The organism is Nocardia thraciensis (genome assembly GCF_054782435.1).
The window spans coordinates 1-57154 of record NZ_BAAGSM010000019.1 but is presented as its reverse complement, the minus strand read 5'-3'; the positions used below and the strand labels follow the sequence as shown (position 1 = coordinate 57154).

At 68.8% G+C, this 57154-nt stretch carries 54 protein-coding genes, 1 tRNA gene and 1 riboswitch (1 of these 56 cut by a window edge); of the genes, 30 read left to right on the top strand and 25 right to left on the bottom strand.

Going from position 1 to position 57154, the window contains the following annotated elements:
* From ACYVLQ_RS12065 to ACYVLQ_RS12025, 9 genes are all read left to right on the top strand, one after another.
* Positions 1–1068, top strand: partial view of an acyclic terpene utilization AtuA family protein gene (locus ACYVLQ_RS12065; protein WP_460697513.1) — the 3' portion only. 648 nt of this gene lie to the left of the window's left edge; only the last 1068 of its 1716 coding nucleotides appear in the window; its start codon lies off the left edge, out of view; its stop codon occupies positions 1066–1068.
* Entirely contained in the window at positions 1065–2213 is a 1149-nt protein-coding gene (locus tag ACYVLQ_RS12060; RefSeq protein ID WP_460697512.1) for an acyl-CoA dehydrogenase family protein, read from the top strand. The genes ACYVLQ_RS12065 and ACYVLQ_RS12060 overlap by 4 nt, the downstream gene beginning before the upstream one ends.
* Positions 2210–3808 (top strand): acyl-CoA carboxylase subunit beta, encoded by a 1599-nt coding sequence (locus ACYVLQ_RS12055; protein WP_460697511.1) that lies wholly within the window; start codon positions 2210–2212, stop codon positions 3806–3808. The genes ACYVLQ_RS12060 and ACYVLQ_RS12055 overlap by 4 nt, the downstream gene beginning before the upstream one ends.
* A gap of 8 nt (positions 3809–3816) precedes the next feature.
* Complete coding sequence (locus ACYVLQ_RS12050; RefSeq protein WP_460697510.1) at positions 3817–6063, top strand: acetyl/propionyl/methylcrotonyl-CoA carboxylase subunit alpha; 2247 nt, start codon at positions 3817–3819, stop codon at positions 6061–6063.
* 3 nt (positions 6064–6066) lie between these two features.
* Positions 6067–7227 (top strand): acyl-CoA dehydrogenase family protein, encoded by a 1161-nt coding sequence (locus ACYVLQ_RS12045; RefSeq protein ID WP_460697509.1) that lies wholly within the window; start codon positions 6067–6069, stop codon positions 7225–7227.
* Positions 7228–7295: 68 nt separating this feature from the next.
* Positions 7296–8084 (top strand): enoyl-CoA hydratase family protein, encoded by a 789-nt coding sequence (locus tag ACYVLQ_RS12040; RefSeq protein WP_460697508.1) that lies wholly within the window; start codon positions 7296–7298, stop codon positions 8082–8084.
* 6 nt (positions 8085–8090) lie between these two features.
* Positions 8091–8711 (top strand): TetR/AcrR family transcriptional regulator, encoded by a 621-nt coding sequence (locus tag ACYVLQ_RS12035; protein WP_460697507.1) that lies wholly within the window; start codon positions 8091–8093, stop codon positions 8709–8711.
* Between the two features lie 85 nt (positions 8712–8796).
* Positions 8797–8869: transfer RNA gene (locus ACYVLQ_RS12030), tRNA-Glu, on the top strand.
* Between the two features lie 118 nt (positions 8870–8987).
* On the top strand, positions 8988–9131 hold the full coding sequence (locus ACYVLQ_RS12025) for a hypothetical protein (protein WP_169814373.1): 144 nt from the start codon (positions 8988–8990) through the stop codon (positions 9129–9131).
* A gap of 99 nt (positions 9132–9230) precedes the next feature.
* On the opposite strand, the gene ACYVLQ_RS12020 is transcribed toward ACYVLQ_RS12025, so the two are convergent.
* The 4 genes from ACYVLQ_RS12020 to thiD all read right to left on the bottom strand — a co-directional run bounded on the left by ACYVLQ_RS12020 (position 9231) and on the right by thiD (position 14087).
* Positions 9231–11321, bottom strand: coding sequence for a glycosyltransferase family 39 protein (locus ACYVLQ_RS12020; protein WP_460697506.1), 2091 nt, complete (start codon positions 11319–11321; stop codon positions 9231–9233).
* Positions 11318–12574: a bifunctional glycosyltransferase family 2/GtrA family protein gene (locus ACYVLQ_RS12015; RefSeq protein WP_460697505.1), complete on the bottom strand. Its 1257-nt coding sequence runs from the start codon at positions 12572–12574 to the stop codon at positions 11318–11320. The genes ACYVLQ_RS12020 and ACYVLQ_RS12015 overlap by 4 nt, the downstream gene beginning before the upstream one ends.
* A 113-nt stretch (positions 12575–12687) precedes the next feature.
* Complete coding sequence (locus tag ACYVLQ_RS12010) at positions 12688–13173, bottom strand: nitroreductase/quinone reductase family protein (RefSeq protein ID WP_460697504.1); 486 nt, start codon at positions 13171–13173, stop codon at positions 12688–12690.
* Between the two features lie 68 nt (positions 13174–13241).
* Entirely contained in the window at positions 13242–14087 is an 846-nt protein-coding gene (gene thiD, locus ACYVLQ_RS12005; RefSeq protein ID WP_460697503.1) for a bifunctional hydroxymethylpyrimidine kinase/phosphomethylpyrimidine kinase, read from the bottom strand.
* Positions 14088–14180: 93 nt separating this feature from the next.
* Here thiD and ACYVLQ_RS12000 point away from each other — a divergent pair, with 93 nt between their 5' ends.
* Complete coding sequence (locus tag ACYVLQ_RS12000; protein ID WP_460697502.1) at positions 14181–14828, top strand: TetR/AcrR family transcriptional regulator; 648 nt, start codon at positions 14181–14183, stop codon at positions 14826–14828.
* A 159-nt stretch (positions 14829–14987) separates the two neighbouring features.
* On the opposite strand, the gene thiC is transcribed toward ACYVLQ_RS12000, so the two are convergent.
* Positions 14988–16640 (bottom strand): phosphomethylpyrimidine synthase ThiC, encoded by a 1653-nt coding sequence (gene thiC, locus ACYVLQ_RS11995; RefSeq protein WP_460697501.1) that lies wholly within the window; start codon positions 16638–16640, stop codon positions 14988–14990.
* A riboswitch (TPP riboswitch) is annotated at positions 16634–16760 on the bottom strand. It overlaps the preceding gene by 7 nt.
* Before the next feature lie 355 nt (positions 16761–17115).
* On the opposite strand from thiC, the gene ACYVLQ_RS11990 reads away from it, so the two are divergent.
* Positions 17116–17514: a hypothetical protein gene (locus ACYVLQ_RS11990; protein ID WP_460697500.1), complete on the top strand. Its 399-nt coding sequence runs from the start codon at positions 17116–17118 to the stop codon at positions 17512–17514.
* Positions 17515–17638: 124 nt separating this feature from the next.
* On the opposite strand, the gene fahA is transcribed toward ACYVLQ_RS11990, so the two are convergent.
* The 3 genes from fahA to ACYVLQ_RS11975 form a co-directional block, all read right to left on the bottom strand.
* Positions 17639–18817 carry a fumarylacetoacetase gene (gene fahA / locus ACYVLQ_RS11985; protein WP_460697499.1) on the bottom strand — a complete coding sequence of 393 codons (1179 nt, stop codon included), beginning with the start codon at positions 18815–18817 and terminating at the stop codon, positions 17639–17641.
* On the bottom strand, positions 18814–20022 hold the full coding sequence (locus ACYVLQ_RS11980; protein ID WP_460697498.1) for a homogentisate 1,2-dioxygenase: 1209 nt from the start codon (positions 20020–20022) through the stop codon (positions 18814–18816). The genes fahA and ACYVLQ_RS11980 overlap by 4 nt, the downstream gene beginning before the upstream one ends.
* A gap of 247 nt (positions 20023–20269) precedes the next feature.
* A complete protein-coding gene (locus tag ACYVLQ_RS11975) occupies positions 20270–20896 on the bottom strand; it encodes a TetR/AcrR family transcriptional regulator (RefSeq protein WP_460697497.1) in 627 nt (208 codons plus the stop codon).
* Positions 20897–21185: 289 nt separating this feature from the next.
* Here ACYVLQ_RS11975 and ACYVLQ_RS11970 point away from each other — a divergent pair, with 289 nt between their 5' ends.
* Together ACYVLQ_RS11970 and ACYVLQ_RS11965 are read left to right on the top strand one after the other, a co-directional pair.
* Complete coding sequence (locus ACYVLQ_RS11970; protein ID WP_460697496.1) at positions 21186–23012, top strand: acyl-CoA dehydrogenase; 1827 nt, start codon at positions 21186–21188, stop codon at positions 23010–23012.
* 194 nt (positions 23013–23206) lie between these two features.
* Positions 23207–23845, top strand: a complete 639-nt coding sequence (locus tag ACYVLQ_RS11965; protein WP_460697495.1) for a hypothetical protein — start codon at positions 23207–23209, stop codon at positions 23843–23845.
* 48 nt (positions 23846–23893) lie between these two features.
* Here the strand turns inward: ACYVLQ_RS11965 and ACYVLQ_RS11960 are convergent, their stop codons facing one another.
* From ACYVLQ_RS11960 to ACYVLQ_RS11950, 3 genes are all read right to left on the bottom strand, one after another.
* Entirely contained in the window at positions 23894–24715 is an 822-nt protein-coding gene (locus tag ACYVLQ_RS11960; RefSeq protein ID WP_460697494.1) for an exodeoxyribonuclease III, read from the bottom strand.
* A 146-nt stretch (positions 24716–24861) separates the two neighbouring features.
* Positions 24862–25824 carry an N-acetylglutamate synthase, CG3035 family gene (locus tag ACYVLQ_RS11955; RefSeq protein ID WP_460697493.1) on the bottom strand — a complete coding sequence of 321 codons (963 nt, stop codon included), beginning with the start codon at positions 25822–25824 and terminating at the stop codon, positions 24862–24864.
* Positions 25814–26404: a peptide deformylase gene (locus ACYVLQ_RS11950; protein WP_460697492.1), complete on the bottom strand. Its 591-nt coding sequence runs from the start codon at positions 26402–26404 to the stop codon at positions 25814–25816. Before ACYVLQ_RS11950 ends, ACYVLQ_RS11955 begins: the two co-directional genes overlap by 11 nt.
* A gap of 169 nt (positions 26405–26573) precedes the next feature.
* On the opposite strand from ACYVLQ_RS11950, the gene ACYVLQ_RS11945 reads away from it, so the two are divergent.
* From ACYVLQ_RS11945 to ACYVLQ_RS11925, 5 genes are all read left to right on the top strand, one after another.
* Entirely contained in the window at positions 26574–26924 is a 351-nt protein-coding gene (locus ACYVLQ_RS11945; RefSeq protein WP_460697491.1) for a DUF3263 domain-containing protein, read from the top strand.
* Positions 26925–26963: 39 nt separating this feature from the next.
* Positions 26964–27530 (top strand): LytR C-terminal domain-containing protein, encoded by a 567-nt coding sequence (locus ACYVLQ_RS11940; RefSeq protein ID WP_460697490.1) that lies wholly within the window; start codon positions 26964–26966, stop codon positions 27528–27530.
* 126 nt (positions 27531–27656) lie between these two features.
* Positions 27657–28361 (top strand): superoxide dismutase[Cu-Zn], encoded by a 705-nt coding sequence (gene sodC, locus ACYVLQ_RS11935; protein WP_460697489.1) that lies wholly within the window; start codon positions 27657–27659, stop codon positions 28359–28361.
* Between the two features lie 14 nt (positions 28362–28375).
* Positions 28376–29515 carry a glutamate--cysteine ligase gene (locus tag ACYVLQ_RS11930; protein WP_460697488.1) on the top strand — a complete coding sequence of 380 codons (1140 nt, stop codon included), beginning with the start codon at positions 28376–28378 and terminating at the stop codon, positions 29513–29515.
* A gap of 126 nt (positions 29516–29641) precedes the next feature.
* Positions 29642–30943, top strand: coding sequence for a DUF5933 domain-containing protein (locus ACYVLQ_RS11925; protein ID WP_460697570.1), 1302 nt, complete (start codon positions 29642–29644; stop codon positions 30941–30943).
* A 10-nt stretch (positions 30944–30953) separates the two neighbouring features.
* On the opposite strand, the gene mnhG is transcribed toward ACYVLQ_RS11925, so the two are convergent.
* From mnhG to ACYVLQ_RS11870, 11 genes are all read right to left on the bottom strand, one after another.
* Complete coding sequence (gene mnhG, locus ACYVLQ_RS11920; RefSeq protein ID WP_460697487.1) at positions 30954–31301, bottom strand: monovalent cation/H(+) antiporter subunit G; 348 nt, start codon at positions 31299–31301, stop codon at positions 30954–30956.
* Positions 31298–31558: a monovalent cation/H+ antiporter complex subunit F gene (locus tag ACYVLQ_RS11915; protein ID WP_460697486.1), complete on the bottom strand. Its 261-nt coding sequence runs from the start codon at positions 31556–31558 to the stop codon at positions 31298–31300. The genes mnhG and ACYVLQ_RS11915 overlap by 4 nt, the downstream gene beginning before the upstream one ends.
* Complete coding sequence (locus ACYVLQ_RS11910) at positions 31555–32106, bottom strand: Na+/H+ antiporter subunit E (RefSeq protein WP_460697485.1); 552 nt, start codon at positions 32104–32106, stop codon at positions 31555–31557. The genes ACYVLQ_RS11915 and ACYVLQ_RS11910 overlap by 4 nt, the downstream gene beginning before the upstream one ends.
* Before the next feature lie 2 nt (positions 32107–32108).
* Complete coding sequence (locus ACYVLQ_RS11905) at positions 32109–33725, bottom strand: Na+/H+ antiporter subunit D (RefSeq protein WP_460697484.1); 1617 nt, start codon at positions 33723–33725, stop codon at positions 32109–32111.
* Positions 33722–34105, bottom strand: coding sequence for a Na(+)/H(+) antiporter subunit C (locus tag ACYVLQ_RS11900; RefSeq protein WP_460697483.1), 384 nt, complete (start codon positions 34103–34105; stop codon positions 33722–33724). Before ACYVLQ_RS11900 ends, ACYVLQ_RS11905 begins: the two co-directional genes overlap by 4 nt.
* Positions 34102–36960, bottom strand: a complete 2859-nt coding sequence (locus ACYVLQ_RS11895) for a Na+/H+ antiporter subunit A (protein ID WP_460697482.1) — start codon at positions 36958–36960, stop codon at positions 34102–34104. Before ACYVLQ_RS11895 ends, ACYVLQ_RS11900 begins: the two co-directional genes overlap by 4 nt.
* Before the next feature lie 136 nt (positions 36961–37096).
* Positions 37097–38422 (bottom strand): hypothetical protein, encoded by a 1326-nt coding sequence (locus tag ACYVLQ_RS11890; RefSeq protein WP_460697481.1) that lies wholly within the window; start codon positions 38420–38422, stop codon positions 37097–37099.
* A gap of 73 nt (positions 38423–38495) precedes the next feature.
* The gene (locus tag ACYVLQ_RS11885; RefSeq protein WP_460697480.1) at positions 38496–40712 is read right to left on the bottom strand and encodes an AAA family ATPase; all 2217 of its coding nucleotides are present in this window, start codon (positions 40710–40712) and stop codon (positions 38496–38498) included.
* 32 nt (positions 40713–40744) lie between these two features.
* A complete protein-coding gene (locus ACYVLQ_RS11880; protein WP_460697479.1) occupies positions 40745–41623 on the bottom strand; it encodes a CDP-alcohol phosphatidyltransferase family protein in 879 nt (292 codons plus the stop codon).
* A complete protein-coding gene (locus ACYVLQ_RS11875; RefSeq protein WP_460697478.1) occupies positions 41620–42336 on the bottom strand; it encodes a phosphatidylserine decarboxylase in 717 nt (238 codons plus the stop codon). Before ACYVLQ_RS11875 ends, ACYVLQ_RS11880 begins: the two co-directional genes overlap by 4 nt.
* Before the next feature lie 139 nt (positions 42337–42475).
* Positions 42476–42748: a GlsB/YeaQ/YmgE family stress response membrane protein gene (locus ACYVLQ_RS11870; RefSeq protein WP_460697477.1), complete on the bottom strand. Its 273-nt coding sequence runs from the start codon at positions 42746–42748 to the stop codon at positions 42476–42478.
* Between the two features lie 258 nt (positions 42749–43006).
* On the opposite strand from ACYVLQ_RS11870, the gene ACYVLQ_RS11865 reads away from it, so the two are divergent.
* A complete protein-coding gene (locus ACYVLQ_RS11865) occupies positions 43007–44035 on the top strand; it encodes a beta-ketoacyl-ACP synthase III (RefSeq protein ID WP_460697476.1) in 1029 nt (342 codons plus the stop codon).
* Positions 44036–44038: 3 nt separating this feature from the next.
* Here ACYVLQ_RS11865 and ACYVLQ_RS11860 read toward each other — a convergent pair whose 3' ends face one another.
* A complete protein-coding gene (locus ACYVLQ_RS11860; protein ID WP_460697475.1) occupies positions 44039–44725 on the bottom strand; it encodes an SIMPL domain-containing protein in 687 nt (228 codons plus the stop codon).
* 17 nt (positions 44726–44742) lie between these two features.
* Entirely contained in the window at positions 44743–45192 is a 450-nt protein-coding gene (locus ACYVLQ_RS11855) for an SRPBCC family protein (protein ID WP_460697474.1), read from the bottom strand.
* 233 nt (positions 45193–45425) lie between these two features.
* On the opposite strand from ACYVLQ_RS11855, the gene ACYVLQ_RS11850 reads away from it, so the two are divergent.
* The 9 genes from ACYVLQ_RS11850 to ACYVLQ_RS11810 all read left to right on the top strand — a co-directional run bounded on the left by ACYVLQ_RS11850 (position 45426) and on the right by ACYVLQ_RS11810 (position 53393).
* Positions 45426–45623 (top strand): hypothetical protein, encoded by a 198-nt coding sequence (locus tag ACYVLQ_RS11850; RefSeq protein WP_460697473.1) that lies wholly within the window; start codon positions 45426–45428, stop codon positions 45621–45623.
* Between the two features lie 58 nt (positions 45624–45681).
* Positions 45682–47355 carry an NAD(P)/FAD-dependent oxidoreductase gene (locus tag ACYVLQ_RS11845; protein ID WP_460697472.1) on the top strand — a complete coding sequence of 558 codons (1674 nt, stop codon included), beginning with the start codon at positions 45682–45684 and terminating at the stop codon, positions 47353–47355.
* Between the two features lie 11 nt (positions 47356–47366).
* Complete coding sequence (locus tag ACYVLQ_RS11840; RefSeq protein WP_460697471.1) at positions 47367–48881, top strand: ATP-binding protein; 1515 nt, start codon at positions 47367–47369, stop codon at positions 48879–48881.
* Complete coding sequence (locus ACYVLQ_RS11835) at positions 48881–49234, top strand: UBP-type zinc finger domain-containing protein (RefSeq protein WP_460697470.1); 354 nt, start codon at positions 48881–48883, stop codon at positions 49232–49234. The genes ACYVLQ_RS11840 and ACYVLQ_RS11835 overlap by 1 nt, the downstream gene beginning before the upstream one ends.
* 116 nt (positions 49235–49350) lie before the next feature.
* Positions 49351–49782: a hypothetical protein gene (locus ACYVLQ_RS11830; RefSeq protein WP_460697469.1), complete on the top strand. Its 432-nt coding sequence runs from the start codon at positions 49351–49353 to the stop codon at positions 49780–49782.
* Between the two features lie 105 nt (positions 49783–49887).
* Entirely contained in the window at positions 49888–50103 is a 216-nt protein-coding gene (locus ACYVLQ_RS11825) for a hypothetical protein (protein WP_460697468.1), read from the top strand.
* Positions 50104–50215: 112 nt separating this feature from the next.
* Positions 50216–51085, top strand: coding sequence for an RNA polymerase sigma-70 factor (locus tag ACYVLQ_RS11820; protein ID WP_460697569.1), 870 nt, complete (start codon positions 50216–50218; stop codon positions 51083–51085).
* 369 nt (positions 51086–51454) lie between these two features.
* Positions 51455–52540, top strand: coding sequence for an NAD(P)/FAD-dependent oxidoreductase (locus ACYVLQ_RS11815; protein WP_460697467.1), 1086 nt, complete (start codon positions 51455–51457; stop codon positions 52538–52540).
* A gap of 67 nt (positions 52541–52607) precedes the next feature.
* Positions 52608–53393 carry a Clp protease N-terminal domain-containing protein gene (locus ACYVLQ_RS11810; protein WP_460697466.1) on the top strand — a complete coding sequence of 262 codons (786 nt, stop codon included), beginning with the start codon at positions 52608–52610 and terminating at the stop codon, positions 53391–53393.
* 159 nt (positions 53394–53552) lie between these two features.
* Here ACYVLQ_RS11810 and ACYVLQ_RS11805 read toward each other — a convergent pair whose 3' ends face one another.
* Entirely contained in the window at positions 53553–54317 is a 765-nt protein-coding gene (locus tag ACYVLQ_RS11805) for a trans-aconitate 2-methyltransferase (protein ID WP_460697568.1), read from the bottom strand.
* A 95-nt stretch (positions 54318–54412) separates the two neighbouring features.
* Here ACYVLQ_RS11805 and ACYVLQ_RS11800 point away from each other — a divergent pair, with 95 nt between their 5' ends.
* Both ACYVLQ_RS11800 and groL read left to right on the top strand, forming a co-directional pair.
* The gene (locus tag ACYVLQ_RS11800) at positions 54413–54706 is read left to right on the top strand and encodes a DUF222 domain-containing protein (RefSeq protein ID WP_068030273.1); all 294 of its coding nucleotides are present in this window, start codon (positions 54413–54415) and stop codon (positions 54704–54706) included.
* A gap of 181 nt (positions 54707–54887) precedes the next feature.
* Positions 54888–56513, top strand: a complete 1626-nt coding sequence (gene groL, locus ACYVLQ_RS11795) for a chaperonin GroEL (RefSeq protein ID WP_460697465.1) — start codon at positions 54888–54890, stop codon at positions 56511–56513.
* Positions 56514–57154: the final 641 nt, after the last annotated feature.

The window sequence follows — 57154 nt, the reverse complement described above, 5'->3', positions numbered from 1 at the left end:
CTGGATCGCCCTGGCTTCCCGATCGCGGAGGTGCGCCGGGACGGCAGCAGCGTCATCACCAAGCACGAGAACACCGGCGGCGCGGTCACTGTCGACACGGTCGAGGCGCAGTTGATGTACGAGATCCAGGGCGCGCGGTACGCGGGCCCGGACGTGACGACCCGACTGGACAGCATCCGGCTCACCGAGGACGGCCCGGACCGCGTGCTCATAACGGGTGCCACCGGGGAGGCGCCGCCCCCGCGGCTGAAGGTGTCGCTGAACACGCTGGGCGGCTTTCGCAACGAGATGAACTTCGTGCTCACCGGTCTCGATATCGAAGCCAAAGCCCAACTGGTGCAACGACAACTGGAGAGGTGGCTGCCGGTCCGCCCGGCCGAGCTGGAATGGACGCTGACCCGCACCGACCGGCCCGACGCCGAATCCGAGGAGCAGGCCAGCGCCTTGCTGCGGTGCGTGGTCCGCGATCCGGATCCGAACAAGGTCGGGCGCGGATTCTCCAGTGTCGCCGTGGAACTCGCGCTAGCGAGCTATCCGGGCTTCACGCTGACCTCGCCGCCCGGAAACGGTTCCCCCTACGGGGTTTTCACGGCGGGTTACGTCGATGCCGCGAAGGTGCCGCACACGGCCGTGCGGCCGGACGGCCGGAGAGTCGAGATCGCCCCGGCCGCAACGACACTCGAGCTCGCCGAGGTGGTAGCGCAGTCGCTGCCGGACCCGTTGCCGCGCGGCGAGACCCGGCGGGTTCCGCTCGGCACCCTCGCGCTCGCCCGCAGCGGAGACAAGGGCGGCAACGCCAATATCGGAGTGTGGGTGCGCACCGACGAGCAGTGGCGCTGGCTGGTGCACGCGCTCACCGCGGACGAACTGCGCGTGCTGCTGCCCGAGACCGCGAAACTGCCGGTCACCCGGCACGTGCTGCCCAATCTGCGGGCGGTCAATTTCATCGTCGAGGGCATCCTCGGCCAGGGCGTGGCCTATCAGGCGCGCTTCGATCCGCAAGCCAAGGGACTCGGTGAATGGCTGCGCTCCCGGCACGTCGACATACCGGTGGAGCTGCTGTCATGAATGTGTGGGAAACGCCCGAACGCCGCGAATTGCGTGCGACCGTCAGGGGATTCGTCGAACGCGAGATCCTGCCCTCACTGGATGACTGGGAGCGGGCGGGGGAGATCCCGCGCGAACTGCACAAGAAGGCGGGCGCCCTGGGCCTGCTGGGGATCCAGTTCCCGGAATCGGGCGGCGGCGCGGGCGGCGACGGCATCGACGCGGCCATCGTGTGCGAGGAGATGCACCAGGCCGGTGCGTCCGGCGGGCTGTTCGCCTCGCTGTTCACCTGCGGCATCGCGGTCCCGCACATCATCGCCTCGGGCAATGCCGAGCACATCGAGCGCTGGGCGAAGCCGACCTTGGCGGGCGAGAAGATCGGCTCGCTGGCCATCACCGAGCCGGGCGGTGGTTCGGACGTCGGGCACCTGACGACCAGCGCGGTGCGCGACGGCGACCACTACATCGTCAACGGCGCCAAGACCTACATCACCTCGGGCACCCGCGCCGATTTCGTGGTGACCGCGGTGCGCACGGGAGGCCCTGGGGCGGCGGGTGTTTCGCTGCTGGTGGTCGAGGCGGGTACGCCCGGCTTCACCGTGAGCCGCAAGCTGGAGAAGATGGGCTGGCTGGCGTCGGACACCGCCGAGCTGTCCTATGTGGACGTGCGCGTGCCGGTCGACAACTTGGTCGGCCCGGAGAACAGCGGATTCGCCCAGATCGCAGCGGCTTTCGTCAGCGAGCGCATGGGCCTGGCGGTGCAGGCCTACGCGCAGGCCCAGCGCTGCCTGGACCTCACCCTGCGGTGGTGCCGCGATCGCGAGACCTTCGGCCGCCCGTTGATCAGCCGCCAGGCCGTGCAGAACACCCTCGCCGAGATGGCGCGGCGCACCGACGTCGCGCGGGTCTACGCGCGCAAGGTGGCCGAGCGGGCCGCCGAGGGCGAGACCGACCTCATCGCCGAGGTGTGCTTCGCCAAGAACACCGCCGTCGAGGCCGCCGAATGGGTGGCCACGCAGGCGGTGCAGCTGTTCGGCGGGCTCGGGTATATGCGCGAATCCGAGGTGGAGCGGCAGTACCGTGACATCCGCATTCTCGGTATCGGTGGTGGCACCACGGAGATCCTGACCACGCTGGCGGCAAGACGATTGGGGTTCACGGCATGACACTATTGCGGACGGCCGTCGACGCGGGGTCGGCGGAGTATCAGGCCGCCGCGGAGGCGATGCAGGGCAAGCTCGCCGAGATCGAGGCGGAGTTCGACAAGGCGATCGCGGGCGGCGGTCCCGACAAGTTGGCGCGGCATCGCAAGCGCGGCAAGCTGACCGCGCGCGAGCGCATCGAGCTGCTCATCGACGAGGATTCGCCGTTCCTGGAGCTGTGCCCGCTGGCGGCGTGGGGCAGCGACTTCCACGTCGGCGCCAGCGTGATCTGCGGGATCGGCATCGTCGAGGGCGTCGAATGCATGATCGTGGCGCCGGACCCCACGGTGCGCGGCGGCACCTCGAATCCGTGGACGCTGCGCAAGAACCTGCGGATGAACGACATCGTCATGCAGAACCGGCTGCCGGTGATCGGCCTGGTCGAATCCGGCGGCGCCGACCTGCCCACGCAGAAGGAGGTCTTCGTCCCGGGCGGACGCATGTTCCGCGACCTCACCCAGGCCTCGGCGGCCGGAATCCCCACCATCGCACTGGTTTTCGGTAACTCGACGGCCGGTGGCGCCTACATCCCGGGCATGTCCGACTACACGGTGATGATCAAGGAGCGCTCCAAGGTGTTCCTCGGCGGCCCGCCGCTGGTGAAGATGGCCACCGGTGAGGAATCCGACGACGAATCGCTGGGCGGCGCCGAAATGCACGCGCGCGTCTCGGGTCTGGCCGATTACCTGGCCGTCGACGAGCAGGACGCTATCCGGCTCGGCCGGTCCATCGTGCGGCGGTTGAACTGGAAGAAGCAAGGCCCGGCACCGCGCGCCGAGGTGATCGAACCCAGGTACGACCAAGAGGAACTGCTCGGCATCGTGCCGACGGACCTGAAGGTCCCGTTCGATCCGCGCGAGGTGATCGCCCGTGTTGTCGACGGCTCCGACTTCGACGAATTCAAGCCGCTGTACGGCTCCAGCCTCGTCACGGGATGGGCTGAGCTGCACGGCTACCCGGTCGGCATCCTCGCCAACGCGCGCGGCGTGCTGTTCTCCGAGGAGTCGCAGAAGGCCACCCAATTCATCCAGCTGGCCAACCAGTCGAATACGCCACTGTTGTTCCTGCACAACACGACCGGATACATGGTCGGCAAGGAGTACGAGCAGAACGGCATCATCAAGCACGGCGCGATGATGATCAATGCCGTCTCCAACTCGAAGGTGCCGCACATCTCGGTGTTGATGGGCGCGTCCTACGGTGCGGGTCACTACGGGATGTGCGGGCGCGCCTACGATCCGCGCTTCGTCTTCGCCTGGCCCAGTGCGAAATCCGCCGTCATGGGCGGCGCCCAGCTGGCCGGTGTCATCTCCATCGTCAGCCGGGCGGCCGCCGAGGCCAAGGGGCAGCCGTTCGACGAACAGGCCGACGCCGGTATGCGCGCGATGATCGAGGCCCAGATCGAGGCCGAGTCGCTGCCGATGTTCATGTCCGGTCGCCTGTACGACGACGGCGTCATCGATCCCCGGGACACTCGCACGGTATTGGGAATGGCGTTGTCGGCCATCCACAATGCCCCGATCAAGGGCGCCGAGGGCTTCGGCGTCTTCCGAATGTGAGGGCCGCAGTGAGTATTTCGACCGTCCTGGTGGCCAATCGCGGCGAGATAGCCCGCCGGGTGTTCGCCACCTGCCGGCGCATGGGGCTGGGCGCCGTCGCGGTGTACTCCGACGCCGATGCGTCGGCCCCGCACGTGCTGGAGGCGGATGCGGCGATTCGCTTACCGGGCAACACTCCTGGTGAGACGTATCTGCGCGCCGACCTGATCATCGAGGCGGCGCATGCCTCCGGTGCCGACGCCGTGCATCCCGGCTACGGATTCCTTTCCGAGAACGCCGATTTCGCGCGCGCGGTGATCGACGCCGGACTGGTGTGGATCGGCCCGCCGGTCGCCGCCATCGAGCAGATGGGCTCGAAGGTGGAGTCCAAGAAGATGATGGACGCCGCCGGGGTGCCGGTGCTGGCGGAGCTGAACCCCGCCGAGGTCACCGCGGATCTGCTGCCGGTGCTCATCAAGGCCTCCGCCGGTGGCGGCGGTCGCGGCATGCGCGTGGTGCGCTCGCTCGATGAGCTGCCCGGGCAGCTGGAAGCCGCACGGCGCGAGGCGGAATCGGCCTTCGGCGATCCGACGGTGTTCTGCGAGCGCTACCTCGAGACCGGGCGCCACATCGAGGTGCAGGTGATGGCCGATACGCACGGCACTGTGTGGGCGGTCGGCGAGCGCGAATGCTCGATTCAGCGCCGTCATCAGAAGGTGGTCGAGGAGGCGCCGTCGCCGCTGGTGGAGCGGATCGACCGGTTGCTGGAGTCGAGCCCGGACGCGGCAGCGGAGCCTGACTACAGCGGGCCCCCGAGTGGACGCGGGGGCCGCGGCATGCGGGCGCGGCTGTTCGAAGCGGCGAGGCTGGCGTCCGAGGCGATCGGCTACGAGGGCGCGGGCACCGTGGAGTTCCTGGCAGACGAGCAGGGCGACTTTTTCTTCCTGGAGATGAATACCCGTCTGCAGGTGGAACATCCGGTCACCGAGAACACCACCGGTCTGGACCTCGTCCGGCTGCAACTCCAGGTGGCGCAGGGCCGTCGGCTGCCCGCGGATCCGCCGCCGATGCGCGGGCATTCGATCGAGGTCCGGCTGTATGCCGAGGACCCGGCCCAGGACTGGCAGCCACAGAGCGGCACGGTGCACCGGCTCGAGATCGGTGGCGGCCCCACTGTCATTCCGGCCGTGGCCGCCGCCGTCATTCCGGCGAACGCCGGAATCGGAACGGCACCACTCGGTCCCGGCGTTCGCCGGAACGACGGGGTGGTCGAATTTGCGGTATTGCGGGAGCCGGGCGTGCGCCTAGACTCCGGCGTGGTCGACGGCTCGGTGGTCGGCGTGCACTACGACCCCATGCTGGCAAAGGTGATCTCCTACGCCGAGACTCGCGAGGAGGCCGCCCACCTGCTGGCAACCACGTTGCAGCGCGCCAAGATTCACGGGCTGGTGACCAACCGCGATCTGCTGGTGCGGGTGCTGCGGCATCCGGCCTTCCTGGCGGGCGACACCGATACCGCGTTCTTCGATACCCACGGCCTCGACAAGCTCTCCGCGCCTTTGGTTTCCGAATCGGACGAGCAGCTGTCGATCGTGGCGGCGGCCCTGGCCGAAGCCGCAGCCAATCGCGCTGCCGCCCGCGTCGGCGGTGGCCTGCCCAGCGGCTGGCGCAATCTGCCCGCGCAGCCGCAGTCCAAGTCCTACGAGAGCCGCACCACCGGAAAACACGAAGTGCGCTATCGGATTACCCGGACCGGACTCGCGGTGGACGGTCACGACGACCTCGAATTGCTCGAGGCGACACCGGGTTCCGTCACGCTGCTGGTTCCGGCTGGGCGCGCGGTCTCCGCCGATGCGGCCGCCGCCGACCGCGCGCGGCGGCGGGTGCGCCGCCGATTCGAGGTGGCCCGCTACGGTGAATCCGGATCGGGCGGGAGCCTGGTGGCCGTGGACTCACCGCTGGGGCCGGTGAGCCTGCGCCGCCTGCCGCGCTTCGAGGACCCCTCCGAGCACATCGCCGAGGGCTCGCTGCTCGCCCCGATGCCCGGCTCGGTGATCCGGCTCGGCGCCGCGGCGGGCGACCGGGTCGAGCAGGGGCAGCCGGTGCTGTGGCTGGAGGCGATGAAGATGGAGCACACCATCACCGCCCCCGCCACCGGCGTGCTCACCGAGCTGAATGTGACTGCGGGACAACAGGTCGATGTCGGCGCCGTGCTGGCCATCGTGCAACCCGACGAGACCACCGAGAACACCGTCGACGCCGACAACCAGGAGTAGGCCATGAGTTTCATCGAAACCGACGAGCAGAAGCAGCTGCGGGCCGCGGTGGCCCAGCTCGCCGCCAAATACAGTTTCAGCGACTACGTCTCGGCGAAGGCCCGCGACAACGAGCCGCTGAGCGAACTCTGGGACGAGGCCGGTCGGCTCGGCTTTCTCGGCGTGAACCTGCCCGAGGAGTACGGCGGCGGTGGCGCGGGCATCTACGAGCTGGCGCTGGTGATGGAGGAGTTGGCCGCGCAGGGTGCGGGCCTGCTGTTGATGGTCGTCTCGCCTGCCATCTGCGGCACCATCATCACGAAGTACGGCACCGACGAGCAGAAGCAGTACTGGCTGCCGCGGCTGGCCGACGGCTCGTCGAAGATGGTCTTCGGCATCACCGAGCCCGATGCCGGGTCGAATTCGCACCACATCACCACCACCGCGCGGCGCGACGGCGGCGACTGGATCCTCAACGGCCGCAAGATCTTCATCTCCGGCGTGGACCAGGCCGAGGCCGTGCTCATCGTGTCGCGCACCGAGGACAGCAAGACCGGCAAGCTGAAACCCGCGCTGTTCATCGTCCCGACCGACGCCCCGGGTTTCGAGAAGACCCGGCAGGAGATGGACATCATCGAGCCCGACAGCCAGTTCACGCTGTTCCTCGACGATGTGCGGCTGCCCGCGAACGCGCTGGTCGGGCAGGAGGATGCGGCGTTGGCGCAGCTGTTCGCCGGGCTCAATCCGGAGCGCATCATGGGTGCCGCGATGGCGGTGGGCATGGGCCGCTACGCCATAGACCGGGCGGTCGAGTACGCCAACCAGCGTCAGGTGTGGAAGACGCCGATCGGTGCGCACCAAGGGATTTCGCATCCGCTGGCGCAGGTGAAGATCGAGGTCGAGCTGTCCAAGCTGATGATGCAGAAGGCTGCCGTCCTCTACGACTCGGGTGACGACTTCGGCGCGGCCGAGGCGGCCAATATGGCGAAATACGCCGCGGCCGAGGCCAGTATCAAGGCCCTCGACCAGGCCATCCAGACCCACGGCGGCTCCGGCCTCACCCGCGATGTCGGTCTCGCGGGCATGCTCGCCGCGGCCCGCATCGGCCGCGTGGCACCGGTGAGCCGCGAGATGGTGCTCAACTTCGTCGCCCAGCATTCCCTCGGCCTCCCGAAGTCGTACTGACGCGCGGCAACCGCGGGCTCATGCCCCGCCGGAAAGACGAGTGGGGCGGCGGCCCTGAAGGAGGCTCCATGAGCGAAACACCGGATACCGGAACGCATTACGTGCGCTACGAATTACTGGGCGGATTCGCTGTTCTCACACTGGATTCCCCGCACAACCGCAATGCGCTGTCATCCCGGCTGGTGCGGGAACTGCTGGCGGGACTGGAGCGGGCAGCGGCCGACGAGCAGGCCCGCGGCGTGGTGCTCACCCATACCGGCAACACCTTCTGCGCCGGTGCGGACCTGAAGGAAGCGCTGGACGCCGACCCCGCCGCGGCCGCCGATATCCGCACGGGCTGGATGATCGATGTGTTGCGCCGCATCCTGGCGTTGCCGAAACCCGTTGTCGCGCAGGTGGACGGCAATGTGCGGGCGGGCGGTATGGGCATCCTGGCCGCCTGCGATATCGCGGTGGCGGGACGGGACAGCAGCTTCGCGCTCACCGAGGCGCGAATCGGTTTGGCGCCGTTCATGATCTCGCTCACCCTGCTGCCGCGCATGACCTCCCGGTCGGCCGCGCGCTACTACCAGACCGGGGAGAGGTTCGACGCCGCCGAGGCGGAGCGGATCGGCCTGATCACCCTCGCCGTCGATGATCCGGCGGCGGAGGTGGGCAGGCTGCGGGAGGAACTGCGCAAGGGCTCGCCACAGGGCCTGGCCGAGAGCAAGCGGCTGGTCAACGCGGCCATGCTCGCCGAGTTCGACCGCAGCGCCGCCGAACTGGCGAAGCGGTCCGGCAGTTTCTTCGGAACTTCCGAGGTCGTGGAGGGTATGACGGCCTTCCTTCAGCGTCGGCCGCCGAGCTGGGCAGAATAATCGGTCATGGCGACACCGCACGAACCCAAGCAGGACCGCAGCCGGGCCACCCGGCAGCGGCTGCTCGAGGCGTCCATCGACTGCCTGGCCGAACTGGGCTGGGCGGCGGCCACCGTGGCTGTGGTCGCCGAGCGGGCCGGGGTGTCGCGCGGGGCGGCGCAGCACCACTTCCCGACCCGGGAGGACCTGATCACCGCCGCGCTCGAGTACATGTTCGATACTCGGATGGCCACGGCCAAAGCGGAGGCCCTGGCGCTCGGCGAGGTGGCCGCGGGCGTGGGGCGCACGGAGGCGGTAGTGGCCGGGTTGGTGGAGTCCTACACCAGCCCGCTGTTCAAGGCGGCCCTGCAGGTGTGGACGCACGCCGCCGCCGACCCCGCCCTGCGCGAACGCATCGTCCCGCTGGAGGCCCGCTTCGGGCGCGTCTCGCACCGCATGGCCGTCGAGTCGCTGGGCGTCGACGACTCCGATCCCGTTGCCCACCACCTGGTTCAGGCCACCCTCGACCTGGCCCGCGGGCTGGGCCTCGCCGACGTGCTCACCGACGACTCCGCCCGTCGCAAGGAGATCGTGCAGCAGTGGGCGGCCACCCTGCATTCGGCGCTGCACGCTGCACGCACGACGTGATTTGGTAACCGTCGCGGCGCCCGTTAAGCTGGCCGAGCCTTCCCTTCGGAAGGCACGCCGGTCTCCGATGGGGAGATCGAGTCCTGGCCCCGTCGTCTAGCGGCCTAGGACGCCGCCCTCTCAAGGCGGTAGCGCGGGTTCAAATCCCGTCGGGGCTACTCGGAAGACCCGCCCACTCGGGGTGGGTCTCGATTCGAAAGTCCGCATCACGAATTCGTCGCGTAGCGTACGGTTGGGGTAACGAGACCGTTCAGGTCTTGCAAACAAAGGACCCTCATGTCCGACAAATCTCCGCGCAAGACCATGTCCAAGAAGTCTGGGAAGTCTCTCAAAGAGAAGCGAGCGGAGAAGAAGGCCAAATCGGCCGACCACTCCAACGTCGAGGCGACCTTCGAGATCCGAAAATCTCGATCGCGATAGACCCACTCACATCCGAATCGCTATCCGGTGCACGGGGCAATGTTTCTCGCCGGTACCCGTTGCGATGGGCGGCGGGATACCGGCGAGAGTTGTTGAACCTCAGCGAGGTTCAGTCAAGTCGTAGATCGTGACGCCGTCCACCTCCTGTGACGCGAAATGCTCCTTGACCCACTCGATGATCTGAGCGCTGGTCGAGGTGCCCGATCGTTCCCCGGGAACGCGGTCCCCGCCGATGAAGTAGTGGATCTTGCCCGCGGCCACGTACTCCCGGAACCGCTCCAGCGTCGGCGACGGATCGCTCCCGTTGAACCCGCCGATCGGCATTACCGGCAGCTCTGTGGCGAGCTGATAGCCCGACGCACTGTTGGACCCCACCGTCGCCGCCACCCAGGTGTAGGCGTCACCGTTGTCCTCCAACAAGGCGACCATACGGTCGCTGGGTCGACTGGAACCCAAGAATCCGCCCGGGCCGCCACCACCGCAGTTCGCTTCCGCCCCATCCGGTCCGGCTGAATCGTTCGCCCCCGGTCCAGCAGCGCCCCCGTTCGGGCCTGGCCCGGCTGTGCCGCTCGGTCCGTCAGCGCTTGGAACCGCACAGGATGCACCGAGGCCGCCGATCATGATTCCGGGAGCGCCACCCTGCCGCCCGTCGGCATCAGTTCGTGCAGGTCCGCCGTCTCCGTGTGCGCCGCCCGTGCGACCGTCGTCGCCCGGCATGCCGTGTCCGAACGACATCGGCAGGCGGGGGCCGGCGCTGGGGATCGATCCCTCGTGGCCGGTCGCCAGCGTCTGCACGGTATAGGAGACCGGTCCAGCGAGGGCGATCACGCCCGCGGCGATCGCGGCCGTCAGCGCGGATCGGATCGGCAGCGGCAGCAGGAGTGCCACGGCCGCAACGATTCCGGCGATCAGCACGACCCAGCGCAGCCACGGCACGAAATCGGCGCTGCGAGACAGCAGCATCCAAGCGGTCGCCACGGTCAGCCCCAGTGTCACGGCGGCCGCCGCCCGCGCCCACCAGCGATCACGCTCCCGCCACAACAGGATCGCGCCGATGCCGACGAGCGCCGCGATCGCGGGCGCCAAGGCCACGGTGTAGTACTGGTGGAAAATGCCCTTCATATAGCTGAACACCAGCCCGGTCACCAGCAGCCAGCCGCCCCACAGCACGAGTGCGGCCCGCTGCCCGTCGGTGCGAACTGCCCTGCCGCGCAACAGCAGTCCGACGCCGAGCAGCATCAGCGCGGTCGGGAGCAGCCAGGCGATCTGCCCGCCCTGGGCGGGTTCGAACATCCGGGTGATCCCGGTGCTGCCCCACATGCCGTTACCGCCGGGCGGCAACTCGCCGCCGGGCCCGACGCTGCCGCGCTCGTTGCCGTTCAGTCGCCCCAGCCCGTTGTATCCGAGGGTCAGTTCGAGTATCGAATTATTATGGGAACCACCGAAATACGGCCGCGACTCGGCTGGCCACAGCTGCGCGACGAGCATCCACCACCCCCCGCCGACCACCACACCGGCCCCCGCGGCGAACAGTTGGACGATGCGCTTGCCCAACCGCGGCGGCCCGGCGAACAGGTACGTCGACGCCAGTGCCGGAACCACCAGCAGGACCTGCAACTGCTTGGCCAGGAACCCGAACCCGATGAACAGTCCGCACAGCACGAGCCAGCGCCAGCGGCCGTCCGCGAGCGCTCGGGTCATCGCCCACGCCGCCGCGACCATCGTGAGCACCAGCAGCGCGTCCGGGTTGTCGAACCGGAACATCAGCGCCGCGACCGGAGTCACTGCCAGGACCAGCCCGGCCAGCAGGCCCGCCGCGGCGCCGAAGTCGCGGCGCACCGTCGCCCACAGCAGCGCCACGGTGCCCACGCCCATCAGCACCTGCGGCATCAGCAGGCTCCAGCTCGACAGCCCGAACAGCCGGATGGACAACCCCATCGGCCACAGCGACGCCGGTGTCTTGTCCACGGTGATCGAATTGGCGGCGTCGGAGGATCCGAAGAAGAACGCCTTCCACGACACCGAACCCGCCTGTGCCGCAGCGGTATAGAAGGAATTGGCCCAGCCGCTGGCATTCAGGTTCCACAGGTAGGCCGCCGCGGTCCCGACCAGCAGCACCGCCAGCGCCGCATATTCCCAGCGGCGACGGGCGGACGCCGGAGCGGCGGGCGTGGCGAGCGTCGCCGTCATCGGTTGCCACCCAAATTACCCTGCGGCGCACTGTCGGTCACCGCATCGCGGAACACCCAGCGCAACCCGACGAATCGGCTCAGCGTCGCCACCGCATTGGCCAGGATCAGGACGAGCAGTTCCAACCCCACCGGCGCGTCGGGCGCCCAGCGGTGCAGCGCGAACAGCGAGCCGCTGGTGAGCACCCACGCGAACCCGAAGATCAACAACCCCTGAACATGGTGGGAGACAGCGGCGTTCGATCCCCGCACGCCGAAGGTGAAGGCCCGGTTGGCGGCCGTATTGCCGATAGCCGTGAGCAGCAGCGCGAGGAAGTTCGCCGGTTGCGCACCCGCGAACGGCTGCAGCACGACGTAGAGCAGCAGGTAGGCCAGCGTGGACGCGACACCGATGATCCCGAACCGCACCAGCTGGCCCACCATGCCCAGCGGAACCCCGTCCACCAGCGGCTCCCGGCCGATGGCGGCCCGCAACTCGTTGATCGGCAGCGCGCCCGTGGCCAGGCCGCGCCCGACCCGCCACACCCCGAGCAGGTCCTTGCGCGCCGTGTCGACGATGTCGACGCGGCTGTCCGGATCGTCGATCCAGTCCACCGGCACCTCGTGGATGCGCAGCCCGGCGCGCTCGGCGATCACGAGCAGCTCGGTGTCGAAGAACCATTCCCCGTCCTGCACCAGCGGCAATACCCGCCGGGCCACGGTGGCGCGCATGGCCTTGAATCCGCATTGGGCGTCGGAGAATCGCGCCTGCAGCGAGGCCTTGAGAATGAGATTGTAACTGCGGGAGATGAATTCGCGTTTGGGACCGCGCACCACCCGCGCCGACGTGGCCAGTCGCGTACCGACGGCGAGATCGGAATGCCCGGACACCAGCGGCGCTACCAGAGGCAGCAAGGCATCGAGATCCGTCGACAGGTCCACGTCCATATAGGCGACCACCTGCGCATCGGAGGCCTCCCACACCGCGCGCAGCGCGCGCCCGCGACCCTTGCGGTCCAGGTGCACCACGCGCACGTCCGCGAGTTCGTCCGCCAGCAGGCGCGCCATCCATAGCGTGCCGTCGTCGGATGCGTTGTCGGCGATGGTGATTCGCGTCGAGAACGGGAAACCCGCGCGCAGGAACGCGTGCAGGCGGCGCACGCAGGTCCCGAGGTCGCGCTCCTCGTTGTAGACGGGAATCACCACATCCAGTACCGGCGTCGCCAATGCATCGGCCGGATCCGCCGCCGGAGCGGCCGTAGCTGTGTCGGTCATGACAACGAACTTCGGCCACCAGCCTGCGGCGGTGCTGCGCCCGGGCTGGGAGGTTCCTGTGAGGGCTTGGCAAACCTATCCGGCCTGCGGCGAAGCGGCGGTGAACTCTCGGGTCAGACCTGTTCGCCGAGTTCCAGGATGACGAACGGCATCGGACGTTCGATCTTGGACTGGTAGTCGGCCAAGAGCGGGTTGTTCGCCAGTGCCCATTCGGCGAACTCGTCGTAGTCGGCGCCCTCGAGCACCCGGGCGCGGGCCCGGTAGGTCTTGCTGCCCAGCTCGACGGTGACGTCGGGATTGGCCTTGGCGTTGTGCCACCAAGCGGGATAACGGGTTTCGATGAACGAGCTGACGCACAGCGTCTCGTCCCGGTACATCGCACCGAGCGGGGTCACGTGCTGCTTACCGCTCTTGGCGCCGATCGTGGTGAGCAGCAGCAGGGTGCCGCCCTCGTAGGCGCCGCCGACCTTGCCGTCGTTCGCGCGGAACTCCTCGATGACCGGGCCGTTCCAGTTCACGATGTCCTCGTCTGTCTGCAACTGGTTCCACGGGGCGCGCGGGTCGTCGTAGGAGGTGATTTCGTGCTGCTCTTCGCTCATGAGAGAAGTATGTCCGGCAGTTAGGACAACTACTGTCACCGCTGGAACAGAAATCATTTCGGCCGATGTCACATTTCGGACAGCCGCCACAGTGGCGACACCGGTCCGTGCCCGGCGCCCAGCGGGTAGGCGGCCTTCAGGCAGCGGGTGGTCCACTCCTTGGCGAACGCGATGGCCTCGGGCACCTCGTAGCCGTGCGCGAGCGCGCAGGCCGTCGCCGCGGCCAGCGTGTCACCGCCGCCGTGGTCGTCACCGGTATCGATGCGCGGTGCGGACAACTCGTGGAACTTCTCGCCGTCGAACAGCAGGTCGGTGCTGAAATCGGAGGAGCGCAGATGACCGCCCTTCACGATCGCCCAATTCGGCCCCAGCTTGTGCAGGGCCTCGGCCGCCTGGCGGGCACTGCGGTCGTCGGTGACGTGCACGCCGGTCAGCAGCCGGACCTCGTCGAGATTGGGGGTGACGACCGTGGCCAGCGGAATCAGCGCCTCCCGCAAGGCGTCCAGGGCCTCGGCGTGCAGCAGCGGATCTCCGTGCATGGACGCCGCCACCGGATCCACCACCAGCGGGATCGAGCCGCCGCGCCCGATGCCCACCTCCCGGCACACATCCGCCACCGCCTCGATGATCGAGGTGGAGGCAAGCATCCCGGTCTTGGCCGCGCCGACCCCGATATCGGCGACGACCACGCGCACCTGATCGGCGACGGTCTGCGGCGGGATCTCGTGAAAACCGCTGACGCCCACCGAGTTCTGCACGGTCACCGCCGCCACCGCGACGCAGGCGTGCACGCCGAGCATGGCCATGGTGCGGGAGTCGGCCTGGATGCCCGCGCCGCCGCCGGAATCGGTCCCGGCGATGGTGAGCGCGCGCACCGGCGTGCGGCCGTCGGGTGTCAGAGGCAGCAGTTTCACGCCATAGACACTACGACCTCCCGGCCCGCGCCGGCATCGGTTCGATATCTTGAACAGAACGGATCATTCCGTTTCAAGTGCTAGGCTGAGGTCATGCCGAAGACAGCCGACACCCCGGCCCGCAAGCCCTTGCCCGGCCGAAAAGCCCAGGCCGCACGCAATGACGGGATTATTCTGGAGGCCGCCCGCGCGGTGTTCCTCGCCGACTCGAGCGCGCCGATCTCGGCCGTCGCCGAACGGGCCGGCGTGGGGATCAGCGCGCTCTACCGCCGCTACCCGAGCAAGGAAGACCTGCTGCGCACCCTCTGCTACGACGGGCTGCGCCGCTACAACGACGAGGCGGAGGCGGCGCTCGAACTCGACGACGGCTGGCAGGTCCTGGTCGATTTCCTGCGGAGGGTGGTGGATGCCGATGTGCACTCGCTGACCGTGCGGCTGGCCGGGACCTTCACCCCGGACGAGTCGATCCTGCCGGAGGTGCGGCGGGCCGGGGTGCTGAACGAGGAGATCGTCCGCCGCGCCCACGCCTCGGGTCGGCTGCGGCCCGGGGCGACCGTGCAGGACCTCGGGCTCATTCTCGAGGCATGCGCGGCGATCGTGCTGCCCGATGCCGAGCGCACGGCACAACTGCGCCGCCGCGTGCTGGCGCTGTTGATCGACGGGCTGGCCGCGAAGGGCGATCTTCCGGGCCCGCCACCCGCACCGAACGAATTCGCCGAGCGATGGCGCCCGCGCGGATGAGCGAGCGGCCGCGCCGTCGATGAATTCCGCCGGGGCACACCGTCTTCAGGGCCTGCAACTCGTCGTTCCCGATCTGCCCAAGGCGCGAGCCCGCACCTGAGCGCACTCCCCCCGCATGACGGAAGTCGGTCTGTACCAGGGTATTTCGGCTCGGCGAAACTAGGAGACGATCGGCAGATAGACCGACTTGCCCGTCTGGGTGAATTCGTCGGACTTCTCGGCCATTCCGGCCTCGATCGCCTCGACATCGGTCAGCCCGTGCTTCTCCGCGTATTCGCGCACGTCGGCCGAGATGCGCATCGAGCAGAACTTCGGCCCGCACATCGAGCAGAAGTGCGCGGTCTTGGCCGGTTCGGCGGGCAGCGTCTCGTCGTGGAACTCGCGGGCGGTGTCCGGGTCCAGCGACAGGTTGAACTGGTCGAGCCAGCGGAATTCGAAGCGCGCCTTGGACAATTCGTCGTCGCGCTCTTGCGCGCGGGGATGGCCCTTGGCGAGGTCGGCGGAGTGCGCGGCGATCTTGTAGGTGATCACGCCGGTCTTCACGTCGTCGCGGTTGGGCAGGCCCAGGTGCTCCTTAGGCGTGACGTAGCACAGCATGGCCGTCCCCGCCTGGGCGATGATCGCCGCCCCGATCGCCGAGGTGATGTGGTCGTAGGCCGGGGCGATATCGGTGGCGAGCGGGCCGAGGGTGTAGAACGGCGCCTCCTCGCACAGCTCCTCCTCGAGCCGCACGTTCTCGGCGATCTTGTGCATCGGCACGTGGCCCGGGCCCTCGATCATCACCTGCACGCCATGGGATTTCGCGATCTTCGTCAGCTCGCCGAGGGTGCGCAGCTCGGCGAACTGGGCTTCGTCGTTGGCGTCGGCGATCGAGCCCGGCCGCAGGCCGTCGCCGAGGGAGAAAGTGATGTCGTATTCGGCCAGAATCTCGCACAGCTCAGCGAAATTCGTGTACAGGAACGACTCGGTGTGATGCGCCAGGCACCACGCGGCCATGATCGACCCGCCGCGCGAGACGATGCCGGTGACGCGCTTGGCGGTCAGCGGCACGTAGCGCAGCAGCACGCCCGCGTGCACGGTCATGTAGTCCACGCCCTGCTCGGCCTGCTCGATCACGGTGTCGCGGTAGATCTCCCAGGTGAGCTGGGTCGGATCGCCATTCACCTGCTCCAGCGCCTGATAGATCGGCACGGTGCCCACCGGCACCGGCGAGTTGCGCAGGATCCACTCGCGGGTCTCGTGGATGTTCTTGCCGGTGGACAGGTCCATGATGGTGTCGGCGCCCCACCGGGTGGCCCACACCATCTTCTCCACCTCCTCCGCGATCGACGAGGACACCGCCGAATTGCCGATATTGGCGTTGATCTTCACCGCGAACTTCCTGCCGATGATCATCGGCTCGGATTCGGGGTGGTTGTGGTTGGCGGGGATCACTGCCCGGCCGGAGGCCACCTCGTCGCGCACCAACTCGGGCGAAACCCCTTCGCGCGCAGCGATATACCGCATTTCCGTGGTGATGATGCCCTGCCGCGCCCAGGCCAGCTGGGTGCGCGGGCCATCGGTGGTCGGCTTGGTCCAGGCGTCGCGCAGCTTCGGCAGACCGGCCTCGACATCGATCGTGGCGGCGTCGTCGGTGTACGGGCCCGAGGTGTCGTAGACGTCGAAGTGCTCACCGTTGGTGAGGTTGATCCGGCGCACCGGAATGCGCAGCGCCGTACCGTCGCCGTCGACCGGCAGATAATGCTTCACGCTGCCCTGAATCGGGCCCGTCGTGACCGTATCGACAGTGGTCGCGGCATGTTTCGATGACATGGATGAATCCTCCCTACGCCGGCATTACCCGGTCAGGTTCGAACGGTCGACGGCCCTGATCCGCCCGATTGGGCTAGCCGTCCTCTCAGCCCGCTGGTGCGAGCCCCCGTAGGCATGTGCAGTTGTCCTCGGCCGAGGGTACATGGGTCCCACGGCCCATGTCAGCGGACCGCACGGATGACGCGGACCGGCGGAGCCCACCACTGCCGATAGGCCGCCAGGTTCGTTCGACAGGACTTGTGCATGAATCAGAACGACCCAGCTCCGAACGCGACAAGGACTTCTCGGTCGCGGTCACGATGCTGTCGTCGGCGCAGCCGGACGGCATCTTCTACGCGGTAGCGGTCTCGGTGGCCCTCGTAACGGTGTCAGGGGGCGTATCAGGCGGGCATCAGGGCGGTGTCAGGCGGGCGGGCGAATGTAGTCACGTCAACACCGACACCCGCGAACACCGCGAAATATCAAGGAGCACACCATGTCTGTCACCCTCACCGCCCAGGACAAGGCCACCATCCGGACCGCCGCCTACGGTGCGGTATCGCTGCTGGCCTCCGCCGGTAGCAAGCCGCACAAGATCGCCACCAAGGGCTCGGTCGCGCTGTGGTCGTCGACCGGCGTTGTCGGACACGTGCTGGCCGCGAAGTCGAAGGACATCGAGCTGAACGGCAAGTCCGTGGCGGAGCTCGCCGATCATGTGCTGCCCGCCCTGACGGCGGCGGTGAGCCTGCTCGAGCGGCAGGATCCGGCGGAGGCCGCCAACTTCCGCAGCACCATCGCCGTCGCCATCGAGGCGGCCCAGGTGGAGCTGGCCCAGCCCAGCCCCACCATGGCCGAGATGACCCGCAAGATCACCGGAGCGCTCGCCGCCGCGTGATGCGATACCCGAGTCGCGCCGCCACGGTGCCACGGGGTCTCGAACGGGACCCCGTGGCACGGCGTGGCAATCCTGGCTTCCGACAGCGACTTCCGGGTCACGCGCAGCAGGTACCGCCGCCGGGTCAGGAGACCCGCGCGGGCAGGATGAGCCCGCTGACCTCGCCCAGCCCGATTCGCGATCCGCCCGGGCCCGGGGCCGTGGCGGTGATCTCCACCAGGTCCCCGTCCACGAGGAACGTTCGCGTGGTACCGCCGACATCGATGACTTCGCTTCCGCCCCAGGACAATTCCATGAACGAGCCGAGCTGATCGCGCTCCGGGCCGGAGATGGTGCCGGAGGCGAACAGGTCGCCGGGGCGGACAGAGGCGCCGTTGGCGGTCAGGTGTGCGAGCATCTGCGCGGGGGACCAGTACATTCGGCCGTAGGGCGGGTGCGAGACCACCTTGCCGTTCCAGCGCACCGCCAATGTCAAGTCCAGGCTCCAGGGTTCGCGCTCGCGCAAGTACGGCAGCGGTTCGGGTCGCTGTGGCGGCAGCGGGATCCGGGCGGCGTCCAGCGCGGCCATCGGCGTGATCCACGCGGCCATCGAGGTGGCGAAGGACTTGCCGAGGAACGGCCCGAGCGGCTGGTACTCCCAGGCCTGGATGTCGCGGGCGGACCAGTCGTTGACCAGGGCGACGCCGAAGATGCGGTCGGCGCACTCGTCGATCGGAATCGGCCCGCCCGGGCGCGACCCGCGCCCGACCACGAAGCCCAGTTCGGCCTCGATGTCCAGCCGTTGTGAAGGGCCGAAATCTGGTGCGCCGGAACGGGTTGGGCGCTGGCCACAGGGTCGGGTGATATCGGTGCCCGACACCACCACCGTGCCCGCGCGTCCGTGGTAGCCGACGGGTAGGTGCCGCCAATTCGGCAGCAGCGGTTCACCATTCGGGCGCAGCAGGCGTCCGAGATTCGTGGCGTGGTCGATGCTGGCATAGAAGTCGACGTAGTCGCCGATCTGTACCGGCAGCCGCAGCCGAACCGACGACAAGGGGTGTACGGCGGCGTCGGGAACCGCGTCGGTGACCAGCCGCTGTATTCGCTCGCGCACCTCGCGCCACCGGTCCGGGCCCTGTGCGAGAAAGGCATTCAGGTCCGGCCGCGCGAAGACCGAATCCTCCAGCAGCACAGCGAGATCCAGGACCGAATCGCCGAGTCGCACGCCGACCCGGAAGGTGCCCTCGCCCGGATCGAATACGCCGTAGGGCAGGTTCTCCGGCCCGAACAGCGAACCTGCGGGCACTTCGACGCGGACGCTCATGCGCGCTCCGCATCCGGCCCGCGCCCGGACCAGGTCCACGCGTAGTTCGGATCTTCGCAGGCCAGCGCGCCCTCGCCGAGACCCAGGGGGCGGAAGGTGTCGACCATGACGGCGAGTTCGTCGAAGAACTCCACGCCGATGCTGCGCTCGTAGGCGCCCGGCTGCGGGCCGTGGGCGTACCCGCCCGGATGCACCGAGACCGAACCCTGTCCGATCCCGGACCCGCGGCGGGCCTCGTAGTTGCCGCCGCAGTAGAACATGATCTCGTCGGAGTCGACGTTGGAGTGGTAGTAGGGCACCGGGATAGACAGAGGGTGGTAGTCCACCTTGCGCGGCACGAAGTTGCACACCACGAAGTTGGCGCCCTCGAACGCCTGGTGCACGGGCGGCGGCTGGTGCACCCGCCCGGTGATCGGTTCGAAGTTCTCGATATTGAAGGTGTACGGGTACAGGCAGCCGTCCCAGCCCACCACATCGAACGGGTGGGTCGCGTACACCATTCGGGTACCGACGATTTCGGGCCCGGGCCGGTGCTTGACCAGGACCTCCACCTCGGTGCCCGACTCCTGCCGGAGTTCGGTGGGGCCGTGCAGATCCCGCTCGCAGTACGGCGAATTCTCCAGGAACTGACCGTATTTCGACAGGTAGCGCCGCGGCGGCGCGATATGTCCGGTGGCTTCGATGACGTAGGCGCGCAACGGGTCCTGCCCGCCGGGCCGCCAGCGATGCGTGGTCGCTCGTGGCAGCAGCACCTGATCGCCCTGCCGAACCGGCAGCGACCCGAACACCGTATCCACCGTGCCCGAGCCGGACTCCACGTACACCAGCTCGTCGCCGATCGCGTTGCGGTACAGCGGGGATTCCCGCCGCGCGACCACGTAGGAGATGCGCACGTCGTCGTTGCCGAGCACCAGCCGCCGTCCGGTCACCACATCGGTGGTGGTCGGGGTGTCGCCGGGGAACAGGTCGTGCAGCCGCAGATGGCGGTGGCGCAGGGGGTGATTGGGCACCGTGTGCTGGTTCGGTGGTGTCCACACCGTGGCGTCGACGAGCGAGGGTGGCAGCCCCCGGTGATACAGCAGTGAGGAGTCGCTCGAGAAGCCCTCCTCGCCCATCAGCTCCTCGTAGTAGAGCCCACCGCTCTGATCGCGATGCTGGGTGTGCCGCTTGGGCGGCACCGAACCCACCTGCCGATAGAACGCCATGACCGGCCCCTCGCCAGATTGCTGGTCGGATAGTTCGTGTTTACCCATCCTAGCTATCCGAATTGACCACCGGACGGGCTTTCGCCCGATGCACCTGACTAATCCCGGCGAAAAGCATGCCGGGAATGAGAGGCGGGCATGCCGCGGAGTGAGGTGGGCGTGCTGCGGATGAAGTGGGCGTGCTGGAGAGTGAGGTGGGCGTGCTGGGGTGTGGGCCGCGTACTGGGCTGGGGGAGTTGGGGAGTGCTCAGGCGTTGCGGAGGGCGCGGTAGACCGCTGCGCCGATGAAGGCGCCGAGGTCGTCGGGGGTCCAGGCGCCGTCACCGGCCAGCAATGTGTGTACCGCGCCCTCGCCCGCGGAGACCCACAGTTCGACGAGGGCCGGGAGTTTGCGCTCGGCGTCGACGGTGTCCCAGGCGCGCAGGGTGGGGCGCAGGCGGCGGGTGCAGCGCTCCACGGCGAGCTTGCGACCCCGGCCGAAGGAATCGGCGACCGCGGGATCCGGGTTGCCGTACAGCAACTTCCAGGTGTCGGGGCGGGCGGCCACGGTCTCCAGCAGCGCCCGGAAGCCCTCGACGAAGACCTCCTCGTCGGCCTCGACGCGACGCCGCGGCAGCGCGCCCATGATGCCGCCGAGGAGGTAGGCCTCCTCGCGCCGGAGCAGCGCATCGATGAGTTCGACGCGGTCGGCGTAGCAGGCGTAGACGACCGGACGCGTGACGTTCAGGCGTTCGGCGACAGCGGCCACGGTGATGGCGGCGATGCCGTCCTCCACGGCGATCCGCAGCGCGGTGTCGAGCACCTGCGGCCGACGGCGTTCGGGCCCGAGGTGTTGCGCACGCTGCCGCGGCCGCACCGCCGAATCCGAACCCATGCGCACCAAGATATCAGCGGGAACACGGGCGACACCGAGTTCGGTGCGGGGTGGTGTCGGCCACTATCGGCGGCAATACTCGCGATAATCGAGCATATTGCTGGCAAATCATGGAACAGTATGAGGCAGTGGACGAACCGCTTTCGGGTGCGAAGCGTTTGCCCTGCTGTATCGAATTTGTACGAGGTACAAAGAATTAACCTGTCGTCCCTGAGCCTACGGTTGCGTAACCGGACGGCCGTACGGCAACCTCCAGGGACAACATCAACCCAGTCGAGGAGGCCGGTCCGTGTCGCACTACAAGGCGAACGTTCGGGATATCGAGTTCAACTTGTTCGAGGTGCTTGGAATCGGGGAGCTGCTGGACGGCGGCGCCTACGGCGATCTGGATACGGAGACCGCGCGCGGAATCCTGGCCGAGGTGCTGCGGCTGGCGGAGGGGCCGGTCGCCGAGTCGTTCGTCGACGCCGATCGCAACCCGGTGCAGTTCGACGCGGCCAACCACTCCATCATCGTGCCGGACTCGTTGCGCAAGACCGTCGCCGCGGTGAACGAGGCGGGCTGGTCGGCCCTGGGCATGCCGGAGGCGATGGGCGGCGTGAACGCGCCGTCGCCGCTGGTATGGGCGACGCAGGAAATGCTTGTCGCGGCGCATAATTCGGCGAGCTTCTTCAATATGGGCCCGCTCATGCACACCGTGCTGTTCAACGAGGGCACCGAGGAGCAGCGGCGCTGGGCCCAGCACGCGTGGGAAAACCGCTGGGGTGGAACGATGGTGCTCACCGAGCCGGACGCCGGGTCCGATGTCGGCATGGGCCGCACCAAGGCCGTGCGGCAGCCCGACGGCACCTGGCACATCGAGGGCGTCAAGCGCTTCATCTCCGGCGGCGACGTGGGCGACACCGCCGACAACATCATCCACCTGACCCTGGCGCGGCCGGAGGGCGCGGGCCCGGGCACCAAGGGGTTGTCGCTGTTCGCCGTGCCGAAGTTCCTGTTCGACACGCAGACAATGGAACTCGGCGAGCGCAACGGCGTGAACGTCACCAACCTCGAGCACAAGATGGGCATCAAGTCCTCGCCCACCTGCGAGCTGACCTACGGCGACGGCAAGCCCGCCGTGGGCTATCTGGTCGGCGAGGTGCACAACGGCATCGCCCAGATGTTCAAGGTGATCGAGAACGCCCGCATGATGGTGGGCGTGCTGTCGGCGGGCACGCTGTCGAGCGGATACCTGAATGCGCTGGAGTACGCCAAGACTCGCGTGCAGGGCGCGGACATGACGCAGATGACCGACAAGGCCGCGCCGCGCGTCACGATTACCCACCACCCGGACATCCGGCGCAGCCTGGCTCTGCAGAAGGCGTACTCGGAGGGCCTGCGGGCGCTCTACCTGTACTGCTCGGCCTACCAGAACGACGATGTGGCGGAGGCGAATTTCGGTGTCGATCCCGAGACGGCGGCGAAGGTCAACGATCTGCTGCTGCCGATCGTCAAGGGCTGCGGTTCCGAGCGGGCCTACGAGACCCTGACCGAGTCGCTGCAGACCTTCGGCGGCTCCGGCTATCTGCAGGACTACCCCGTCGAGCAGTACATCCGCGACGTCAAGATCGACTCGCTGTACGAGGGCACCACGGCGATCCAGGCGCAGGACTTCTTCTTCCGCAAGATCATTCGCGACAAGGGAGTGGCGCTGGCGCACGTCGCCGGGCTGATTCAGAAGTTCGTCGAGACGGACGAGTCCCGGCTGAAGCGGGAGCAGGAACTGCTCGGCGCCGCGCTCGCCGATGTGCAGGCGATGGCGGCCACGCTCACCAACTATCTGATGGCGTCGCAGCAGAATCCGGAGGAGATCTACAAGGTCGGCCTCGGCTCGGTCCGATTCCTCTATGCCGTGGGCGATCTGGTGATCTCGTGGCGGCTGCTGGAGCAGGCCAAGGTGGCGCTGGCGGCGCTGGACGGGCAGCCCTCGGAGAAGGACCGCCTGTTCTACACCGGAAAGGTCGGCGTCGCTTCGTGGTTCGCGAAGAACAAGCTCCCGCTGCTGAGCGGGGTGCGTTCGGTCGTGGAGAACCTCGACAACGACATCATGCACCTGGACGAAGCGGCGTTCTGAGGGGTCCCGGCCAAAAGCACGCCGGGAAATGAAGTTAGGGCCGCGTGCCGGGATGACGGAGTGGCGGGTGCCGGGATGGCGGTCCCCCGTCATTTCCGGCATGTTTTGGCCGGAATCCACTGGCCTGCAACGGCGCGCCGAGGAGACACGCATTTCGGGTACTGAGCGCACCCCGCACCGGGTACAACTACCGCATGGTCTTTCCGGTGGACTTCGGCTGGATTCAGGCGCTGCTGGCGGTGCTGTTCGTGCTCGCGGTGGTGCTGTTGATCAGCGCGGTGATCAAGGCCCGCAGGGTGGGGTGGCGGGCGCTGGCCGGTCGCGGCTCCGGTGCGGTGGCGCTGGTGCTGGTGGCCGTCGTCATCCTTTGGGGGACAACGCTGCTGCAGACCTATCTCGGCCTGAGTGGTGAGGTGAAGGCCGCGCACGTCGTCGCGACGCAGGTCCCCGATCAGCCGCACACCCTGGATGTCGAACTGACCCTGTACGGCGACGAGAAACATGCCGAACAGCGCGAGAAATACCGGGTGGAGGGCGATATGTGGGTGCTGCAGGCCAATATCGTCGAGCTGGAACCCTGGGTGAACGCCCTCGGCTTCCACTCCGGCTACAAGGTGACCCGGCTGTTCGGCCAGCGCCTCGACGGCGTCGCCACCAAGCAGAACCACATCTTCCTCAACGGCGGCGACCGGGACTTCTTCGAGGATATGCGGAACGAGGCCTGGCACACCAAGCCCTTCGTCCGCTCCGCCTACGGCAATGCCGTGATAGCCACGACAGGCGCCTACGACGTCTTCATCTCCCACGATGCCATCAAGACTCGCCCGGCGTGACGAGTTCCCGGCCGAAAGCGCGCCGGGGATGGCTAGACGGGGCCGTGGTCAGTCGCTGAACTCGGCGACTACCGGAGCGTGGTCGCTGGGGCTCTTGCCCTTTCGCTCCTCGCGGTCTACCGAGGCATCGGTGGTGCGGGCGGCGAGGGCCGGGGAGGCGAGGATGAAATCGATGCGCATGCCCTCCTTGCGGGGGAAGCGCAGCTGCGTGTAGTCCCAGTAGGTGTAGACGCCGGGGCCCGGCGCGAACGGGCGCATGACGTCGCCGAAGCCGGTGTCTACGATGGCCGCGAACGCGTCCCGTTCCGGTTGGGAGACATGGGTTTTGCCCTCGAAGAACTCCGGTGACCAGACGTCGTCGTCGGTGGGGGCGATATTCCAGTCGCCGACCAGGGCGATCTGCGCGGCGGGGTCGTCGGCGAGCCATTTCTTCCCGGTATTCCGCAGCGCCGCAAGCCATTCCAGCTTGTATTCATAGTGCGGATCGTCGAGGGCACGGCCGTTGGGCACGTACAGGCTCCACACCCGCACGCCGCCGCAGGTGGCGCCGATCGCCCGCGCCTCCACGACGGGCGCGCTCAGCAGCGAGGCGCCCGCGTCCTTGTCGAATCCGGGCTGGCCGGGGAAGGCGATCTCGACATCCTCGAGGCCGACCCGGGAGGCGATGGCCACCCCGTTCCACTGGCTGAGGCCGATGTGCGCCACCTCGTACCCGGCCTCCTCGAACCGCTCCGTGGGGAACTGGTCGTCGCGGCACTTGGTCTCCTGCAGGGCCAGCACATCGATATCCGCGCGGTCCAGCCACGAGACCACCCGATCCAGCCGGGAACGAATCGAGTTCACATTCCACGTCGCCAGCCGAAACGTCACTATGCCTCCGGTTTCCTTCCCGTCGTCCTGGCGAACGCCAAGACCGAGTCGCACGATAGAGCCTATCGCCGCCACCCGATTCCGGCGTTCGCCGGAGCGACGGAGGTAGCGATCGATCCCGCCGGAATGACGGACGGTGCTCGCGCTTACGCCGGTCCCGCGTAGCGGTAGTTATGGTGTTCGAGGAACCCCATCTCCCGGTACATCGCCTGCGCCCCACCATTGTCCACCCCGACCTGCACGTAAGCATGCGTGGCGCCGCGGCGCTGCCCCCAGCGCAGCAACTCGGCACAGATCAGCGTGCCCAGGCCGTGGCGGCGGTGCGGGGCCGCGACGGCGACGCAGGTGAGGCCGATCCAGCACCGGCCGTCGGGCGCCGTGGTGACCGCTCCCCTCCCGACCGCGAGGGGAGTCGGCAAACCCAATGCCGCGAAACCGATTTCGCCGTTCCGCACCGCCGTGAGGACCTCCTCGTCCACCGGCGGCGGGGGCACCGGCACCGTGTCCTCGCCCTGGAATCGGTACAGCTCCAGCCATGCCTCGGGCGGCAGCGAATCGATCCGGACCATCGAAGGACCCTGCGGTAGAACCACATTGTCGATATCCAGGCCCAGCACGGCGGTCTCGCCCCAGGTCCGCCAGCCCGGCGGCACCGGCGCCAGCCGGTCGGGCAACCGCAACCGCAGCGGCAGGCCCTGCTCGGTGTACCACCGACCGATCCGGTGCAGGGTATCCGGATGGGTCGTCGCGGGGCCCTCCGAGTTACCCAGCGGCACAGCGGAGTTGGCTCGATTGGTGTAACCGTTGCCCGCCGCGGCCAGCCAGCCGTCGATCCGGGTATGCCGCGGACCCGGCCAACCGTCGGTCGCCGCCGCCTCCAGCGCCCGGATCTCCCGAGTGCGAATCGGCCTGGTCCCCAGCGGTTTCATGGCCACCACGCGATCGGCGGCGATGGACACCGTCTGGCCGTCGGCGGTGCGCACGGTCGGCGGATCCACCGACATCAGTTCGCCGATGACATCCGTGAACTGCTGGGGATAACCGGACGGCAGCCGGTACCGCACCACCACCCGTCGCCCGGGCGGAATGTCGGGCAGCTCAGTCGTCATGTCCGAAGGGGTCCGGCCCCTCGCCCGGCAGCCAGCTCAAACCCGGTACGCCCCAGCCGTTTCGCTTGATCGCCTTCTTCGCCGCGCGCGCGTTGCGCCCGATCAGCACGTCCACATACAGGAAGCCGTCGAGATGGCCGACCTCGTGCTGCAGCATGCGGGCGAAGAAACCCTTGCCCTCGATCTCGACCGGTTTGCCCTGCTCATCGGTGCCGGTCACACGCGCCCACTCGGCACGGCCGGTGGGGAACTGCTCGCCCGGCACCGACAGACAGCCCTCCTCATCGTCGTCCGGGTCCGGCATCGTCTCCGGGATCTCCGAGGTCTCCAGCACCGGATTGACCACCGCGCCCCGGCGGCGGTTCATCGCGCCGCTCGCGTCGACATCGGGACAGTCGTAGACGAACAGGCGCAGCGAGACCCCGACCTGATTGGCCGCCAGCCCGACGCCGTTGGCGGCGTCGAGCGTGTCGTACATGTCCGCGATCAGCTCGGCGAGCTCCTCGGGCGACTGGGTGACCTGCTCGGTCGGAGTGTGCAGAACGGGATCGCCGACGACGCGGATCGGGAGAATCGCCATGGTCGGACACTTTACGCGGGCGCCGGAACAGGCCGTGGCAGTGGACACGTCGGCGCCGCCCGACACGCCGAAGGAGCGAGCGGGGAACGCCGTCGTTCGTGGTTGAATGAGCGACGACGTATAGCAGCCCTGGACGCAGTCGTCAGGTGTAACTCGGCGAGGGAGCGATATGGACAGCGCAGCGGCCCGAAATCTATCCGCAAGCGAGGACACCTCTTCCGTGGATGCGGACGGCGCGGTCGCGGCACCGGTCGAGGAGACCGATCCCAGCGGGCTCAGCCGCCGCGAACTCGACATTCTCGATTTCGAACGCAAGTGGTGGAAGTACGCGGGCGCCAAGGAGGAGGCCATCCGCGAGCTGTTCGCTATGTCGGCCACCCGCTACTACCAGGTGCTCAACGCCGTCGTCGACAAGCCCGAGGCGCTGGCCGCCGATCCGATGCTGGTTAAGCGGCTGCGGCGGCTGCGGGCGAGCCGGCAGAAGGCCCGTGCGGCTCGGCGCCTGGGCTTCCAGGTGTGATGCGGGCGTCCACGCCCGCAGGAGACTAGGGTCGACCAGGTGAGCAACCCCAATCCGCCCTCCGGTGGACCGCCGCTGCGAGCGCTCGCGATGGTGCTGATCGCCCTGGCCATCGTGTTCGCGGGCCTCGGCGCGATGGCGCTGTCGAGTTCGGACTCCGAGGCCTCGGACAGCTCGACGCAGGGCCAGGCGACCCAGGGCCAGCCCACCGGCACCACCGCACCGAAACCGGTCGCGACCACTACATCGGCCCCGGCGCAGCCCACCACGACCACCACGGCGCCGACGACGACCACGACCGTCGCGCCCACCACGACCGCGGGAGCGGACAAGACCGTCCCCGTGCGGGTGCTCAACAACAGCACCATCGTGGGACTGGCCGCGCAGACGGCGGGTCAACTCACCGCCGAGGGCTGGACCATCGCGGAGACCGGCAACTACCCCGGCGGCGTGGTGCCCAAAACCACGGTCTACTACGGCAATAGGCCCGGTGAGCAGGCGGCGGCGCAGTCGATCGCGGCGGAATTGGGCGTCACCGCCGAGCCCCGATTCGCCGGGATCGCGAACTCGCCGCCCGGCGTGATAGTGATCGTCACAGGGAACTGAACGGTCGTCTCGGGCAACCGAGCCCGACACCTCAACTGGATAACGGCTCTGGCATCATCTTGTCCGGTAACGAATCTGTCCACTCAGCTTTACTCGTAAACTCGGTACTCGTAAAGGAGTTCCCCGATGGCCCCGTCCACAACTCGTCGCCCGTCCTGGCGGACTGTGACCCCGGTGCTGGCGGTCGCCGTCTTCGGCCTCGCGGCCTGCACCAACAGCCAGGAGTCGAGTGACGTCAAGGGCACCACGCCGCCGGTGTGGACGGGCTCGGCCGGGGCGGGCGAGTCCACCGGAACCGGTGAACACGGCACCGAGCACGGCAACGGCTCCGCGCCCGCGGGCGATTCGGTCTCGGTGCCGCTGAAGGATCCGGCCGGTGCGCAGGTCGGCACCGCGTCGATCGCCAAGTCCGGCAACCACCTGGAGGTCATCGTCGAGGCGCACGGCCTGAAGCCGGGCTTCCACGGCCTGCACTTCCACCAGTTCGGCAAGTGCGAGGCCAACTCCACGGCGCCGTCGGGCGGCCCGGCCGGGAACTTCCTGTCCGCGGGCGGGCATCTGCAGGTCGGCGACCAGAGCACCCATCCGGCCAGCGGCGACCTCACCTCGCTGTCGGTGCGCCAGGACGGCACCGCCAAGCTGGTCACCACCACCGACTCCGTCACCCTCGACGATCTGAAGGGCAAGGCCCTGATGGTCCACGCCGGGGCGGACAACTTCGGGAACATTCCGAACCGATACACGCAGGCCAACGGCACCGCCGGACCGGACGCCGAGACGATGGCGACCGGTGACGCGGGGGGCCGGGTTGCCTGTGGCGTAGTCGGGTAAGCGCGGGGGGTGCCATGGGCGGGGTCGGTCAGGTTCAGTGGAACAGCTCGCCCCGCCCCACGCTGGGCGTCGAGTGGGAGATCGCGCTCGTCGACAAGCAGACGCGCAACCTGTCCAATCAGGCCGCCGCGGTCTTCGACGCGGTCGGTGACCTGCGCGCGCACGACGGCACGCCGCAGATCACCAAGGAGCTGCTGAAGAACACCGTCGAACTCGTCAGCGGCGTGCACGACACCGTGGGCGAGGTCCTCGATGATCTGAGCGGCACCATGGACGCGGTGCGTGCCGCCGCGGATCGGGCGGGGGTGGATCTGTTCTGCGCCGGGACCCATCCGTTCGCGCAGTGGTCGACCCAACAGCTCACGCGCACAGCGCATTACGACGAACTCATCGAGCGCACCCAGTGGTGGGGGCGGCAGATGCTGATCTGGGGCGTGCACGTGCACGTCGGGGTTTCCCACCCGGAGAAGGTCTTTCCGATCCTGAACACGCTGCTGCTGTCGTATCCCCATCTGCTGGCGCTGTCGGCGTCCTCGCCCATGTGGGCCGGAATCGACACCGGGTACGCCAGCAACCGGGCGATGATGTTCCAGCAGCTGCCCACCGCCGGGTTGCCGTTCCAGTTCGAGAACTGGTCGCAGTTCGAGGGTTTCGTGCACGACCAGATGAAGACCGGGGTGATCGAGCAGCTCGGCGGCATGCACTGGGATATCCGGCCCGCGCCGAAATGGGGCACGATCGAGGTGCGGGTGTGCGACGGAATCCCCTCGCGCCTGGAGCTTTCCGCGCTGGTCGCGCTCATCCACTGCCTCGTGGTCGACCTCGACCGCCGCGTCGAGGCGGGCGAGACCATGCCCACGATCCCGCCGTGGCACGTGCAGGAGAACAAGTGGCGCGCAGCACGTTACGGCCTGGACGCGATCGTCATCACCGACGCCGACAGCAATGAGCGCCTCGTGACCGACGACCTGTCGGAACTGCTCAACCGGCTCGAGCCGATCTCCAAGCAGCTCGGCTGCGAACAGGAACTGTCGCTGGTCGCCGATATCCCCAAGCGCGGCGCCTCCTACCAACGCCAGCGCCGCGTGGCCGCCGCCGCCCAGGGCGATCTGGTGGCCGTCGTGGACGCCCTGGTCAAGGAACTCGACAACTAGCGTCGCCGACCGGTGGCCGGCCGTTCAGCTGGCCAGCGGGGTGGCGTTCATCGGCCGTTTACTATGGTCGTCGTGCTACTCGACGACCCGCGCTCCGACTTCGGTGGTGACGCTCGCCGTAGCCGGATGCCGTCGAAGCGGGTCCTGGTGGCGGCGGCGGTATCCGCCGTGCCCGTCCTGCTGATCGCGCTGCAGATCGTGGCCTCCCACAAAGGGTTCGAGGGCCCGCTGCGGAGCCTGTGGGCCGACTACGCGGGCACGCCGAAGTCGATGACGGTGCCCTGGGCCGGGCTGGCGCTCGCACTGGTCGGGCTGTCGTGGCGGCGGCGGTTCATCACCCTCGGGGTCGCGGTGGCGATCGACGTCGTCTGCGCGGTGGTGCGGGTGTTGCTGGGCGGGCCGGTGACCGTCGGCAACGGTGCGGTGATCGCGCTGACCGGGCTGGCGCTGGTCGCCTGGTTCGGCTGGGAGGGCGCGGACCGTCGCAATGCGCTGCACGCCGCCGCGCTCGGCGCGCTGCTGATCCTCGCCACCAAGGTCGGCGACGTCTGGCTGCACATCACCGTGATGGCGGGGCCGAACGTGCTGGACCGGTACGTCATGCTGGCCGATCACGCGTTCGGGCAGCCGTCGTGGGTGCTGGGCCAGGCGATCGACGCGCTCGGCCCGGTGGTGTACGCGGTGCTGCACTGGGTGTACATCGAGCTGCCGGTGGCGGCCATGGTGGTCGCGGCCTGGCAGCTGCGGCGCGTCGCGTCGACCGGGGTGTGGCCGACCCACTACCTGGTACGGACCTTCCTGGTGCTCGGGCTGGTCGGCCCGGTGGTGTACGTGCTGTTCCCGGTGGTCGGTCCGATGTTCGCCTACGGGCCGGACGGCCACGGGCTGCAGCTCGGTAACTACTGGCCCCAGATCGTGCCGCCGCTGGACCCCACGCCGGGTTCGCTGCCGTTCGACACCGTCACCCCGCGCAACTGCATGCCGTCCATGCACACCGCCTGGGCCACCACGGTTTTCCTGCACTCGCGCCGCGCCGCCGACGGGTCCCCGGCGCCGCGCTGGCTGCGCTGGGGCGGCGTCTTCTGGCTACTGGCCACGCTCACGGCGACGCTCGGATTCGGCTACCACTACGGCGCCGACCTGCTCGCCGGCGCGGTGTTGTGCCTGACCGTCGAGTCCGCGCTGCGCGCGCCCGAGCGCGGGTGGGACCGCGCGCGTATCCGGCTGGTCGTCGGGGGTGCGGCGCTGCTCGCCGCGCTCCTGCTCTCCTACCGATTCCTGGCTGTCGTCATCGCCGAGCATCCGATTCACGCGGGGCTGGTCATGCTGGGCGCGTTCGCCGCCTACGTCTGGGTGTTCTACACGACGTGGTTCGCGCGGACCTCGCAGTCGCAGGCCGTCGATGCGGAGGAACTGCACGCGCGGTAGGCCGTTCCCGTCAGTCCGCGTCGTCGCCCAATTCGTTGATCAGCAGCAGGCCGTCTCGATTGCGCTGTTCGCGGTAGGCGGTGCGGCCGATGAGGTGTGCGATGGCGGGGGCGGTGAGCAGGGTGAACAGGCCCACCAGCACCAGCATCCACACGTTGCCGTGGCCGCGCAGCTCGATGGTGGCGCCGATCAGGATCAGCACCAAGCCGACCACCTGCGGCTTGGTGGCGGCATGCATGCGCGACAGGGTGTCCGGGAAGCGCACGATCGCGACCGCGGCGGTCAGCGCGAGCAGTGCGCCGAGCAGGATGAGGACATAGGACAGCCAGCGCAGCGCGGTGTCGAGCCAGGCCGTCATCGCTTGTCCCGCACCCGGAAGCGCGACACCGCGGCGGAGCCCAGGAAGCCGACCAGCGCGAGCGCGACGATGGCGGGCAGCACGGTGGTGTCGTTGCTGTAGACCGCCCATACCGCCAGGCCCGCGGCGGCGATGCCGACCAGCGAGTCGATGCCGACCACCCGGTCCAGGGTGCTCGGTCCCGCCAGCACGCGGTAGCTCGTCAGCACCGCCGCGGTGACCAGCAGCACCGCGGCGGCGACCGCGACGAAGGTCATCGCTCCTCCTCGGAAAGCGTTGCGGGGGAGGGTGACTCGCGCCACTCCCCGGGCCGTTCGAAGGTGCGGATCAGCAACTGCTCCAGCCGTCGGGTGGTGTGGTAGAACTTCTCGACCGCCTCGTCGCTGCCCACGTCGAGCACGTGCACCCAGACCGTGTGGGTGGTGCGGTCCAGTTCCAGCACCATGGTGCCGGGAATCAGGTTCAGCACGTCGGTGCACAGCACGAGCACCAGATCCGAGCGGATGGACATCCGGACCCGCAGCACCCCCGATACCGGCGCTCCGCTCGGCCGGATCGCGAACCAGGCGATCTGCAGGCTGGACTCGATCGCGTAATACGAACTGAGCGCGATCAATTCGAGCAGCGACAGGGGATGCAGCCGACCGGAGATGGGAATTCGAGGCAGCGGCAGGGCCACTATGATCAGCGCGCCGATCGCGAGCCCGGCCAGCGCGTTGCCGACGCTCAGATCGCCCCACAGCGCCATGTAGACCACCGTTAGCCACAGCAGCACGCCGATGCGGACCAGGGTCGCGCGGTTCATCCTCACCGGTCGCCTCCCGCCCGCCACGAATCCGGCGTTCCCAGCACCGTTTCCAGGTAGACCCCGCGATCGGTGAGGTCGTCCGCGGCGCGACCGGCGATGCCCAGGATCGGGCCCGCGAACGCGGTCATCGCCAGGCCCACCGCGAGCAGCGCGACGGTCGGCACCAGCATCAGCCGCGGCATGCGTCCCGGATCCGCGCGGTCGTCGAACAGCACGTCGGTCGACTCGTCGATGAGCGCCGAGGGCCCCGCATCGGCGAGATTGCCCTCGGGCGCCTGCACCCGCGGCCGCCAGAACGCCTTGCTCCACACCCGCGCCATCGCGTACAGCGTCAGCAGGCTGGTCACCACCGATCCGGCCACCAGCACCCAGGCCAGCACGCTGCCGTCGGCCACACCGGCCTGCAGCAGCGCCGCCTTGCCGATGAAGCCCGAGAGCGGCGGAATGCCACCGAGATTCAGCGCCGGTATCCCGAACAGCAGCGCCAGCGCCGGGCTCGCGGCGAGCAGCCCGCCCAGCCGGCTCAGCGACGCCGAACCGGCCTGCCGCTCGATCAGCCCGACCACCAGGAACAGCGTCGTCTGCACCAGAATGTGGTGCGCCACATAGAAAACTGTGCCGGTGAGCCCCGCGGCGGTATTCAGCCCGACCCCGAACATCAGATAACCGATGTGGCTGACCAGCGTGAACGACAGCAATCGCTTGATATCGCTCTGCGCGATGGCGCCCAGGATGCCGATCAGCATGGTGAGCAGGCCGCAGATCAGCAGCACGTTGTCGAAGCGGTCGGAGGGGAACAGCAGCGTGTGCATTCGGATGATCGCGTACACACCGACTTTCGTCAGCAAGCCCGCGAAGACCGCGGTAACCGGCGCGGGCGCGGTGGGATAGGAGTCGGGCAGCCAGTTCGACAGCGGGAATACCGCCGCCTTGATCCCGAACGCCACCAGCAGCACCGCGTAGATGGCACTGCGAATCCCAGTGGGCACTTCGCCGATTCGCACCGCCATCTGCGCCAGGTTGAGCGTGCCCGTGGCCGCGTAGGCCAGCGCGATACCGGTCAGGAAGATCAGCGACGAGACCATCGACACCATCACGTAGGACACCCCGGCCCGCACCCGGTCCGCGCTGGCGCCCAGGGTCAGCAGCACGAACGACGCGGTCAGCAGCACCTCGAACCCGACGAAGAGATTGAACAGGTCACCGGCCAGGAACGCGATCGAAACCCCCGCGCTCAGAATGAGATACGTCGGCTGGAAGATCGAGGTCGGCTGGCGTTCGGAGCCGTCGCTGATACCCTGCCCGACCGCGAACGCCAGCACCGCCAGCAGCACGATCGACGACACCAGCAGCATCGCCGCCGACAGCCGGTCCACCACCAGCGTGATGCCGATCGGGGTCTCCCAGCCGCCCACCTGCAGCACCGCCATCCCGTCCCGGTCGGCCAGGAACAGCAGCACCCCGGAGACCAGCACCGTCGCGGCCAGGGCGGCGACCGAGACGATCTGCTGCACACGGGGTTTGCGCCCGACGATCAGCGTGACCGCGGCGGTCAGCAGCGGTATCAGCACCGGCAGCGCGGTCAGGCTGGGCATCAGGCCGGAAGACAGGGTCATTTCTCGGGATCCTCGCCTTCGCGACGCGAGGCGACCTTGACGTCCTCGGGGTCGTTCTCGACCCGCTCGGTGGTGGTCAGGGCGTAGGACCGGTAGGCCAGGGCGAGCACGAACGCCGCCACGCCCATGGTGATGACGATCGAGGTCAGCACCATCGCCTGGGCCAGCGGATCGGCCGTATCCCGTTGCGTGCGATCGGTCTCGCCGAGGATGGGCGACTTCCCGTCCGGGCCGCCGACGGTGATGAGCAGCAGATTTACCGCGTTCCCGAACAGGATCAGTCCCAGCAGCATCTTCGACACCGCGCGCTCGAGCACGAGGTAGACCCCGCAGGCGATCAGCACGCCGACGAGCGCGAGCAGGGTGACGTTCGCGGTCATCGGGTCCTCCGTTCCGACTCGACGAGCAGCAGCGGACCGGTGGTCGGCGTGAGGCCCTCGGTGTCCAGCCGCGCGCCCAGGCTGCGCAGCACGTCCAGGACCAGGCCCACCACGATCAGGTACACGCCCAGGTCGAACAGCATCGCGGTGACGAACTTGACGTCTCCGATCAGCGGCAGTGTCACCTCGAAGATCGCCGACGACAGCGGCGGCGCGCCGAGCAGCAGCGAACCGGTCGCGGTCCCGGCCGACAGCGCCAGCCCGGCGCCGAGCAGGTGCCCGGCATCGACCGGCAGCGCCTCGGCCAGCTCGTAGCGTCCGCCCGCGAGATATCGCAGTACCAGGGCCAATCCGGCGGTGAGGCCACCCGCGAAGCCGCCGCCGGGGGCATTGTGCCCGGCGAAGAAGAAGTACACCGACAGCACCATGATGGTCGGGAACACCAGCCGCGTCGTCACCGCCAGCACCATCGACCGGTCGCGCTTGGCGATCAGCGGGGCCGCGGGCAGCCAGTAGGAGCGGTTCGGGTCGGGAGTGTAGCCCGGCGCGTCGGCGACGCGCGGCAGCGTGCCGAAGCGGCGGCTGCGGAACATCAGCGACGCGACGCCGGTCGCGGCGACCACCAGCACCGAGATCTCGCCCAGCGTGTCCCACGCCCGGATGTCCACCAGCAGCACGTTCACGGCGTTCTTCCCGCCGCCGCCCTGGTAGGCGGCGTCCGGGATCAGGCGCCAGATCGGCTCGGTGCTGCGCGCGGCCAAGGCGAATCCCGCCAGCACCGAGACCGTCGCGCCCACCAGCGCGGCCAGTACCGCGCGGCGCACCTTGAACGCGGTCGCGCGGTCCGGCTCGATCTCGGCCGGGAACCGGCGCAGCACCAGCACGAAGATCACCAATGTCAGTGTCTCGACGAGGAATTGGGTGAGCGCCAGATCGGGCGCGCCGTGTAGGGCGAAGATGACGCCGCAGCCGTATCCGGTGACGCCGACCAGCAGCACGCTCGCCAGGCGGTTGCGCATCACGGTGGCGCCCAGCGCCATGGCGATCATGATCAGCCCGATGACCAGCTGCAGCGGCGAATCCCACAGCCGCAGACCCACTCTGGTGCGGGCGTCGACGGCGAGCATCGCGGTGGGCAGCACGATCAGCGTGATCAGGATCAGGGCCTGGTTCAGCGGCAGCGAACCGCGCTGCGTGGCGGCGGTCATGCGCAGCGACAGCTGGTCCATGGCGCGCAGCGTCTTGTCGTAGACGCGGTCGGCGTTACCCAGCCGCGGGCTGGCCGATTCGCCGATCCGGTCGCGGATCTCGAACAGCACCAGACCGCAGGCGATGATCACCATGGTCAGCGTGAGCGGATGGCCGAAGCCGTGCCACAGCGCCAAGTGTGTGGGCGCGCCGCCGGGAAGCGTTGCGGCATAGGGCCGCAGCAGCGAGTCCATCCAGGGCGCGGCGAGCCCCGCGGCCAGGCTCGCCACGGCCAGCAGCGCGGGCGGCGCGAGGAACATCGCGCCGGGCCGATGCCAATTCAGTTGCGGCTCCGGCGCTCCCACCGCCACCGACTTGGAACCGAAGGCGCCCCACACGAATCGGAGGCTGTAGCCGACCGTCAGCATCGAGCCGAGCACCACGCCGGTGCCCAGCGCGACCTTGACCGGGGCCGTCAGATTGTCCGAGATCAGGATCGCACCCAGGGCGCTCTCCTTGCCGACGAAGCCGAGCAGCGGCGGAATCCCGGCCATGCTCGCCCCGGCCAGGATCGCGGTCGCGCACAACACCGGCGCCCTGCGTCCCAGCCCGGACAGCCGTCGCAGGTCCCGGGTTCCCGCGCTGTGGTCGATGACGCCCACCACCATGAACAGGCACGCCTTGAACAGGGCATGCGCGACGATCATGGCCACGCCCGCCAGCGCCGCGTCGGGCGTGCCGATCCCGACCAGCGTGATGAGGAATCCGAGCTGGCTCACCGTGCCGAAGGCCAGCACCAATTTCAGGTCGGTCACCTGCAGCGCGCGCAGGCCCGCCAGCACCATCGACAGCACGCCCAGGGTGAGGATGATCGGATGCCAGGGCGGGGCCGTCGCGAACGTCGGCGCCAGCCGGGCGACCAGATAGATACCGGCCTTCACCATCGCGGCCGCGTGCAGGTAGGCGCTGACCGGCGTGGGCGCGGTCATCGCGCCGGGCAGCCAGAAGTGCAACGGCACGATGGCCGATTTGCTCAGCGCGCCGATGAGGATCAGCACCACCGCGACGCAGGTCGACCAGTCCTGCGGATCGGCCCGGGCCAGCACCTCCGACAGCAGATAGGTTCCGCAGCGCTGGCCCAGCAGAATGATGCCCACCAGCATGGCCAGCCCGCCCGCGGCCGTGACCAGCAGCGCCTGCAGGGCCGCGCGGCGCCCGGCGATCTGCTCGGCGTGATGGCCCACCAGCAGGAACGACAACACGGTCGTGGCTTCCCAGAAGCAGAACAGCAGCATCATGTTGTCGCTGGTGACCAGCCCGAACATGGTGCCCGCGAAGGCGACCAGATATCCGGCGAAGATCCCCAGCCGCTGCCGGTCGTCGTCGTCGAAATAGGTGGCGCAGTAGCCGAGGATCAGCGCGCCGATGCCGAGCACCAGCGCCGACATGATCGAGGCGAGCGCATCGAACCGCAGATCGAGAGCCATGTGGATGCCGGGCGCCCACTCGACGTGCAGCGCGCGCCCGGTGTTCCAGTTCGCGATCACCCAGCCCAGGCTCGCCAGCGGCACCAGGGCCAGCAGGTAGAAGCCGCGCCTGCCCAGCGTCCGCACACACGGCGGCGCCAACAGCGCCGCGGCGGCATGGGCAAGCAAGATAACGAGCAAACTTCACTCCGTCGAGTCGGCGGCGGGGTGGTGCGGGGTCGATACTACTTTCTGCCCTGGGGGATTCGGGCGACGCGACGGTATGGCGTCGAGCATGTTCGCCGAGCCTGGCTATATATCTGCTACCGCGGCGAAATCACTGCTCGGCCGGTGTGGTCACCGGCGCTACCGCGGGCGCCCGCAATCGCCGCAGCGCGATCAGCCCGACCAGGCATCCGATCGTGATGGCCAGCGCCGTCCAGTACGGCACCGGCGACGTCGCGTTCGGCAGCTGGCAGACGTACCAGCGGCCCGCCTCCACCGTCACATCGGTGAAATCGCCGCGGCTGACGTGGTCGCGCAGCGCCAGCACCACCGAGGGCATGAACACGATCGCGACGCCCAGCACCCGGGTCGGGTTGTAGCGCGGCGCGGCGCTGCCGAAGCAATACCCGGCGCCGAGGGCGAGCACTACGCCGGTCACGATGTTGCGGGCCCGATCGTGGGAGTCGATGCCGAGCGTGAGCGCGCAGTACAGCGCCAGCGCGGTGAGGATCAGCAGCGCGAACAGCGGGTTCGGGCGCCGGAATCCGAGCACGATGCCCATCGCCACCAGTGCCACCAGCGGCGCCGCCGACCAGCCCGGCAGATACGACGGCATGATCGCGCTGCCCACCGCCGCCAGCGCCACCGCCAGCAGCACCAGGGTGCCGTCGCGGCGGGGCAGCAGCATGGCGGCGATCAGCCCGGCGACCACGGTCGCGCCCACGCTCAGGGCGATATCGATGGAGTCCTCGGCGCGGCGGGTGAGCCATTCGGTGCCGAACAGCGTCACCAGGACGTACACCAGGCCCGCCAGGATCGGCGCCATCGGCAGCTCGACCGACCGCCGCTCCACCTGGGTCCGGTGGCGGTTGGCCAGCGTGCCCAGCGCGACCAGTGCCAGCGTCGCCCCGATCAGCCACGGCGGCGGCGAGTCCACCGCGGGCCAGCGCCCGAACCGGGTCGGATCGCCGAGGTCGTTGCCGTGCGGCACCGGCAGTGCGGCGCCCACCACGATGCTGCCGAGCGCGCCGAGCGTCCAGCCGAACACCTGGAGTCGCCCGCGCAGCACGGCGGCTGCGATGCCGCCGAGCAGAATGCCGCCCGCGATCGAATCGAGGAAGTTCAGCGTCGCCAGCGAGGTGCCCGGCCCGCTGGAGCGCCCGACGAGGTGCGTCACCAGCAGCAGGATGCTGCCGCAGAGCGCCGAACCCCAGGCCGCCAGGCCGTGATTGACCGTGGTGGCGAATACGGCGATGATCAGCGCGATGATGGCGCCCGCGGCGATGGCGCGCGGCAGGCTGTGCGCGAGCAGATCCAGCTGCAGCGCGGTCGAGTCCGTGGTCCACGCGAAGTCGATCGGGAGCATCAGCGACATTCCCGCAACCAGGGTTGCCAGGAATGCCGTCACCATCTCGAACGCCGCGACGCTGGTCCGCACCAGCTGAAAATACCCATGATTGACCCGACAAGCTGGCAGACGTGCCGGATGGGTAGTTGCCGACGTTTCGCCGCTACGGTGTCCCGGTGTGCTGGTCCGCGAAGTTGCGCAGCGATTCCACCTGGAGCGGGTCGAGGGACGGCCGCACGGTGACGCGGGCCGCGGCGACATCCGCGGCCGTGACATCGGCGGCGTCGACGTCACGGCGCATCGCGGTCATCGCCGCCTCGCGCAGCAGCGCCGCGCAGTCGGCGGCCGAGTAGCCGTCCAGGTCCGCCGCCAGCGCGGTGAGCTTCACGTCGGGGGCCAGCGGAACCGGTCGGCTCGCCGTGCGCAGGATCTCGGCGCGGGCGGCGGCATCCGGGGGCGGTACGAATACCAGCCGCTCGAGCCGTCCGGGGCGGGTGAGGGCCGGATCGATGAGTTCCGGCCGATTGGTCGCGCCGATGACCACGACATCGCGCAGCGGCTCCACCCCGTCCAACTCGGTGAGCAGGGCGGCGACCACGCGGTCGCCGACGCCGGAGTCGCTGCTCTGCCCGCGGCGCGGCGCGAGCGCGTCCACCTCGTCGAGGAATATCAGCGAGGGCGCGGAATCGCGTGCGCGCTGGAACAATTCGCGGACCGCGCGCTCGGAGGACCCGACCCACTTGTCCATCAGCTCGGCGCCCTTGACCGTGTGCACACTCAACTGGCCGCTGCCCGCCAGTGCCCGCACCAGGAACGTCTTACCGCATCCCGGCGGCCCGTACAGCAGCACACCGCGCGGCGGATCGATCCCCAAGCGCGCGAACGAATCCGGATGCCGCAGCGGCCACAGCACGGCCTCGGTCAGCGCCTGCTTGGTCTCGGTCATATCGCCGACATCGTCCAGGCTGAGGCTGCCGATCGCCAATTCCTCGGTGCCCGAACGCGACAGCGGACGGATCACCTGCAGCGCGCCGAGCAGATCGGGCTGGGTCAGCACCGGCTCGGTGTGGTCGCGGCTGGCCCGCGACGCCGCCCGCAGCGCCGCCTCCCGGCACAGCGCGGCCAGGTCCGACACCACGAAGCCCGGTGTGCGGGAGGCAATCTCGTCGAGCCGCAGATCCTCTGTCGGCACCTTGCGCAGCAACTGCTCCAGCAGATCCTTGCGCACGGCCGCGGTCGGCAGCGTCAGGGCGACCTCGCGATCGCACAGATCCGGTGCGCGCAAACGGCTGTCGACACCGGCGGGATGGGATGTGGTGGCCAGGAACGCGACTCCGGGAGTGGCGACCGCACCGCGCAGCTGGTCGAGAATGAGGGTGGCGACCGGCTCCGGATCGGCGGGCAGCAGCGCATCGATATCGGTGATCAGCAGCACTCCGCCCGGGCCGGAACAGATTTCGGATACCGCGAGCCCGACCTCGCGCAGCCGGGTGCCGCTCTCGGTGGCTCCCACAGTCGGCCCGTCCAGCTCCACGATCCGGCGCGGCGTGGCCACCGCCCGCGCCAGCGTCGCCTTACCGGCGCCCGCCGGGCCGGTGACCAGCGCACCGAGATGCGGTGGGGCGCCGAGGGTCTTCAGCAGTTCGGGCTCCTCGAGGGCCAGGCTGAGCCACTCCGACAGCTTCGCCGCCTGCGCGCGCACCCCGGCCAGATCCGCCACGTCGACCGCGGACGGCCGCTCCCGCACCCGCATCCGGGTTCCGGGAGCGCCGGATTCGGTAGCCGGTCCGCCGCCCGGATCGTGCGAGGCATCGGCGGCGGGCACGCCCGCGCCCCACACCACCGCGCTGTTGGGCTGCACGCTCACCGGCCCGCGCCCCGGATCGGTCGCGGTGACCGTGAGCAGCTCCGAGGTCCACGCGATGCCGAAGGCGCGGGCCAGCGCCTGGGTGGCCGCGGCGGTGCTGGTTCCCGGACCGAGATCGCGCGGCAGCAGCGATACGGCGTCGCCGACGGTCACCACCTTGCCGAGCAGCGCCTGCCGCAGCGTCGCCTCGGGAATGGTGCGGGTGGCCTGCACCGACCCGGTCACCGAGAGCTGCCGCGCCCCGAACACGGTGACCGGCGCGACCACCACCGTCGAGTCCTCGCGCACCCCCGCGTTCGACAATGTCACATCGTCGAGCAGGATCACCCCCGCCGCCGTCCCCGCCGGTGCGATCCCCGCCACCGCCGCGGTCCGCCGCGACCCGATGAGCGCGATCCCGTCCCACTCCCGCAACCCCAACGCCGCCAACGCTTCCGGATGCAACCGCACCACCCCCCGTCGCGCATCGGCGGCCGAGCGGTTCAGGCGAGCAGTCAACGAAAGATCCGGCACCCTAGCCATGGTATGGGCGTCGCCGGAATCGGCTAGCGGTTGCGGCCGCTGGGGCGGCGCAGGCGTAGGCGGGCCGACGAGACCGGGACGCGTAACGCCGGGCGGCGGCGTTGGGCTCGGCGTTGGGCGCGGCGCTCGGCCGGTTTGTGGTGCCAGGTTTCGGGGCGGGCGGCTACCCAGCGCTGCGAGCGCCAGGCGAACGGGATGTGGAGGATGTACAGGCCCACCAGGACCATCAGCAGGATCAGCGGGTAGGTGACCAGCGCGGCGGCGGCGAGTGCGGTCAGCACCAGCAGCAGCGCGGCGGCCTGCGGCGCCACCGATACCGACTTCATCGCCAGGGTCGGGACGGTGCTGACGGCGAGCAGGGCGGCGAGCACGGTCCACACCGCCACCACCGGAAAGTTGTTCCACCACCCGTTGCCGAACTCCTCGTGCACCGCGATCGGCAGCATGGCGATCAGGGCGGCGGCGGGCGCCGGGACCCCGACGAAGTACTCACGCGCCCAGTCCGGGCGGGTGTCGTCGTCCATCAGGGTGTTGAACCGGGCCAGCCGCAGCACGATGCTGACCGCGTAGATGAGCGCGATGATCCAGCCCGCGCTGTCCTGCCGCAGGAACGTCACGTAGATCACCAGCGCCGGTGAGACGCCGAAAGAGATTGCGTCCGCGAGGGAATCGAGTTCGGCCCCGATCTTGGTGGTGGCCGAGAGCATGCGGGCGAGCCTGCCGTCGAGGGTATCGAGCACGGCCGCGGCGCCGATCATCGCGATCGCCGTGCTGAGCGAACCCTCCAGCGCGAACTTCACCGCGGACAGCCCCGCGCACAGCGCCAGGATGGTCACGATGCTGGGCAGCAGCCGGATCGTGCGTCGCCGTCGGCCCTGCTCGGTCACGGTTTCTTCGATCATGACAGCAGTTCGGCGAGCACCGTCTCCCCGCCGATCGTGCGCTGACCGGGCGTAACGAGCGGCTCGGTCCCGGCCGGGAAGTAGGTGTCCACCCGGGAGCCGAACCGGATCAGCCCGTAGGTGTCGCCGATGGTCAGCTTGTCGCCGACCTTGGCCTCGCACACGATGCGCCGCGCCAGCAGCCCCGCGATCTGCACGACCGTCACCACCGCGCCGGAGGCGGTCTCGAGCACCATGCTGTTGCGCTCGTTGACCGCGCTGGCCTCGGGCAGGTCGGCGGAGCGGAACTGCCCGCGCCGGTACACGATCTCGCGCACGCTGCCGGAGACCGGGGTGCGCTGCACATGCACGTCCAGCACCGACAGGAAGATGCTCACCCGCGGCAGCTCGGCCTCGCCGAGATTCAGCTCGGCGGGCGGCACCGCGGTATCGACCAGCGCGACCTCCCCATCGGCGGGGGCGACCACGATATTCGGCCGGTTCGGCGGCACCCGGTGCGGATGCCGGAAGAACGCCGCCGCTGCCGCCGCCGACGCGAACCCGGTGCGCCGCAACCACTTCCGCTTCCGACCCAGTAACGCGACCGCCAGCGGTGTCGCCACGAACGGCAGACCGGCGGGGTGCAGCGGCGGAATCGCGTCGCGGACCAGGTCGGCGACATGGCCGAGGCCGGTGCGTTCGGGCGTGCCGGGCGGGGTGGGACGGCGGGCCACAGGCTCCTCTTTCGTGCGCGGATGGTCGATCACACCATACGGGACGGCCGTGGTCGCGGTGTGTGCTGCGACGACAGCGCCCACAACGAGAACTGCCGCAGCGACGAGTGCGTCGCTGCGGCAGTGTCACCCGGCCGATTCAGCCGACTTTCCGGCGACCCATGACCAGGCCGACGAGCCAGAGCAGGATCACCGCACCGCCGAGGCAGGTGAGGAAGCTGAAGATCAGCCCGCCGCCCTCCACGTCGACGCCGAACAGCTTCAGCAGGAATCCGCCCAGCAGGCCGCCGACCACGCCGACGACGATGTTGAGCAGGATGCCCTGCTGCGCATCCGTTTTCATGATCTTGCTGGCGATCCATCCGGCGATGCCGCCGATGATGATCCACCCGATAATTCCGAGACCGAGCATGTTGTCCTCGAATCACTCGTAGGAACAGTGTCGCCGGTCGGAGCGACCGGCGTGCGAACTGCTTTCGAACTGGCAGTACCCGATCGATTGTGACAATACCCACGCCTCCCGTTAGTGTTCCGGCTAATATGAGGGGGCCTCATGTCTACGGACTCGTCAGGGAGTCGTCCGATGAGGGCCCGATGAAGGAACGTTCGATGCGCGGGTGGGGCCGCAGGCCCGGGACACGCCTGCCGGCAGGTACCTAGGAGAAGCACGATGGCTGCTCGACTCGCCCAGGTCACAGGGGTGGAGCACACCGCGATGCTCGGGCTCGGCGTGTACCGCCCGGCCCGGGTCGTCACCAATGACGAGGTTGCTGCACCGATCAACTCCACCGACGAATGGATTCGGACCCGCTCCGGCATCAAGACCCGGCGATTCGCCTCGGATTCCGAAACGATCATCGGCATGAGCGCCGCCGCCGCGCGCGACGCGATGGCCGCCGCCGAGGTGACGCCCGACCGGATAGATTGCGTCATAGTCGCTACGTCCACGTGGCTGCTGCTCACCCCTGCGGCGGCCCCGCAGATCGCCACCGAGCTGGGTATGAACAACCCCGCGGCGTTCGACATCTCATCCGGCTGCGCGGGGTTCTGCCACGCCGTCACGCTGGCCTCGGACCTGGTCAAGGGCGGTACCGCGTGCCACGTCCTGGTGATCGGCGTGGAGCGGCTCACCGACACGATCAACCCGACCGACCGCGGCACGGCGTTCCTGTTCGCCGACGGTGCGGGCGCGGTGGTCATCGGCCCGTCCGACGAGCCCGGCATCGGCCCCACGGTCTGGGGTTCCGACGGCACCCAGCATCACGCCATCCGCCAGGACAAGGACTGGATGGAGTTCTTCGCCGAGATCGACGAGCAGGGCACCGACGCCGTGCGCCCGTATCTGGCGATGGAGGGCACCGCGGTCTTCCGCTGGGCCGCCCACTCGCTGAAGAAGGTGTGCCTGGACGCGATCGGGCGCGCCGGACTGGTCCCCGACGATATCGACGCCATGGTCCCGCACCAGGCCAACGGCCGGATCATCGAGATCATGGCCAAGGCCCTGGACCTGCCCGCCGACTGCGCCCTCGCCAACGACATCGAGGAGACGGGCAATACCTCGGCCGCCTCGATCCCGCTGGCCATGGAGGCCTTACTACGCAACGGCGACACCAAGCCCGGCGCCGACGCCCTGCTCGTCGCCTTCGGCGCGGGCCTGTCCTACGCCGCCCAGGTAGTGAAACTCCCCAACTGGCAGTAAGCCTCAGCCCATGCTCCAGGTGACCGTGACGTCGAAGGTCACGGTCTGCATCCCTGGCTCCAGCGGCACCTCCGGCATCGCGAACTGAGTGCGCGGCGCCGGGGGTTCCCCGCCGCCGCTGCGGGTCTCGTTGACGGTCTTGACGTCCTTCAGCTTCAGGCCCGACAGCACCGCGTACTGCTCGGCGCGGGACTTCGCATCGGCGAAGGCGCGGGCGCGGGCGTCGGCCAGCAGCTTCGAATTGTCGTCCAGTGCGAAGGAGACCCCGCGAATGCGGGTGTCGTTGCCGCCCGCCTTGGCCGCGGCATCCAGCACCGCGGAGGCCTTCGTGAGGTCCCGGACCGTGACGTGCACGGTATTCGCGGCGCGGTACCCGGTCACCGCGCGCTCGGGCCCGTACTGCGGCTGCACGGAGACATCGGTGGTCCGGATGTCCTCGCGCGTGACCCCGGCGCCCACCATCGCATCGACCACGGCCTTGGCCTCGCGGTTGGCGGTCTCGATGGCGGTGGACACATCGGGCGCGGTCGCCTCGACCCCGAGGTCGGAATTCAGGGTGTCGGGCGCGCCCCGCACCTGGCCCGTGCCCACCACCGTGACATCACGACCGGTTGCCGGGGCGTCGCCGCCGCACCCGGAGAGCACCGCGATAGCCGCCAGCGCGGTGGCCGCGCCTGTGATTCGTCGCATGCCAGCGGAACATACGCCTACTTCTCGGCGGCGGCCTTGATCTTGCCGAGGGTTTCGTTCATGCCGCGCACCAGATTGGCCTCGAACTGCTGCTCACCGCCGAGGAAACGGTCGATCATCAGGCGCACCGGCTTGCGCACCCCGTTGGGGACGTCGCGCCGCTCGATCAGCCGGGTGCCGGTGTCGGTGGATTCCAGGGTGTAGCTCCACACCGTGCCGTTCTCGTTCATCCGGAAGGCGAAGGCCTCGTTGGGCTCGAATCGGACGATCCGCGAGGTGGTCGGGTAGAACTTGCCCCCGTCACGATTGAGGTTGACGGTCCAGGTGCCCGCCCGCGGGGTGCCCAGCGGCAGCATCCGGACGGTGTTCGGGCTGAACTCCGGCATCCGCTTCAGATCGGAGACGACCGCCCAGACCCGCTCGCGCGGGGCGGCGATGTCGACGGTGGCTTCCAGGGTGTTCGGCAACGTTGCCCTCCGAGGTGTGACGATCGGTAACGGGAATCCTACTGGGACACGGCCCCGTCGGCCCGGTCGAAGTGACGCGGGCCACACTCGATTGAAAATCAACTAGATCACATTCTGATGTGATCGGTATCGGTACCTGTAATAACGGACGCACAATGGCAGATAGATGAAGCGGCAGGCAACGAAGCAACCGACCCGAGCCCGAGTTTTCGTCCAACGTGAGGTGATCGGCCGTGAAACTGCGCTTTCTCCTCCACCGCAGGCAGCCGGATTCCGTTCCGCTACTTCCGGTTCCAGAATCCGACGACGCCCCAGCCCCACCCCGGCACGGAGGTAAGAGATCCGACCACAAGGCTGTCGAGCGCGAGGAGCGGCTCGAGCGGTTGCTGACCCAGAAGGAGCTGGACCTGGTCCAGCACCACCGGCTGTGAACGTCCCACGGGGCACGTTCCGGGAGAACCCACTTGCGTCGACGCCCATACTTTTGAGGTGACTTCACCAGCTGTCGCCAAACCGGCGATCCTCAGCGTCGACGACGACCCGGGTGTCTCCCGGGCGGTGGTCCGCGATCTGAGGCGCCGCTACGGCGCGGATTATCGGATTCTGCGCGCGGAATCGGGGGCCTCCGCGCTCGACGCCCTCCGCGAGATGAAACTGCGCGGCCAGCCGGTCGCCGTGCTGATCGCCGATTATCGGATGCCGGGCATGGACGGCATCGAATTTCTCGAGCAGGCGATGGATCTGCACCCGTATGCGCGCCGGGTGCTGCTCACCGCCTACGCCGATACGAATGCCGCCATCGAGGCGATCAATGTCGTCGATCTCGATCACTATCTGCTCAAGCCGTGGGATCCGCCGGAGGAGAAGCTGTACCCGGTGGTCGACGCCCTGCTGGAGGCGTGGCGCGGCGACGAGCACCGGCCGGTGCACGAGACCAAGGTCGTCGGGCACCGCTGGTCGGCCCGCTGCTCGCAGGTGCGCGAATTCCTGGCCCGCAACCAGCTGCCCTACCGCTGGTACCTGGCCGACGAGCCGGAGGGCTCGCGGCTGCTGGAGGCGGCCGGGGCCACCCAGGACCAGTGCCCCGTCGTCATCGATGCCGCGGGGCAGGCGCTGATCGCCCCCTCCGACGCCCAGCTGGCGGGCAGCGTCGGGCTCAACACCGATCCGACCGGCGACTTCTACGACCTCATCGTGATCGGCGGCGGTCCCGCGGGCCTGGGCGCGGCGGTCTACGGCGCGTCGGAGGGCCTGCGGACCGTCCTGGTGGAGCGCACGGCCACCGGCGGTCAGGCCGGGCAGAGTTCGCGCATCGAGAACTATCTCGGATTCCCGGACGGGCTGTCGGGCTCGCAGCTGGCCGACCGGGCGCGCCGCCAGGCCGTGAAGTTCGGCGCCGAGTTGATCACCGCGCGCGAGGTGGTGGGGCTGGAGGCGTGCGGTTCGGCCCGGGTGGTGCGCTTCGACGACGGCAGCTCGGTCGCGGCGCATTCGGTACTGATCGCCACCGGCGTCAACTACCGCCACCATCCGGCGCCGGGCGTGGACGACTACACCGGCCGCGGGGTGTACTACGGCTCGGCGATGACCGAGGCCGCCGACTGCGCCGACCGCGAGGTCTACATCGTGGGCGGGGCGAATTCGGCCGGGCAGGCGGCGGTCTTCCTGTCCCGCAACGCCAGCACCGTGCACATTCTGGTCCGTTCGGACTCGCTGGATCGCGGCATGTCGCACTATCTGGTCCAGCAGATCGAGCAGATCCCCAACATCAAGGTGCACACCTGCACCGAGGTGGTGGCCGCCGACGGCGACGATCACCTGGAGCGGATCGTGCTGCGCAACAATTCCACCGGCGCGGAAGAAAAGGTGGAGGCGGAGCGGTTGTTCCTGTTCATCGGCGCCGCCCCCGAGACCGACTGGCTCGACGGCCTGGTCGTGCGGGACGAGGCCGGGTATGTGCTGGCCGGTCCCGACCTCCTGGTCGACGGCGCCCGCCCGGCGGGCTGGGAGCTGCCGCGGCCCCCGCATCACCTCGAGACCAGCGTGCCCGGTGTGTTCGTGGCCGGTGACGTGCGCTCGGAGTCGGCCAAACGGGTCGCGTCCGCCGTGGGCGAGGGTGCGATGGCCGTCATGCTCGTTCATCGATACATCGCGAAACAGTAGGAGTGTGCGCCATGGCTGACGACGCAGCGGCCGATTACGTCGAGGGCCCGGAATTGATCTGTGACCCGGAGGAATTGCGCACCCTGTTCCTTTTCGAGAAGCTCGACGACGAGCAACTGGCCTGGCTGTGCCGGGACGGGCGGGTGGAGCATTTCGAGCCGGGGCCGGTATATCGCGAGGGTGACCCGGCGACCTGCTTCTACGTCCTGATGGACGGCGAGGTCGTGCTGACCAAGATGTCGGCGGGCGAGGAGATCGAGCTGGTCCGCACCGACCACCGCGGCTCCTACGCCGGTGCCTGGACCGCGTACATGGGCGACAAGGCCGAGCAGAATTACACCGGGTCGTTCTCGGTCACCAAGCCGTCGAAGTTCTTCGTGCTCGACGCGGGCACCTTCGCGCGCATGATGCAGGACTGGTTCCCGATGGCGCTGCACCTGCTCGAGGGCGTGTTCTTCGGCAATCGCAATGCCAACGAGATTATCGGCCAGCGCGAGCGGCTGCTGGCGCTGGGCTCGCTGTCGGCGGGGCTGACCCACGAGCTGAACAATCCGGCGGCCGCCGCGGTGCGGGCCACGTCGTCGCTGCGCGAACGCGTCGCCGGGATGCGGCACAAGCTGAAGATGATGGCGCACGGCAAGTTCGACCCGTCGTCGCTGGAGGCGCTGGTGCAGCTACAGGAGGAGGCCGCCACCCAGGTCGCCAAGGCGCCGACGCTGACGACGCTGGAGGCCGCCGACCGCGAGGACGAACTCGGCGACTGGCTCGCCGACCACGGCATCGCCAACGGGTGGGATCTGGCGCCCAACTTCGTGCAGGCCGGATTCGACATCGACTGGCTGGAGAAGGTGGCGGTCACCCTGGAGGGCAACGACCGCGGGGTGTTCGAGGGCGCGATCCGCTGGCTGAACTACACGGTCGAGACCGAGCTGCTGATGAGCGAGATCGCCGACTCGACCACCCGCATCTCCTCGCTGGTGCATGCGGCCAAGCAGTATTCGCAGATGGACCGCGCGCCGTTCCAGGTGGTCGACATTCACGAACTGATCGACAGCACCTTGGTGATGCTGGCCCGCAAGATCGGCGACGGCATCGAGATAGTCAAGGACTACGACCGCGCGCTGCCGCAATTGCCTTGTTACGCGGCGGAATTGAATCAGGTGTGGACGAACCTGATCGACAACGCGGTCGCTGCGATGTCGGGCAGCGGTACGCTCACCGTGCGCACATATCACGAAAATGACTGTGCCGCAGTAGAAATCTGCGATACCGGGCCCGGGGTGCCCGATGAGCTCCGGCACCGGATCTTCGAACCGTTCTTCACCACCAAGCCGGTGGGCGAGGGAACCGGCCTGGGGCTGGACATCTCGTTCCGGATCGTGGTGAACAAGCACGGCGGCGATATCCGGGTGGAGTCGGTGCCGGGGGATACCCGGTTCATCGTTCGGCTGCCGCTGCATCGAGAGCAGGACGAGGGCGGCACGACGGAAGGTCAAGCAGCGCAAACGAATCCTGGAGGTCAGTGATGTCTCAGGCGATCGAGGGTATCGATCCGGCGGCGGCGCCCAGCGGCCCCGGCTGTGTGGAATGCGAACAGGCCCGCGGCTGGTGGGTGCACCTGCGGCGCTGCGCCCAGTGCGGTCACGTCGGCTGCTGCGACTCCTCGCCGTCGCAGCACGCCACCAAGCATTTCGCCGCGACCGGGCACCCGTACGTGCAGAGCTACGAGCCCGGTGAGGAATGGTTCTGGGACTTCCGCACCGAGGAGATGTTCGGCGAGGGCCCGGAACTCGCACCGCCGCACGATCGTCCGCGGGATCAGTCGGTGCCGGGGCCTCGCGATCGGGTCCCGAGCGACTGGCAGAGTCACATTCACTGATACGGCGTTCGCCGCTGGGACGGGGTGCGCGCGGGTTTCCATCCGCGCTCCCGCCCGGTACGCTGCGACGCGCGCCGGACAGGCCGGGCGCATGCGACCACCGGGATTAGACGTCTATGAAACGACTTTCGGCGACTGCCGTCGTGCTGGGCGCACTGGCACTGGGACTGACCGCCTGCGGCGACGACTCCGCCACCGACGATGCCAGCGGCTTGCGCAGAAATGCGCCGTCGAGCACGGTGCCCGCCGCGACGGCGGCGCCCTCGGCTACGGATGCGGCGCCCGAGTCATCCGAGGCCGCCCCGACCACCGCGCCCCGCACGGATAACACATCGTTGGGACCGGCCTCGCAGACCACTTGCGGCGAGTTCAAGACTCTGGATACCGAGGGCGAGAAGTCGCTGATGGATTCGCTGCTCGCGGAGAATCCGGGATCGAAGTTCGAGGGCAGTCCGAACGTGGCCCTGGGCACCGCGAAACTGGTGTGCCTGGCGGAGAGTCAGGCCGACAAGCCGGTCGCGGTCGCCATCGGTATGGCGGAACAGTAGCCGCCCCTGGCCCCTTAACCGTACCTTTGGCACCCGATAAGCCCTGCGGCGCATGGTCTTCCCGTGCGCCGCGACAGGTGCGGCGCCGGACCGGCGGGAGGCCCCGTGAAGAAGTTGGCGATAGCCGTGCTGTCCACCGGTGCGCTCGCCCTGTCGCTCACCGCCTGCGGACCCGCGGGCGGCGCCGACGAGGGCGCGGGACTGCGCAAGAACACCCCGACGACCGCGCCACCCACGAGCACCGAGCGTCGCCTGCCCCGCATCCAGCTCCCAGATATCAAGTGGCCCAAGGAAGACGGTGGTACCGATGCCGGGCGGTAGCGATACGCTCCCGCATGCCCGGCGGCTGCCGCACCGCAGGCGGCACCGGGCCGCGCGGGCGGTGGCGGGTATCGTCGCCGGTCGGTGGCGCACGGTGAAGACGGGTGAGCGAGTGGACGACGCGGGGCTGGCCGAATTCGAGCGGCATCGATCGCGGCTGTTCGCCCTGGCCTACCGCATGCTCGGCGCCGCCGGCGAGGCCGAGGACGCCGTGCAGGAGGCGTACCTGCGCTGGGAGGGCACCGACCGCGCCGAGGTCCGCTCCGCCGAGGCGTGGCTGACCACGGTGGTGGTGAATCTCTGCCGCACCTGGCTGGATTCGGCGCGCTCGCGCCGCGAGACCTATACCGGCCCGTGGCTGCCGGAGCCGGTGCCGACCGGTCGCGGGGAGCTCGGGCCGCTGGAGTCTGCCGAGCAGCGGGACCTGGTGTCGATGGCCGTGCTGACCCTGCTGGAGCGGTTGTCGCCGGTCGAGCGCGCGGTATTCGTGCTGCGCGAGGCGTTCGACTACGCGCACCGCGAGATCGCCGACATGCTGGAGCTGACGGAGGCGAATTCGCAGCAGCTCTACAGCCGGGCCCGGCGGCGTGTCCGGTCCGAGCGCACCCGCTTCGAGGCCCCGCCCGAGCAGGCACGAGAACTGTTCGAACGGTTCCTGACCGCCGCCCGCACGGGAGACGTGGCCGCGCTGGAGCGGACGTTCACCGCGGACATCGTCGCCGTGGCCGACGGCGGCGGCAAGATCACCGCGGCCCGCCGCCCGATCGCCGGCGCCACCAAGGTGGCCCGCTACCTGGCCGGTCTGTTCCACCGCGAGATCCCCGGCCTGGCCCTGACCGTCGAGGAGATCAACGGCGCTCCCGCCGCGGTGGCCCGAGTGAACGGCGGCGTACTCGTAGTCGGCCTGGCCGACCTGAGCGGCAACCAGATATCCACCGTCCGCCTCATCCTCAACCCCGACAAACTCACCCACATCCCCTAACCGCCCTTCCGGCCCATCCGCCCCCGCTTGCCGCTCTGTCCAGCACGTCTGTCCGGCCCGGCTCGTCCGCCCGTCCCGGTCCGCTCGCCGGTTCGTCAGACGGGCTCGTCGGTCTGCCCGGCGCGTCCGCCACTCCCGGTCCGCTCGCCGGTTCGTCAGGCAGGCTCGTCGGTCTGCCCGGCGCGTCCGCCCCCTTATTTCCGGCACGCTTTTGGCCGGAATCTAGCGAGGTCCCGGCCAAAGCGTGCCGGGAGTGCGGTGGGTGTGCCGGGAGCGCCATTGGGTGTGACGCGCCATACGTTCTCCTCCTGTCAGGGCTCGGGGCTCTGTCCGGTCTGTTGAGTGTCGGCCTTTCGAAAGGAGTCACTCATGACCGGGTCGCATCGAATTGTTGTGCTGGGCGCCGGGTACGCGGGGCTGTCGGCGGCGCGGCGGCTGGCCCGCCGGGCGAAGGGAGCCGAGATCACCGTCGTGGATGCGCGTTCCGAGCTGGTCGAGCGCGTTCGCCTGCACCAGCTCGCCGCCGGGCAGCCGATTCCTCGCTGGGACCTGCGAGAAATGCTGGAGCGCAGGGGAATCCGGTTCGTGCAGGGGCGCGCCGTCGAACTGAACCCGGCGGCGAAACGGATATCGCTGGCCGACGGAACCGTGGTCGACTACGACACGCTGGTCTATGCCCCGGGCAGCGCGGCCGATGTGGAAAGCGTTGCGGGCGTGCGGCTCTACGCCCGCACCGTGGCCACACCCGACGACGTCGCGGGGCTGGGAACGCTGACCGGAAGGATCGCCGTCGTCGGCGGCGGCTCGACCGGAATCGAGACGGCCACCGAACTCGCCGCGGCGCGACCGGATCTCACTGTGTCGCTGCTGAGCTCGGCGGAGCCGGGCGCCTGGCTGTCGGACAAGGCGCGCCGCCACATTCGCGCGGCGCTGGACCGGCTCGGTGTCGAGGTGCGGTCGGATACGAAGGTGGTGGAGGTGTTGCCCGACGGGCTCCGGCTGGCCGACGGCGGCCACGTTCCGGCCGAAACCGTGCTCTGGACAACCGGTTTCGGGGTCCCCGAGCTTGCCGCGCGCGCCGGTCTCGCGGTCGACGCCCGCGGCCGCCTGCTCGTCGACGAGACGCTGCGCACCTCGGACCCCGCCGTGTACGCCGCCGGCGACTCCGCGGCGATCGCCGGACCGGACGGCCGCGAGCTGCGGATGGCGTGCGCGACCGCGCTGCCGTCCGGCACCCACGCCGCCACCGCCGTACTGGCCCGGCTGCAGGGCGCGCAGCCCCCGGCTCTGCGGTTTCGCTACCAGGTTCAATGCATCAGCCTGGGCCGCCGCGACGCGGTGATCCAGTTCGTCCGCCCCGACGACACCCCGACCGGCCGGGTCCTCACCGGTCGTCCGGCGGCGTGGTTCAAGGAGGCCGTGGTGCGCGGTGCGGGATGGTCCGCGCGGCCCTGAGTCCACCGCGGAATATTTCGTCAACTATCAGTTGACGACTCCTCGTACGTCAACCTATTGTTGACGAATGGCAGACAAGGTACGACTCGACGATCTGATCGAGGGCATCAAGAAAGCACGACCCGACGACGTCCTGGAGCAGCTCACCGACGCGGTGGTGGCGGCCGGGCACCTCGGCGAGGTGGCCGACCATCTGATCGGCCACTTCGTCGACCAGGCCCGCCGCTCCGGCGCCTCGTGGACCGATATCGGATCCAGCATGGGCGTCTCCAAACAGGCCGCGCAGAAGCGGTTCGTGCCCAAGGGGCCCGCCGACCCCGGGATGGATCCGAACGCCGGATTCGCGCGATTCACCCTGCGCGCCCGGCAGGTCGCGGTCCAGTCCCAGGAGGAGGCGCGCAGTGCGGGCAACACGGAGATCCAGCCCGAACATCTGGTGCTCGGCCTGCTCGCGGACTCGGAGAGCCTGGCGTGCCGGGCGATCGTCGCCAAGGGCGTCTCCTTGGAGGCGGTGCGCCGGGTCGCGACCGCCGCATTGCCGCCCGCGGCCGCGGACGTTCCCGAGCTCATCCCCTACAGCGCCACCGCCCGCAAGACGCTGGAACTGACCTTCCGCGAGGCACTTCGGCTGGGCCACAACTACATCGGCACCGAACACCTCCTGCTCGCCCTGCTGGAGCAGGAAGACGGCACCGGCATCCTGTCCGGCCTCGGCCTGAACAAGGACGACCTGGAGAGCGACATCGTGGCGGTACTCGCCCAGATCGTGAACGCCACCCAGCAACCGGGAATGCCTCCGGCTCCGCCGCAACCCCCGGCCCCGCCCACGCCACCGCACCCCCCGACGCCCTGACTCACAGCGCTCGGGTACGGCCCGCCGCAACCCTCGATGCCCTGGCTGACAGGGCTCGGGTACGGCCCGCCGCAACCCTCGATGCCCTGGCTGACAGGGACAGCCCGCCGCGCCCCCATGCCCTGACCGACGGCGGCCCGAGCACGGGCGCAAGCCGGGTCAGGGCTTGTGGGCCACCGCGAAGACGCGGCGGAACGGCAGCCAGGTGGTTCCGTCGAGCTGGCGGGGGTAGGCGGTACGCAAACGCGGGGCGAGTTCGGCGACGAATCGGTCCCAGTCCGCGTCGCCGAGGGCCTCGCGCACGGGGCGCAGCGCGGTACCCGACACCCATTTCAGCACCGGATCGTCGCCGGTCAGTCGCTGCAGATAGGTCGTCTCCCAGGCGTCCACGGCCCAGCCCGCCTCGGCGAGCACGGTGGCATAGCCGGTCGGGTCGAGGACATTGCGGGCCGCGAGCACGCCGGTCGGGGACAGTCGGTCCCGCCACCGGTCCGTTGCGGCCACCTCTCGGATCGATCGATGCGACGGCGCGTCGAAGTTGCCCGGCACCTGCACGCCGAGCCACGCGCCGGGCGAGAGCCGCGCCGCCCAGTCGGTCAGCAGCGCCGGGTGGCCCGGCACCCACTGCAGCACCGCATTGCACACCACCACGTCGGTATCGGGCTCCGGCTCCCACTCTCGGACATCCAGCAGCGTCGCGTGCACCCCGCGGGCCCGGGCCGCGGCGACCATCTCGGGGGAGGAATCGGACGCCTCGACAACGGCATCCGGCCAGCGTTCGGTCAGGGCGGTGGTCAGATGGCCGGGACCGCAGCCCAGATCCACGACGCGCCGCGGCCGCTCGGCGCGCACCCGGCCGAGTAATTCGAAAAAGGGTCGTGACCGGTGATCATCGAAGGCCAGGTACTGCTGGGGATCCCACATCGGCGGCTCCAGAACTCGCATCTACCAAACCGTACGTACGTACTGTATGACCCCGGCTGCGGGTTGCACAAGGGTCGTCAAGATACGATGTGGCTATGGCGGATGACGTGGATTCCGACCTAATAGCGGGGGAATTGCGCGCTGACCTGCTGCGCGCGCTTTCCTATGTCCAAACGGAGGACGGTGAGGACGGCAGCTACATCGTGAACGGGGATCTCCCGCCCGAGGTGGCGCCGCCGTTCATCCGCGCCATCATGCGCATCGAGGCGGAACTGCTGCTGCACGACGCCGAGCAGGTCACCGTCGAGCGGGGTGAGCCGCGCTCGCCCGAGGAGCGTCGCACCGACGCCTTTCTCGCTCTGGCATTGCGCGTCACCGATACCACGTAGTCCTGTGGGCTCGACCTTGCACTCGGTATCCCTGAGTGCTAGAAAGGGATCTGGCACTCTCGACCCGTGAGTGCCAGGTCGGGACGGTGAGAGCGGGTGCCACGACACCCCCGTTCGTCCGTCGCGGGCACCGAGCCTGGCCAGCATCGTGTCACCCCCAATCCTGGAGGATCACTTCGCAATGGCCAAGACGATTGCGTACGACGAAGAGGCCCGCCGCGGCCTCGAGCGGGGTCTGAACAGCCTCGCCGACGCTGTCAAGGTGACGCTGGGCCCCAAGGGCCGCAACGTCGTCCTGGAGAAGAAGTGGGGCGCCCCCACGATCACCAACGATGGTGTGTCCATCGCCAAGGAGATCGAACTGGAGGACCCCTACGAGAAGATCGGCGCCGAGCTGGTCAAGGAAGTCGCCAAGAAGACCGACGACGTCGCGGGCGACGGCACCACCACCGCCACCGTGCTCGCCCAGGCGCTGGTGCGCGAGGGCCTGCGCAACGTCGCGGCCGGTGCGAACCCGCTGGGCCTGAAGCGCGGCATCGAGAAGGCCGTCGAGGCCGTCACCAACCGCCTGCTCGACTCGGCCAAGGAGGTCGAGACCAAGGAGCAGATCGCCGCCACCGCCGGTATCTCGGCGGGCGACCCGTCCATCGGTGAGCTGATCGCCGAGGCCATGGACAAGGTCGGCAAGGAAGGCGTCATCACCGTCGAGGAGAGCAACACCTTCGGTCTCCAGCTGGAGCTCACCGAGGGTATGCGCTTCGACAAGGGCTACATCTCCGGTTACTTCGTGACCGACCCGGAGCGTCAGGAAGCGGTCCTCGAGGATCCGTACATCCTGCTGGTCGGTTCGAAGGTGTCGACCGTCAAGGACCTGCTGCCGCTGCTGGAGAAGGTCATCCAGGCCGGTAAGCCGCTGCTGATCATCGCCGAGGACGTCGAGGGCGAGGCCCTGTCGACCCTGGTGGTCAACAAGATCCGCGGCACCTTCAAGTCCGTCGCCGTCAAGGCCCCGGGCTTCGGCGACCGCCGCAAGGCGCAGCTGGCCGACATCGCCATCCTCACCGGCGGCGAGGTCATCAGCGAAGAGGTCGGTCTCAACCTGGAGAACGCCACTGTCGACCTGCTGGGCCAGGCCCGCAAGGTGGTCGTCACCAAGGACGAGACCACCATCGTCGACGGCGCGGGTGACGCCGAGGCCATCCAGGGCCGCGTGGCGCAGATCCGCACCGAGATCGAGAACTCGGACTCGGACTACGACCGCGAGAAGCTGCAGGAGCGCCTGGCCAAGCTGGCCGGTGGCGTTGCTGTCATCAAGGCGGGCGCGGCCACCGAGGTGGAGCTCAAGGAGCGCAAGCACCGCATCGAGGATGCCGTGCGCAATGCCAAGGCCGCCGTCGAGGAGGGCATCGTCGCCGGTGGTGGCGTGGCCCTGCTCCAGTCGGCCCCGGCCTTGGACGAGCTGAAGCTGACCGGCGACGAGGCCACCGGCGCGAACATCGTGCGGGTCGCCCTGGCCGCTCCGCTGAAGCAGATCGCCTTCAACGCGGGCCTGGAGCCCGGCGTGGTGGCCGAGAAGGTCGCGGGCCTGCCCGCGGGCCAGGGCCTCAACGCCGACAGCGGCGAGTACGAGGACCTGCTGGGGGCCGGTGTGGCCGACCCGGTGAAGGTCACCCGTTCGGCCCTGCAGAACGCGGGCTCGATCGCGGCGCTGTTCCTCACCACCGAGGCCGTCGTCGCCGACAAGCCGGAGAAGGCGGCCGCCCCGGCGGGCGACCCGACCGGCGGCATGGGCGGCATGGACTTCTGAGTCCAGCCTCCGCTTTCCGGCGCACTCTCGGCCGGAGTCTCTCGGAAGCCGGTCCACCCACGGGTGGGCCGGTTTCCGGCATTTCGGCGGACCTCCATCCCTCGATTCGCCGGGGCGCGTTGTTTCCCTCGTAGTCATCGCTTCATCGCCTGCCGTTTGGCCGTATGACCAGGCGATTTGACATCGAAAGCGGTTGCCACGTAATTTATTCCAGGTCAGAGCGACACGGACGCCGACCCGGGCCGAGAGGCCGGGGACACGAGGTGGGACGATGAGCGCCTGGTGATCACATGGTTCGGTCGAGACCCTGGTTTGGTTCGGGGTGGCTGGCTGGGCTAAGCTGGAAATGTTGCCTCATCGATCGAGCGGGCGGTTGCCCGGGAGATGGTGTGTGCGTGTGTTCTTTGAGAACTCAATAGTGTGTCGATGAATGTCAGTGCCAAATTGTTTTTGGTTCCGGCGCTTGCACCCCCGTGTGGGTGTCGGATTTTTTGTCAGCTATTTTCCGGCTGGCGTTTAAAGTTGGGTTTTCGGACTCTGACTTGATTTTTCTGATTCGCTCTTTGGGAGCGGGTTGAGAGTCTTCAACGGAGAGTTTGATCCTGGCTCAGGACGAACGCTGGCGGCGTGCTTAACACATG

Coding starts and splice junctions, on each gene's coding strand:
- groL (WP_460697465.1), top strand. CDS start 54,888: ATGGCCAAGACGATTGCGTACGACGAAGAGGCCCGCCGCGGCCTCGAG.
- ACYVLQ_RS11835 (WP_460697470.1), top strand. CDS start 48,881: ATGTCTCAGGCGATCGAGGGTATCGATCCGGCGGCGGCGCCCAGCGGC.
- ACYVLQ_RS12025 (WP_169814373.1), top strand. CDS start 8,988: ATGTCCGACAAATCTCCGCGCAAGACCATGTCCAAGAAGTCTGGGAAG.
- ACYVLQ_RS11955 (WP_460697493.1), bottom strand. CDS start 25,824: ATGACGACTGAGCTGCCCGACATTCCGCCCGGGCGACGGGTGGTGGTG.
- ACYVLQ_RS11950 (WP_460697492.1), bottom strand. CDS start 26,404: ATGGCGATTCTCCCGATCCGCGTCGTCGGCGATCCCGTTCTGCACACT.
- ACYVLQ_RS11880 (WP_460697479.1), bottom strand. CDS start 41,623: ATGATCGAAGAAACCGTGACCGAGCAGGGCCGACGGCGACGCACGATC.
- ACYVLQ_RS11990 (WP_460697500.1), top strand. CDS start 17,116: ATGTCTGTCACCCTCACCGCCCAGGACAAGGCCACCATCCGGACCGCC.
- ACYVLQ_RS12055 (WP_460697511.1), top strand. CDS start 2,210: ATGACACTATTGCGGACGGCCGTCGACGCGGGGTCGGCGGAGTATCAG.
- ACYVLQ_RS11900 (WP_460697483.1), bottom strand. CDS start 34,105: ATGACCGCGAACGTCACCCTGCTCGCGCTCGTCGGCGTGCTGATCGCC.
- ACYVLQ_RS11925 (WP_460697570.1), top strand. CDS start 29,642: ATGCCGTCGAAGCGGGTCCTGGTGGCGGCGGCGGTATCCGCCGTGCCC.
- ACYVLQ_RS12040 (WP_460697508.1), top strand. CDS start 7,296: ATGAGCGAAACACCGGATACCGGAACGCATTACGTGCGCTACGAATTA.
- ACYVLQ_RS12015 (WP_460697505.1), bottom strand. CDS start 12,574: ATGACCGACACAGCTACGGCCGCTCCGGCGGCGGATCCGGCCGATGCA.
- fahA (WP_460697499.1), bottom strand. CDS start 18,817: ATGAGCGTCCGCGTCGAAGTGCCCGCAGGTTCGCTGTTCGGGCCGGAG.
- ACYVLQ_RS12060 (WP_460697512.1), top strand. CDS start 1,065: ATGAATGTGTGGGAAACGCCCGAACGCCGCGAATTGCGTGCGACCGTC.
- ACYVLQ_RS11965 (WP_460697495.1), top strand. CDS start 23,207: ATGGTCTTTCCGGTGGACTTCGGCTGGATTCAGGCGCTGCTGGCGGTG.
- ACYVLQ_RS11870 (WP_460697477.1), bottom strand. CDS start 42,748: ATGCTCGGTCTCGGAATTATCGGGTGGATCATCATCGGCGGCATCGCC.
- ACYVLQ_RS12020 (WP_460697506.1), bottom strand. CDS start 11,321: ATGACGGCGACGCTCGCCACGCCCGCCGCTCCGGCGTCCGCCCGTCGC.
- ACYVLQ_RS12010 (WP_460697504.1), bottom strand. CDS start 13,173: ATGAGCGAAGAGCAGCACGAAATCACCTCCTACGACGACCCGCGCGCC.
- ACYVLQ_RS11915 (WP_460697486.1), bottom strand. CDS start 31,558: ATGACCTTCGTCGCGGTCGCCGCCGCGGTGCTGCTGGTCACCGCGGCG.
- ACYVLQ_RS11910 (WP_460697485.1), bottom strand. CDS start 32,106: ATGAACCGCGCGACCCTGGTCCGCATCGGCGTGCTGCTGTGGCTAACG.
- ACYVLQ_RS11860 (WP_460697475.1), bottom strand. CDS start 44,725: ATGCGACGAATCACAGGCGCGGCCACCGCGCTGGCGGCTATCGCGGTG.
- ACYVLQ_RS12000 (WP_460697502.1), top strand. CDS start 14,181: ATGCCGAAGACAGCCGACACCCCGGCCCGCAAGCCCTTGCCCGGCCGA.
- ACYVLQ_RS12035 (WP_460697507.1), top strand. CDS start 8,091: ATGGCGACACCGCACGAACCCAAGCAGGACCGCAGCCGGGCCACCCGG.
- mnhG (WP_460697487.1), bottom strand. CDS start 31,301: ATGACGGCCTGGCTCGACACCGCGCTGCGCTGGCTGTCCTATGTCCTC.
- ACYVLQ_RS11800 (WP_068030273.1), top strand. CDS start 54,413: ATGGCGGATGACGTGGATTCCGACCTAATAGCGGGGGAATTGCGCGCT.
- thiC (WP_460697501.1), bottom strand. CDS start 16,640: ATGTCATCGAAACATGCCGCGACCACTGTCGATACGGTCACGACGGGC.
- ACYVLQ_RS11980 (WP_460697498.1), bottom strand. CDS start 20,022: ATGGCGTTCTATCGGCAGGTGGGTTCGGTGCCGCCCAAGCGGCACACC.
- ACYVLQ_RS11905 (WP_460697484.1), bottom strand. CDS start 33,725: ATGACCCTGTCTTCCGGCCTGATGCCCAGCCTGACCGCGCTGCCGGTG.
- ACYVLQ_RS12045 (WP_460697509.1), top strand. CDS start 6,067: ATGAGTTTCATCGAAACCGACGAGCAGAAGCAGCTGCGGGCCGCGGTG.
- ACYVLQ_RS11815 (WP_460697467.1), top strand. CDS start 51,455: ATGACCGGGTCGCATCGAATTGTTGTGCTGGGCGCCGGGTACGCGGGG.
- ACYVLQ_RS11810 (WP_460697466.1), top strand. CDS start 52,608: ATGGCAGACAAGGTACGACTCGACGATCTGATCGAGGGCATCAAGAAA.
- ACYVLQ_RS11840 (WP_460697471.1), top strand. CDS start 47,367: ATGGCTGACGACGCAGCGGCCGATTACGTCGAGGGCCCGGAATTGATC.
- ACYVLQ_RS11805 (WP_460697568.1), bottom strand. CDS start 54,317: ATGTGGGATCCCCAGCAGTACCTGGCCTTCGATGATCACCGGTCACGA.
- ACYVLQ_RS11945 (WP_460697491.1), top strand. CDS start 26,574: ATGGACAGCGCAGCGGCCCGAAATCTATCCGCAAGCGAGGACACCTCT.
- ACYVLQ_RS11930 (WP_460697488.1), top strand. CDS start 28,376: ATGGGCGGGGTCGGTCAGGTTCAGTGGAACAGCTCGCCCCGCCCCACG.
- sodC (WP_460697489.1), top strand. CDS start 27,657: ATGGCCCCGTCCACAACTCGTCGCCCGTCCTGGCGGACTGTGACCCCG.
- ACYVLQ_RS11865 (WP_460697476.1), top strand. CDS start 43,007: ATGGCTGCTCGACTCGCCCAGGTCACAGGGGTGGAGCACACCGCGATG.
- ACYVLQ_RS11975 (WP_460697497.1), bottom strand. CDS start 20,896: ATGGGTTCGGATTCGGCGGTGCGGCCGCGGCAGCGTGCGCAACACCTC.
- ACYVLQ_RS11830 (WP_460697469.1), top strand. CDS start 49,351: ATGAAACGACTTTCGGCGACTGCCGTCGTGCTGGGCGCACTGGCACTG.